The 54622-nt window shown below is 66.6% G+C and carries 59 protein-coding genes, 1 tRNA gene, 1 pseudogene and 1 riboswitch (1 of these 62 cut by a window edge); of the genes and pseudogenes, 24 read left to right on the top strand and 37 right to left on the bottom strand.

Features of this window, described 5'->3' with window-relative positions:
- The 3 genes from Q8M13_RS15065 to Q8M13_RS15055 form a co-directional block, all read right to left on the bottom strand.
- Positions 1–120, bottom strand: partial view of a 50S ribosomal protein L25/general stress protein Ctc gene (locus Q8M13_RS15065; RefSeq protein ID WP_305300820.1) — the 5' portion only. It extends 504 nt beyond the left edge of the window; only the first 120 of its 624 coding nucleotides appear in the window; it begins with the start codon at positions 118–120; the stop codon falls past the left edge of the window.
- 130 nt (positions 121–250) lie between these two features.
- Positions 251–1288, bottom strand: a complete 1038-nt coding sequence (locus tag Q8M13_RS15060; protein WP_305300819.1) for a hypothetical protein — start codon at positions 1286–1288, stop codon at positions 251–253.
- A gap of 119 nt (positions 1289–1407) precedes the next feature.
- Positions 1408–2343, bottom strand: a complete 936-nt coding sequence (locus Q8M13_RS15055) for a ribose-phosphate pyrophosphokinase (protein ID WP_305300818.1) — start codon at positions 2341–2343, stop codon at positions 1408–1410.
- A gap of 138 nt (positions 2344–2481) precedes the next feature.
- On the opposite strand from Q8M13_RS15055, the gene Q8M13_RS15050 reads away from it, so the two are divergent.
- A complete protein-coding gene (locus Q8M13_RS15050; protein WP_305300817.1) occupies positions 2482–3558 on the top strand; it encodes a calcium:proton antiporter in 1077 nt (358 codons plus the stop codon).
- Between the two features lie 11 nt (positions 3559–3569).
- Here Q8M13_RS15050 and pgeF read toward each other — a convergent pair whose 3' ends face one another.
- Genes pgeF through lgt form a run of 3 tightly spaced genes read right to left on the bottom strand, consistent with a single transcriptional unit; the run spans position 3570 to position 6237 of the window.
- Complete coding sequence (gene pgeF, locus Q8M13_RS15045) at positions 3570–4343, bottom strand: peptidoglycan editing factor PgeF (protein WP_305300816.1); 774 nt, start codon at positions 4341–4343, stop codon at positions 3570–3572.
- Complete coding sequence (locus Q8M13_RS15040; RefSeq protein ID WP_305300815.1) at positions 4340–5395, bottom strand: class I SAM-dependent methyltransferase; 1056 nt, start codon at positions 5393–5395, stop codon at positions 4340–4342. The genes pgeF and Q8M13_RS15040 overlap by 4 nt, the downstream gene beginning before the upstream one ends.
- The gene (gene lgt, locus Q8M13_RS15035; RefSeq protein ID WP_305300814.1) at positions 5392–6237 is read right to left on the bottom strand and encodes a prolipoprotein diacylglyceryl transferase; all 846 of its coding nucleotides are present in this window, start codon (positions 6235–6237) and stop codon (positions 5392–5394) included. The genes Q8M13_RS15040 and lgt overlap by 4 nt, the downstream gene beginning before the upstream one ends.
- Before the next feature lie 83 nt (positions 6238–6320).
- On the opposite strand from lgt, the gene Q8M13_RS15030 reads away from it, so the two are divergent.
- From Q8M13_RS15030 to proC, 3 genes are all read left to right on the top strand, one after another.
- Positions 6321–6566, top strand: coding sequence for an accessory factor UbiK family protein (locus Q8M13_RS15030; RefSeq protein ID WP_305300813.1), 246 nt, complete (start codon positions 6321–6323; stop codon positions 6564–6566).
- Positions 6567–6704: 138 nt separating this feature from the next.
- Positions 6705–7208: a YbjN domain-containing protein gene (locus tag Q8M13_RS15025; protein ID WP_305300812.1), complete on the top strand. Its 504-nt coding sequence runs from the start codon at positions 6705–6707 to the stop codon at positions 7206–7208.
- Between the two features lie 7 nt (positions 7209–7215).
- Positions 7216–8010: a pyrroline-5-carboxylate reductase gene (gene proC / locus Q8M13_RS15020; RefSeq protein WP_305300811.1), complete on the top strand. Its 795-nt coding sequence runs from the start codon at positions 7216–7218 to the stop codon at positions 8008–8010.
- A gap of 135 nt (positions 8011–8145) precedes the next feature.
- On the opposite strand, the gene Q8M13_RS15015 is transcribed toward proC, so the two are convergent.
- The 4 genes from Q8M13_RS15015 to Q8M13_RS15000 all read right to left on the bottom strand — a co-directional run bounded on the left by Q8M13_RS15015 (position 8146) and on the right by Q8M13_RS15000 (position 11180).
- Complete coding sequence (locus tag Q8M13_RS15015) at positions 8146–8586, bottom strand: DUF2147 domain-containing protein (protein WP_305300810.1); 441 nt, start codon at positions 8584–8586, stop codon at positions 8146–8148.
- A 64-nt stretch (positions 8587–8650) separates the two neighbouring features.
- Positions 8651–10003: an ATP-binding protein gene (locus tag Q8M13_RS15010; protein WP_305300808.1), complete on the bottom strand. Its 1353-nt coding sequence runs from the start codon at positions 10001–10003 to the stop codon at positions 8651–8653.
- Complete coding sequence (locus tag Q8M13_RS15005) at positions 10003–10707, bottom strand: response regulator (protein WP_305300807.1); 705 nt, start codon at positions 10705–10707, stop codon at positions 10003–10005. Before Q8M13_RS15005 ends, Q8M13_RS15010 begins: the two co-directional genes overlap by 1 nt.
- Positions 10707–11180 (bottom strand): MarR family winged helix-turn-helix transcriptional regulator, encoded by a 474-nt coding sequence (locus Q8M13_RS15000; RefSeq protein ID WP_305300805.1) that lies wholly within the window; start codon positions 11178–11180, stop codon positions 10707–10709. Before Q8M13_RS15000 ends, Q8M13_RS15005 begins: the two co-directional genes overlap by 1 nt.
- 81 nt (positions 11181–11261) lie before the next feature.
- Here Q8M13_RS15000 and Q8M13_RS14995 point away from each other — a divergent pair, with 81 nt between their 5' ends.
- Positions 11262–12149 carry a branched-chain amino acid aminotransferase gene (locus tag Q8M13_RS14995; RefSeq protein WP_305300803.1) on the top strand — a complete coding sequence of 296 codons (888 nt, stop codon included), beginning with the start codon at positions 11262–11264 and terminating at the stop codon, positions 12147–12149.
- Between the two features lie 277 nt (positions 12150–12426).
- Here Q8M13_RS14995 and Q8M13_RS14990 read toward each other — a convergent pair whose 3' ends face one another.
- The 4 genes from Q8M13_RS14990 to Q8M13_RS14975 form a co-directional block, all read right to left on the bottom strand.
- Entirely contained in the window at positions 12427–12825 is a 399-nt protein-coding gene (locus Q8M13_RS14990) for a hypothetical protein (RefSeq protein ID WP_305300802.1), read from the bottom strand.
- Positions 12826–12895: 70 nt separating this feature from the next.
- Entirely contained in the window at positions 12896–13387 is a 492-nt protein-coding gene (locus Q8M13_RS14985; protein WP_305300801.1) for a hypothetical protein, read from the bottom strand.
- A 4-nt stretch (positions 13388–13391) separates the two neighbouring features.
- On the bottom strand, positions 13392–13739 hold the full coding sequence (folB, locus tag Q8M13_RS14980) for a dihydroneopterin aldolase (RefSeq protein ID WP_305300800.1): 348 nt from the start codon (positions 13737–13739) through the stop codon (positions 13392–13394).
- Positions 13740–13832: 93 nt separating this feature from the next.
- Positions 13833–14567, bottom strand: coding sequence for an SDR family oxidoreductase (locus Q8M13_RS14975; RefSeq protein ID WP_305300798.1), 735 nt, complete (start codon positions 14565–14567; stop codon positions 13833–13835).
- Between the two features lie 334 nt (positions 14568–14901).
- On the opposite strand from Q8M13_RS14975, the gene Q8M13_RS14970 reads away from it, so the two are divergent.
- From Q8M13_RS14970 to Q8M13_RS14955, 4 genes are all read left to right on the top strand, one after another.
- Positions 14902–15210 carry a hypothetical protein gene (locus Q8M13_RS14970; protein WP_305300797.1) on the top strand — a complete coding sequence of 103 codons (309 nt, stop codon included), beginning with the start codon at positions 14902–14904 and terminating at the stop codon, positions 15208–15210.
- Positions 15211–15349: 139 nt separating this feature from the next.
- The gene (locus Q8M13_RS14965) at positions 15350–16285 is read left to right on the top strand and encodes an SMP-30/gluconolactonase/LRE family protein (protein WP_305300796.1); all 936 of its coding nucleotides are present in this window, start codon (positions 15350–15352) and stop codon (positions 16283–16285) included.
- A 128-nt stretch (positions 16286–16413) separates the two neighbouring features.
- Positions 16414–17853 carry an aldehyde dehydrogenase family protein gene (locus Q8M13_RS14960; protein ID WP_305300795.1) on the top strand — a complete coding sequence of 480 codons (1440 nt, stop codon included), beginning with the start codon at positions 16414–16416 and terminating at the stop codon, positions 17851–17853.
- A gap of 143 nt (positions 17854–17996) precedes the next feature.
- Positions 17997–18932, top strand: coding sequence for an alpha/beta hydrolase (locus Q8M13_RS14955; protein WP_305300794.1), 936 nt, complete (start codon positions 17997–17999; stop codon positions 18930–18932).
- Between the two features lie 10 nt (positions 18933–18942).
- On the opposite strand, the gene Q8M13_RS14950 is transcribed toward Q8M13_RS14955, so the two are convergent.
- Complete coding sequence (locus Q8M13_RS14950; protein WP_305300793.1) at positions 18943–20256, bottom strand: adenosylmethionine--8-amino-7-oxononanoate transaminase; 1314 nt, start codon at positions 20254–20256, stop codon at positions 18943–18945.
- Positions 20257–20337: 81 nt separating this feature from the next.
- On the opposite strand from Q8M13_RS14950, the gene bioF reads away from it, so the two are divergent.
- Positions 20338–21486 (top strand): 8-amino-7-oxononanoate synthase, encoded by a 1149-nt coding sequence (gene bioF / locus Q8M13_RS14945; protein WP_305300884.1) that lies wholly within the window; start codon positions 20338–20340, stop codon positions 21484–21486.
- On the top strand, positions 21483–22145 hold the full coding sequence (bioD, locus tag Q8M13_RS14940; RefSeq protein ID WP_305300792.1) for a dethiobiotin synthase: 663 nt from the start codon (positions 21483–21485) through the stop codon (positions 22143–22145). Before bioF ends, bioD begins: the two co-directional genes overlap by 4 nt.
- Here the strand turns inward: bioD and Q8M13_RS14935 are convergent.
- A complete protein-coding gene (locus Q8M13_RS14935) occupies positions 22142–23284 on the bottom strand; it encodes a serine hydrolase domain-containing protein (RefSeq protein ID WP_305300791.1) in 1143 nt (380 codons plus the stop codon). The two genes, bioD and Q8M13_RS14935, sit on opposite strands and share 4 nt — an antisense overlap.
- Before the next feature lie 75 nt (positions 23285–23359).
- On the bottom strand, positions 23360–24547 hold the full coding sequence (gene nhaA / locus Q8M13_RS14930; RefSeq protein WP_305300790.1) for a Na+/H+ antiporter NhaA: 1188 nt from the start codon (positions 24545–24547) through the stop codon (positions 23360–23362).
- A 113-nt stretch (positions 24548–24660) separates the two neighbouring features.
- Between nhaA and Q8M13_RS14925 the strand changes: the two genes are divergently transcribed.
- Positions 24661–26076, top strand: coding sequence for a protein adenylyltransferase SelO (locus Q8M13_RS14925; protein WP_305300789.1), 1416 nt, complete (start codon positions 24661–24663; stop codon positions 26074–26076).
- On the opposite strand, the gene Q8M13_RS14920 is transcribed toward Q8M13_RS14925, so the two are convergent.
- Genes Q8M13_RS14920 through Q8M13_RS14910 form a run of 3 tightly spaced genes read right to left on the bottom strand, consistent with a single transcriptional unit; the run spans position 26068 to position 28436 of the window.
- Positions 26068–26952 carry a DMT family transporter gene (locus tag Q8M13_RS14920; RefSeq protein WP_305300883.1) on the bottom strand — a complete coding sequence of 295 codons (885 nt, stop codon included), beginning with the start codon at positions 26950–26952 and terminating at the stop codon, positions 26068–26070. The two genes, Q8M13_RS14925 and Q8M13_RS14920, sit on opposite strands and share 9 nt — an antisense overlap.
- A gap of 1 nt (position 26953) precedes the next feature.
- Positions 26954–27796, bottom strand: coding sequence for a tRNA glutamyl-Q(34) synthetase GluQRS (gene gluQRS, locus Q8M13_RS14915; RefSeq protein WP_305300788.1), 843 nt, complete (start codon positions 27794–27796; stop codon positions 26954–26956).
- Between the two features lie 10 nt (positions 27797–27806).
- A complete protein-coding gene (locus Q8M13_RS14910; protein ID WP_305300787.1) occupies positions 27807–28436 on the bottom strand; it encodes a TetR/AcrR family transcriptional regulator in 630 nt (209 codons plus the stop codon).
- 776 nt (positions 28437–29212) lie between these two features.
- Here Q8M13_RS14910 and Q8M13_RS14905 point away from each other — a divergent pair.
- Entirely contained in the window at positions 29213–29773 is a 561-nt protein-coding gene (locus tag Q8M13_RS14905) for an HNH endonuclease (protein ID WP_305300786.1), read from the top strand.
- A 7-nt stretch (positions 29774–29780) separates the two neighbouring features.
- Here Q8M13_RS14905 and Q8M13_RS14900 read toward each other — a convergent pair whose 3' ends face one another.
- The 7 genes and pseudogenes from Q8M13_RS14900 to Q8M13_RS14870 all read right to left on the bottom strand — a co-directional run bounded on the left by Q8M13_RS14900 (position 29781) and on the right by Q8M13_RS14870 (position 35914).
- On the bottom strand, positions 29781–30590 hold the full coding sequence (locus Q8M13_RS14900; protein ID WP_305300785.1) for a hypothetical protein: 810 nt from the start codon (positions 30588–30590) through the stop codon (positions 29781–29783).
- 11 nt (positions 30591–30601) lie between these two features.
- A pseudogene (locus tag Q8M13_RS14895) lies at positions 30602–33166 on the bottom strand (TonB-dependent receptor); the annotation flags it as partial.
- A gap of 141 nt (positions 33167–33307) precedes the next feature.
- Positions 33308–33577, bottom strand: coding sequence for a DUF1294 domain-containing protein (locus Q8M13_RS14890; protein WP_305300784.1), 270 nt, complete (start codon positions 33575–33577; stop codon positions 33308–33310).
- A 7-nt stretch (positions 33578–33584) separates the two neighbouring features.
- Positions 33585–34220 (bottom strand): N-acetyltransferase, encoded by a 636-nt coding sequence (locus tag Q8M13_RS14885; protein WP_305300783.1) that lies wholly within the window; start codon positions 34218–34220, stop codon positions 33585–33587.
- A complete protein-coding gene (locus tag Q8M13_RS14880) occupies positions 34217–34780 on the bottom strand; it encodes a demethoxyubiquinone hydroxylase family protein (protein WP_305300782.1) in 564 nt (187 codons plus the stop codon). The genes Q8M13_RS14885 and Q8M13_RS14880 overlap by 4 nt, the downstream gene beginning before the upstream one ends.
- The gene (locus Q8M13_RS14875) at positions 34777–35292 is read right to left on the bottom strand and encodes a disulfide bond formation protein B (protein ID WP_305300781.1); all 516 of its coding nucleotides are present in this window, start codon (positions 35290–35292) and stop codon (positions 34777–34779) included. Before Q8M13_RS14875 ends, Q8M13_RS14880 begins: the two co-directional genes overlap by 4 nt.
- Before the next feature lie 43 nt (positions 35293–35335).
- A complete protein-coding gene (locus Q8M13_RS14870; protein ID WP_305300780.1) occupies positions 35336–35914 on the bottom strand; it encodes a YqaA family protein in 579 nt (192 codons plus the stop codon).
- A gap of 163 nt (positions 35915–36077) precedes the next feature.
- Between Q8M13_RS14870 and Q8M13_RS14865 the strand changes: the two genes are divergently transcribed.
- The 4 genes from Q8M13_RS14865 to Q8M13_RS14850 are packed head-to-tail and all read left to right on the top strand — an operon-like array spanning position 36078 to position 38859.
- Positions 36078–37076, top strand: a complete 999-nt coding sequence (locus tag Q8M13_RS14865) for an isoaspartyl peptidase/L-asparaginase family protein (RefSeq protein ID WP_305300779.1) — start codon at positions 36078–36080, stop codon at positions 37074–37076.
- 8 nt (positions 37077–37084) lie between these two features.
- Positions 37085–37360, top strand: coding sequence for a hypothetical protein (locus tag Q8M13_RS14860; RefSeq protein ID WP_305300778.1), 276 nt, complete (start codon positions 37085–37087; stop codon positions 37358–37360).
- A complete protein-coding gene (locus tag Q8M13_RS14855) occupies positions 37361–38368 on the top strand; it encodes a fumarylacetoacetate hydrolase family protein (protein ID WP_305300777.1) in 1008 nt (335 codons plus the stop codon). It begins immediately after the preceding gene.
- Positions 38369–38379: 11 nt separating this feature from the next.
- Positions 38380–38859, top strand: a complete 480-nt coding sequence (locus tag Q8M13_RS14850; RefSeq protein WP_305300882.1) for a MarR family winged helix-turn-helix transcriptional regulator — start codon at positions 38380–38382, stop codon at positions 38857–38859.
- Positions 38860–38873: 14 nt separating this feature from the next.
- On the opposite strand, the gene Q8M13_RS14845 is transcribed toward Q8M13_RS14850, so the two are convergent.
- The 6 genes from Q8M13_RS14845 to Q8M13_RS14820 form a co-directional block, all read right to left on the bottom strand.
- Positions 38874–39182: a hypothetical protein gene (locus Q8M13_RS14845; protein ID WP_305300776.1), complete on the bottom strand. Its 309-nt coding sequence runs from the start codon at positions 39180–39182 to the stop codon at positions 38874–38876.
- 93 nt (positions 39183–39275) lie between these two features.
- Entirely contained in the window at positions 39276–41147 is a 1872-nt protein-coding gene (locus tag Q8M13_RS14840) for a ferrous iron transporter B (RefSeq protein ID WP_305300775.1), read from the bottom strand.
- The gene (locus tag Q8M13_RS14835) at positions 41144–41470 is read right to left on the bottom strand and encodes a FeoA family protein (RefSeq protein ID WP_305300774.1); all 327 of its coding nucleotides are present in this window, start codon (positions 41468–41470) and stop codon (positions 41144–41146) included. The genes Q8M13_RS14840 and Q8M13_RS14835 overlap by 4 nt, the downstream gene beginning before the upstream one ends.
- 167 nt (positions 41471–41637) lie before the next feature.
- Positions 41638–41722, bottom strand: a tRNA-Leu gene (locus tag Q8M13_RS14830).
- 138 nt (positions 41723–41860) lie between these two features.
- Complete coding sequence (gene cueR / locus Q8M13_RS14825; protein WP_305300773.1) at positions 41861–42292, bottom strand: Cu(I)-responsive transcriptional regulator; 432 nt, start codon at positions 42290–42292, stop codon at positions 41861–41863.
- A 9-nt stretch (positions 42293–42301) separates the two neighbouring features.
- The gene (locus Q8M13_RS14820; RefSeq protein WP_305300772.1) at positions 42302–44782 is read right to left on the bottom strand and encodes a heavy metal translocating P-type ATPase; all 2481 of its coding nucleotides are present in this window, start codon (positions 44780–44782) and stop codon (positions 42302–42304) included.
- Positions 44783–44934: 152 nt separating this feature from the next.
- On the opposite strand from Q8M13_RS14820, the gene Q8M13_RS14815 reads away from it, so the two are divergent.
- A complete protein-coding gene (locus Q8M13_RS14815) occupies positions 44935–45132 on the top strand; it encodes a heavy-metal-associated domain-containing protein (protein WP_305300771.1) in 198 nt (65 codons plus the stop codon).
- Here Q8M13_RS14815 and Q8M13_RS14810 read toward each other — a convergent pair.
- The gene (locus Q8M13_RS14810) at positions 45129–46271 is read right to left on the bottom strand and encodes a patatin-like phospholipase family protein (RefSeq protein WP_305300770.1); all 1143 of its coding nucleotides are present in this window, start codon (positions 46269–46271) and stop codon (positions 45129–45131) included. The two genes, Q8M13_RS14815 and Q8M13_RS14810, sit on opposite strands and share 4 nt — an antisense overlap.
- A gap of 104 nt (positions 46272–46375) precedes the next feature.
- The gene (locus tag Q8M13_RS14805; RefSeq protein ID WP_305300768.1) at positions 46376–46771 is read right to left on the bottom strand and encodes an MAPEG family protein; all 396 of its coding nucleotides are present in this window, start codon (positions 46769–46771) and stop codon (positions 46376–46378) included.
- Between the two features lie 142 nt (positions 46772–46913).
- On the opposite strand from Q8M13_RS14805, the gene Q8M13_RS14800 reads away from it, so the two are divergent.
- The 5 genes from Q8M13_RS14800 to Q8M13_RS14780 all read left to right on the top strand — a co-directional run bounded on the left by Q8M13_RS14800 (position 46914) and on the right by Q8M13_RS14780 (position 52240).
- The gene (locus tag Q8M13_RS14800) at positions 46914–47825 is read left to right on the top strand and encodes a DMT family transporter (RefSeq protein WP_305300767.1); all 912 of its coding nucleotides are present in this window, start codon (positions 46914–46916) and stop codon (positions 47823–47825) included.
- A gap of 120 nt (positions 47826–47945) precedes the next feature.
- On the top strand, positions 47946–50222 hold the full coding sequence (locus Q8M13_RS14795) for an ATP-binding protein (RefSeq protein WP_305300766.1): 2277 nt from the start codon (positions 47946–47948) through the stop codon (positions 50220–50222).
- Positions 50223–50370: 148 nt separating this feature from the next.
- Complete coding sequence (locus tag Q8M13_RS14790) at positions 50371–50928, top strand: tetratricopeptide repeat protein (RefSeq protein ID WP_305300764.1); 558 nt, start codon at positions 50371–50373, stop codon at positions 50926–50928.
- 118 nt (positions 50929–51046) lie between these two features.
- Positions 51047–51319, top strand: coding sequence for a hypothetical protein (locus Q8M13_RS14785; RefSeq protein WP_305300763.1), 273 nt, complete (start codon positions 51047–51049; stop codon positions 51317–51319).
- Positions 51320–51391: 72 nt separating this feature from the next.
- Entirely contained in the window at positions 51392–52240 is an 849-nt protein-coding gene (locus tag Q8M13_RS14780; RefSeq protein ID WP_305300762.1) for a neutral zinc metallopeptidase, read from the top strand.
- A gap of 6 nt (positions 52241–52246) precedes the next feature.
- Here Q8M13_RS14780 and Q8M13_RS14775 read toward each other — a convergent pair whose 3' ends face one another.
- Together Q8M13_RS14775 and Q8M13_RS14770 are read right to left on the bottom strand one after the other, a co-directional pair.
- Entirely contained in the window at positions 52247–52933 is a 687-nt protein-coding gene (locus Q8M13_RS14775) for an aspartate/glutamate racemase family protein (RefSeq protein ID WP_305300761.1), read from the bottom strand.
- Between the two features lie 85 nt (positions 52934–53018).
- Positions 53019–53417 carry a DUF6491 family protein gene (locus Q8M13_RS14770; protein ID WP_305300760.1) on the bottom strand — a complete coding sequence of 133 codons (399 nt, stop codon included), beginning with the start codon at positions 53415–53417 and terminating at the stop codon, positions 53019–53021.
- A gap of 88 nt (positions 53418–53505) precedes the next feature.
- Positions 53506–53613, top strand: a riboswitch (TPP riboswitch).
- 60 nt (positions 53614–53673) lie between these two features.
- Here Q8M13_RS14770 and Q8M13_RS14765 point away from each other — a divergent pair.
- On the top strand, positions 53674–54622 hold a 949-nt coding region (locus Q8M13_RS14765), incomplete at its 3' end, for a phosphomethylpyrimidine synthase ThiC (protein ID WP_305300759.1).

Raw genomic sequence — 54622 nt, 5'->3', positions numbered from 1 at the left:
CACGGGATCCTTGTCACCGCCGTACAGCACGCCGGGGACCAGGCCCGCGCGGCGGGTTTCACGCGCGCCACCGGTACCAGTGCGTTCGCGGACTTCAACGTTCAGGATGATATCGGCCATGGCCTTGCCTCAAAACGAAGCCGCCGCGCGATAACCCGCGCGGCGACGGAACGACCCCTTTGGGCCGAAAGGTGCGCGTAGATACACAAAACCCAGGCCCGTGGCAACGGGCGCAGGCGATGAATTGTACCTACTTCTTGGCGGCCTTCTTCGCCGGCTTCTTGACTGGCGTCACGGTGTAGGTGGCGTCGGGTCGAACCTTCGGCACGAACTTGTACTCGTAAGGCTCAGGCTGACCGGAGGCTTTGATCACGCAACGGGCCGTATCCATCATGGCGTGCTGGCCGAGGCAGAAGATGTCCTCGTAGTGCGGCTTGGAGACTGCCAGGCACTGATAGAGGTTCAACTTGGCCAGGTTGGTGCACGAGGCGATGTTCGGCTCGACCATCAGGGCGTTGAGCGTCTCGATGTTGGTCTCGTTGCCGTAGCCGAGAATGGCGAGGGCGGCGATCGAGAGGCTGCGAATCACCACCGGCGTGAACGGCGGGGTGGCGGGGGCGCCGGTCAGGCCGAGGGTCTGACCGCCGGTCGCGGCCTGCTGAAGGCGCGAAGTCTCGGCCAGATCGCCAACCAGCGGCGTAGCGCTGAGGGACTTGGCCTGGGACAGGCGCAGGTCGCGGCTGGCCACGTCGGCTTTGGACCAGGACTGGCGCTGAATGTCGTAGGCCGACTGCTTCACGGTCTTGCCGGCTTCGTAGAACGAGGCGCCGTCTGCGCCGAGCGCATTGACCACCAGGCCTGCAGCGCTGCTGGAGCCTTGGATCCCGACCACATAGGCAGGGTCCTTCATGATGGCGTAGGCGATTTCCTGGCGTTGCGCCGGGCTGCCCGCATATTGCCGCACGCCAGCCACGAAGGCCGGATCTTGCAGCGCGACGATCGCGCCATAGGCGATCGCGCCTTGCAGGAACTGCTTCGGTTCGTAGGAAACGCCGACCTTCAGGGCCTGGGCGATATCCGGGCCAGCGGCGAAGGCCGGGGTGATCTTCGAGGCCCTGTCCATGTAGTAGCGATAGGCGCTGGCCTGTTCGATCAGCTTCGGCGCGAGAGCGATGGGCGGCGGAGGCGGTGGCGCCGACTTTGGCGCGGGCGGCTCGGCGCAAGCGGTCAGTATGGCTGCGAGTGCGATAGCGGAGGCCGTCAGGCCCGCGCGAGAAGCGGAAATCATCCTGCGCCTTCCCCAATTAAATAGGCACGAATCATAGCGCCTTGAACGGGCGAGAATGTGACCGTGTATCCTTAACGGGAATTCACCAAGCTTGACCGTGAGGCGGTCAAGCTTGTGGATCAGTCGAACAGTTTGGAGACTGATTCTTCATTGGCGATACGGCGGATAGCCTCGCCCAACAGCTTGTCGCAGCTCACATAACGGATCTTGCCGCCGTCGCCGGCCCGCTCGGGGGCTGGGATGGAGTCGGTCATGACCAACTCCTTAAGGACCGAGCTGTTCACGCGCTCGACCGCGGCGCCGGACATCACGCCGTGGGTCACATAGGCCGACACCTCCAGGGCGCCGCCATCAACCAGGGCCTGGGCCGCGTTGCACAGCGTGCCGCCGCCGTCGATCATGTCGTCGAACAGGATGCAGCGGCGACCGGCGACGTCGCCGATCACGTTAGCCACTTCGCTCTTGCCCGGTCCCGAGCGGCGCTTGTCGACGATCGCCAGTTCGGCATTCAGCCGGCTGGCGACGGCCAGGGCGCGAACCACCCCGCCGACGTCGGGCGAGACGATCATGATGTCCGAGGGGTTCTGGTAGTTTTCCTTGATGTCGGTCGCCAGCAGCGGCGCGGACAGCAGGTTGTCGGTGGGGATGTCGAAGAAGCCTTGGATCTGGCCGGAGTGCAGATCCATGGTCAGGACCCGGTCGGCGCCCGCGCGTTCGATCAGGTTGGCGACCAGCTTGGCCGAGATCGGGGTGCGCCCCCCGGTCTTCCGGTCCTGCCGGGCGTAGCCGAAGTAGGGCATGACGGCGGTGATCCGCTTGGCCGACGCGCGCTTCAGCGCATCGATGCAGACCAGCAGCTCCATCAGGTTGTCGTTGGCGGGGTAGTTCGTGGACTGAAGGATGAAGACGTCCTCGCCGCGGACGTTTTCGTCGATCGTCACCCAGACTTCATTGTCGGCGAAGCGTTTGACCTGGGCCCGCGTCAGCGGGAGATCCAGGTGGGAGGCCACAGCCTCGGCCAGCGCGCGGTTGGAGTTGCCGGCCAGCAGCTTCATCGGACCCTCGGGGGCAATGGTGTCGGTGTCGGCGGGCTTTTAGCAGGGCCATGGTCAGGGGCAAGGGCTCAGAGTCGCGGGCGCATGAATGACACGCCAACGCCTCGCGCCATGGCTACGCTTCGTTTAGGATGCGTCATGCCCAAAATCGGACTTCCGGCCTGGACTTGGCTCTCGCCCATCGTCGGCGCTCTCCTGCTGCTCGGCGCGAAACTCGGCGGGGCGTTCGACATAGCCCTGGCCGCCGGTTTGATCGCCTGCGTGCTCGCCGCTGTGCACCATGCCGAGGTCGTGGCTCACAAGATCGGCGAGCCCTACGGCACCCTTGTGCTGGCCGTCGCGGTGACGGTCATCGAGGTCGCGCTCATTGTCTCGCTGATGCTGTCGGGCGGCATGGCGGCTTCGGGGCTGGCGCGGGACACCGTGTTCGCCGCCATCATGATCATCTTGAACGGCTTGGTCGGCCTCTGCCTTCTGGTCGGCGGCGCGCGCCATCTTGAGCAGAAATTCGGCCAGGCCGGCGTCAGCGCAGCGCTCGCCACCCTGGCGGCCATGACGGTCTTGACCCTGGTGCTGCCGAACTACACCACCAGCACGCCGGGGCCGGTCTATTCCGGCAGCCAACTGGCCTTCGTCGGCCTGGTGTCGCTGGTGCTCTACGGGACCTTCGTGCTGGTGCAGACCGTGCGCCATCGGGACTACTTCCTTCCCACCGGACCAAAGGCGCACGACGAAGAGGCGCACGCGGCCCCGCCGACGACGCTCGACGCCTGGATCAGCCTCGGCCTGCTCGTTCTTTCATTGGTCACCGTCGTGCTGCTGGCCAAGTCGCTAGCGCCGACCATCGAGCAGGCGGTCGCCAACGCCGGTGCGCCCAAGGCCGTGGTCGGGGTGATCATCGCCGCCCTGGTGTTGGCGCCCGAAAGCCTGGCCGCGGTGCGCGCGGCCCGCGCCGACCGGCTTCAAACCAGCCTGAACCTGGCGCTTGGATCGGCCCTGGCCTCCATCGGCCTGACCATTCCGGTCGTGGCGGTGGTCTCGCTGGTGATGGATTGGCCGCTGTCGCTGGGCCTCGACGCCAAGGCCATGGTGCTGCTGATGCTCACCCTGATCGTCACGACCCTGTCCCTGGGCACCGGGCGGACCACGGTGCTGCAGGGCGTGGTCCATCTGCTGATCTTTGCGGTCTACCTGTTCACGACAGTCGTGCCCTAGGCGCGGCGGGCCTAGGTCAGGGCGATGGCCGACAGCAGGCGACCGAAGTCCGGCTCGCCGCGCTTGAACGCCCGGCGATTGGAGAAGAACAGGTCCTCCTCGGCGCAGGTGTCGCGGCCGATCCATTCGCAAGTCTCGACGCCGGCGCTGCGAAGGCGGTGCAGGACGAAGGCCGGGAGGTCGAACATCGCCTTGTCCGCCGTCTCCCCCGGCGTGAAGAACTGGGCGTTGCCAGGCGACTCCGCTGTGAAGCGTTCCAGGAATTCCAGTCCGATCTCATAGGAAGCGGGGCCGATGCACGGACCCACGACCGCGACGATGTCGGGGCGCCGCGCGCCCAGCGCGAGCATCTGGTCGAGAGTCGCCTCAGCGACCCCGGTCAGGGCGCCTTTCCAACCGGCGTGGGCGGCGGCCACGACCCCGGCCTTCGGGTCGGCGAACAGGATCGGCGCGCAGTCGGCCGCCAGGGCGCCACAGACGAGGCTCTGCCGGTTCGTCGCCACGCCATCGGCTTCCGGCCGGACGTCGCCCCACGGACCATCGGCGATTAGGGCGGTGGCTGAATGGATCTGGTAGGCGGTGTTCAGGGCCTCGGGGCCGACGCCGAAATAGGCCGCGGCGCGGCGCCGGTTCTCGGCGACGTCGGCTGGCGCATCGCCCGATCCCAGCCCGACATTCAGGCCTTCGTAGATGCCGGTCGAAACCCCGCCCTGGCGTGTGAAGAAGGCGTGCTGAACGCCCGCGAGATCGAGCAGGGGCGAGGTGATCACAGGCAGGTCGGTCAAGTTAGGCCCTCAAATCCGGGCGGAACGAAGCCCGGCGTATGGATGCAGGCGACCTTGAACAGCTCGCCCATCTGGTCGGGCGAGACTAGGCGCTCAAGTTGGCGTTCGATCTCGTCGCCGCGGTCAGGGCGGGCCGCGGCCAGAGCCTCGGCGCGGGCTCCGATCCCCAGCCGCACCAGGAACTCGCCTTGGGTCAGGATTTGCGCGGTGCCGGCGCCCTGGGCGTGGGCGGCGGCGAGGACGGCCGGGAAATCGGCGTGGACGGTGAGGTCGGCCTCGCCCGGCGACGCCAGCGGGCTTTCCTTCTGGTGCTTGCGCAAGGCTTGCAGGGTGTCGCCGAAGCCGGGCGTGGCGCGGCCGTAGTCGATCAACAGCGCCGCACCGCCGTCGGCGACGATCCGCGTGGCGAGTTCGACGCCCAAGGCCGCCTGGGCGGGAGCCTGTTCGAGGACGGCGCCGACTGGCCCCTCACGAGGTAGAGGCGGGGTGTGGGCGAGGCCGAAGGCGAGGTCGCCCGCCTCATCCAGCCCGACCATCCGTTCGGCCCAGCCGCGTTCGGTACGCATGAACTGGCGGGCGGGTAGGCAATCCAGCAACTCGTTGGCGACCAACAGGATGGGCGCGTCGCCCGGGACCTCGGCCAGCGAACCGGCCCAGGATATCCGATCGCCCAGGACCTGCCGCTGGCGATCGCGCAGCGGGGGCGACACCTCGACCAGCCAGACGTCCGCGGCGTCGGTGAATTCCGGCGATAGCCGCGCGGCGCGCAGCAGGTCGCTCATCAGGGTTCCGTCGCCAGGTCCCATCTCGATCAGCCGGAAGGGCGAGGGACGACCGAGCCGGTTCCAGCTCTCGACCGCCCAAAGGCCGATCAGCTCGCCGAACATCTGGCTGACCAGTGGCGCGGTGATGAAATCGCCGCCCGCGCCTAGGGCCGGACGCGTGGCGTAGTAGCCGAACTCAGGATCGTGCAGGCAGGCGTTCATATATTGCGCGACCGTCAGCGGCCCGCTGGCCCGGATTTGGGCCGTCAGGCGATCGCGCAGCGTCATGGGGTTTGCGGCTTGGCCGGCGGGGCGTCGGCCTCGGTGGCCAAAGGCTCGCGCAGGCCGCGCCAGATCAGCCAGGCGCCTCCGATGAACATCGGCGCGCTCAACATCATCCCCATGGTCAGTCCAAGCGGGAAGTTGGGGAGGTAGTTGTCGGGTTCGCGGAAGTTCTCGATGAAGGTGCGGAAGGTCGCATAGCCCAGCAGGAAGATGCCGGCGACGACGCCGCGTCGCTGAAGCAGCTTGGCCCCGTGCGTCGCCCAACGCAGGATCAGGAAGAGGACGAGGCCCTCCAGCGCCGCTTCATAGAGTTGGCTGGGGTGGCGCGGCATGATGCCGGCATGGGGAAAGACAAAGGCCCAGGGCACATCCGTCGGCCGGCCCCAAAGCTCGCCGTTGATGAAGTTGGCGATGCGGCCAAAGAACAGGCCGATCGGCGCGGCGGCGGTGATGGCGTCGCCGATCCGCAGGACGTCGATCTTGTTGACCCGGGTGAAGATGAAGACGGCGATCAGCACGCCGAGCGCCCCGCCGTGGAAGCTCATCCCGCCGTTCCAGACTTTCACCACCTCCAGAGGATCAGTGAAGATCAGCGACGGGGTATAGAAGAAGACGTGGCCGAGACGCCCGCCAAGGATGATGCCCAGCGTGATCCACAAGATCAGGTCGTCGACCTGGGGAATGGTGGCGGGCGCGCCGCGCGGCCCCCATAAGGCCTGATTCTTGATCAATCCCGCGACATAGCGCCACCCCACCAGGATGCCCGCCACATAGGCCAGGGCGTACCAGCGGATTGCAAAAGGCCCGATCTGTAAAAGGACCGGGTCGAAGTCGGGGAACGGCAAGGCTGATGTCTCCGAAAGCGTCGCTTGTGGGTTTAGACGAGAAGCCCTTCGCTTTCATCCCCTGGCGGGCCATATAGGAAGCTATGCAGACCCAGAATCCCTTCCTGGACGAATTCGCCAAGCTTACCAACGCCGCCATGGGCCTCGCCCAAACCGCGGGTGAAGAGGCGAAAGCGGCTTTTCGCGCCCAAGGCGACCGCTTCGCCGCCGACCTCGACCTGATCCGCCGCGATGAATTCGAGGCGTTGAAGCTGGAGATCGCGGCTCTGCGCGCAGAGCTTGAAACGCTCAAAACAGCGGCGCCGAAGAAGACCGCCAAAAAAGACTAGAGACAAACACGCGAATGTGGGTCGCCAAGGCGAAGAAGCCGGTGACGGACACAGCGCGAAGCAGCTTAATTTCAAGATCGCAGGCGATTCGGTGGCCCGCTCGGCCTCCACGCCCTCTGCGAAAGGACCGCCGGTCTTATGGACACGCCTCAGTCTGACGAAGACGTCCTGGTCACCCTGGATCCGCTTGACGTTGTCGAGCACGTTCTGACGGCCGAGAACCTTCAGTTCGACCGCACCGAGGATGGCGATCTCGCCTTCACCCTCGCCGGCGACTGGAAGGACTATGAGCTCTGGTTTGCGTGGCGGCCGGAAGCCGACTGCCTTCAGCTCTGCCTCTCGATCGATCAGCAGGTCACCACCGAGCAACGCCCCGCCGCGTTCGAACTGGTCTCGACGCTGAACCAGCGTGTCTGGCTTGGCCACTTCGAGGTCTGGGACGATGGCGAGATCATCTTCCGCCACGCCATGTCCCTGATGACCGGCGAGCGGCCGAGCCTCGCCCAGGCCGCGGCGATGATCGACGTGGCGATGGAGGCGGCTGACCGCTTCTATCCGGCTTTCGACTTCCTGGTGGGTGGCTCCAAGTCGCCCGCCGATGCGATCGCCGCCTGCATGTTCGAGACGGTCGGCGAGGCCTAGACTTTCGATGACGCCGATCTTGATGCTGGGCGCCGGCCGCATGGGCGGCGCGCTGATCGACGGGTGGCGCGCTGCGGGGGCCTTCCAGGCCTCCGAACTGCTGATCCGCGAGCCGAACGCCAACCCGACGGTGGAGGCTGCGGCGCAAGCCGGCGCTCTGATCAACCCGGCCGACGAGGTGCTGGCCCGCGCCAAGACCGTGCTGCTGGCGGTCAAGCCGCAGATCTGGCGTGAAGCGGCCGCCGAGGTCGCTCAACATCTGGCGCCCGACGCGGTGATCGTCTCGATCGCAGCAGGCGTGAAGTCGACCGATATTTCGCAGGCTTTTGGCGGGCGCTCCGTGGCGCGCGTCATGCCGACGACCGCTGTGGCGATCGGCCAGGGCACGACCAGTATCTATGCGGCGAGCTCCGAGGCGCGCGCCAGGGCGCATGCCCTGTTCGGCCCGGTGGGGACTGCTGTCGATCTGGCTGAAGAGGAACTGCTGCACGCGGCCACCGGCGTTTCCGGTTCGGCGCCTGCCTATCTCTACGCCTTCGTTGAGGCGCTGGAGGCGGCCGGCGCCGCGGCCGGCCTGCCGTCGGAAGACGCCTCGCGCTTGGCCCGCTCCACCATCACCGGGGCCGCGGCTCTGCTCGCCCGCAGTGGAGAAGAGCCGGCTGAGCTTCGCAAGCAAGTCACCTCGCCGGGCGGCACCACCCAGGCGGCGCTTGAGGTGCTGCTGGGGCAGGGCGGTTTGCCTGACCTGCTGCGCGATGCGGTGGCGGCCGCCGCGCGGCGGTCCAAGGAACTGGGCGGCTAGTCCAGCCAGCTCGTCATCTTCCGGTCGTCTGCAAGACGATCCGGGGAACCCAAGCGGCCCCTCCACATTTTGCGAAATCAGCGCGGGTCCCCTGGATCAGCCTGCGGCTGACCAGAGGATGACGACTGTGTGTGGCTAGCTCGACCGCTTCCAGGTCTGGGCCTGGCAGACGACGGTGATGCAGCCCTCCACCTTCAGCGTGCCGTCCGGATTGACGCTAATCTTGGAGCCGTATGTCTTGCCGCTGGACGGGTCGTAGATTTTTCCGCCGGCCCATTTGCCGGCTCCGGCCGGCTTGAAGTCCCGTATCATCGTCAGGCCGACGATCGGGCGGCCACGCATGGCCGCGTCAGGATTGTTCAAGTCCTTCATCGGTTGGCCGGCCTTGTCGTTCGGCGTCTTCATCCAGACGACAACGCCGCACATCTTGGCCTTGTCGCCGCCGCAGGGCGCGACGCGGACCTTGGCGGTGCCGGCCTGGACCAGCCAGGTGCCCTCGACCGGATCAGCCGCATAGGCCGTTGAACCCAGGGCCGCGAACGCCAAGGTGGCGGCGGCGAGATGTACCAGCTTCATGCGACTGTCTCCCTTTCTCTTCGGCAAGCTTTGCCGACGGCGTGTGAAGTCTCGATGAACGTTGCTATCCGGGCAGGCGGACTATAGCCCGCAGGCCGCGCTGCGGCGATCGGTCCAACGTGACGTCGCCGCCGTGGCTGCGCGCCACGTCACGGGCGATGGCCAGGCCGAGTCCTACGCCCTTGGCGTTCTGATTGCGGGATTCGTCGAGCCGGTTGAAGGCCTTGAAGGCGTCCTCGTAGCGGTCCGGCGGAATACCTGGCCCGTCGTCATCGACGATGATCTCCACCCCGCCGGCTAGGCGTGGAGAGGCGCTGACCTCAATGTTCTCGCCGTGGGCCGCTGCGTTCATCACCAGGTTCGACAGCGCCCGTTTCAACGCATTGGGGCGGACCTTGGCGATGAGCTCCGGGTCCACGGTCACATTGACCTTGGCGCCTGCCCGCAAGGCCCCCTGGCTGACTTCGTCGATCAGGGATCTCAGGCTGACGATTTCGACCGCCTCGCCGCCCTCGCCGCGCGCGAAGGCGAGGTACTCGTCGATCATGTGCTCCATCTCGGCCAAGTCGCGCTTCATCTCGGCGTTGCGCGGACTGGGCTCAGCCATCGCCAGTTCCAGCTTCAGGCGGGTCAGCGGCGTGCGCAGGTCGTGGCTGACAGAGGCCAGGAGGGCGGTCCGCTGGTCGATATGGCGTTGGATGCGCGACTTCATCGCCAGGAAGGCGTGGGCGGCCTGCCGGACTTCGCGTGCGCCGCTGGGCTTGAAGGCCGGGGCGTCGATTCCGCGCCCGAACGCGTCGGCGGCCGAGGCCAGCCGCTCGATGGTGCGGGTCTGGTTGCGGATGAACAGGATGGCGATGGCGGTCAGCAGGATGGTGGCCATGGCCATCCACAGCACGAAGATGTGGCCCTGAGTGGCGAAGGCCCGGTCGCGCGGCGCCAGGATGCGGATCACGCCCTGGTCGACCTTCACCCGGATGTCGACATAGGCGGGGTAGCGGGTGGTGTCGAACCAGAACGGTGCGTCCAACCGCTCTGACAGCGCCCGCTCCAGGGACCGGTCAACGACCGCGAAGGTGTTGGTGCGTCGGCGGGCGGGCAGTTCCTTGCCCGGCTGCAGGGCGATGGAAAGACTTAGTGATTTCTCGGCTCGGTCGGCCAGCTTGGCCATGGTGCTGGAGTTCGGTTCGTCCTCATAGCTTTCCACCGCCCAGGCGACTTCGCCCGCCAGCCCATCGGACAACCGACCCGTGACCGTCTGCCAATGGGCGTCGAAGAAGATCCAGGTTACGGCGATCTGCATCAGCGCCACCGGCAGCACGATGATCAGCAGCGAGCGGCCGAACAGCGAGGTCGGCAGGCTGCGCTTGATCAGCCGCTGCATATGGATCGGCTCAAGGAGGCGCGGGAATTTCATCAATCAGGCGCTAGCAGGTAGCCGACACCGCGAACGGTCTGCAGATAACGCGGGGCCTTTGGATCGCTCTCGATCTTCCGGCGCAGGCGGGTGACCTGGACATCGACGGCCCGTCCCGACGGATCGACCGTCTCACGCGCCAGCTCCAACCGATCAACGGGCTCGTGCGGACTGCGGGCTAGGCGCTTCAACAGCGCGACCTCGGCCTCGGTCAGGCGGATGGGCGCGCCTTCGCGGCTAAGCTCGCCTCGCTCGATGTCGAACTGGCAAACCCCTAGCGAGATCGAGCCGTTCCCCGCCGCGGGCCTCGCATGCGAACGCCGGAGGATGGCTTCGATGCGCAACAGCAGTTCCTCGGGCTCGAACGGCTTGGGCAGGTAGTCGTCGGCCCCCCGTCGCAGGCCCTCGATGCGGTCCTCGGCCAGGCCTCGCGCCGTCAGCATGAGCACCGGGGTGCGACCGGCTGCGCCCTTGCGCTCGCGCAGCCACGCGGTCAGCGAAAAGCCGTCCTCGCCCGGCATCATCACGTCGAAGACCGCCAGGTCGAAATCCAGCGTCTCCATCAACTTGCGCGCCGCGGCCCCGCCGGGCGCGGCCGTCACGCGGAAGCCGTTGCGGCTGAGATATTCCTTCAGCAGGCTGCGGATGCGGTCGTCGTCGTCGACGACCAGCAGGTGACGCTCGGGAGTTTCGGCAACGGCCATCAGGCGCCTCCGCTTTTCATTCGCCCGCCGGCCAGCGCCGAAAGGATCTGCCTGGCGCCGGCCACGCCGTCCAAGCCGCCTACGCGATATGACCTGGCGAGCTGGCCGCGCAAGCGTTCGGATATCCGCTCTTCGAACGCCTGACCGGCCTCGGTAAGGCTGGCCGCGCGTCGGCGGCCGTCGAGATCGCCCGCGACCTTTTCGACCAGCCCCTTGGATTCCAGGTCGGTGAGAATGCGACTGGCGGCCTGCTTGGACAGACTGGTCAGGTGCGCGAGTTCCTGGACACCCACGCCCGGTCTGCGTTTCAACAAGAAGGCCGCGCGCCAATGAGATCGGCCAAGGCCAAGGCTTTCGGCGGCCAGACCAGCATCAACCCCGGCCCATAACGCAGCCTCCGCAAGCATCATCAATTCAAGCCCTGCGTCGAGCTCTTCGTCGCGCAGAATGAGCCTTGGATCTGCGGCGGCCATTACGTTTTGCAATCCATTTTATTTGACGCGGCCGGCTCGGGGGTCTGTAAGAGGGCCCTGTTGAAAGGAGCACTTTCCCTCATGTCTTTACTGCCCTTCGATGACCGCGACGGATGGATCTGGCTGGACGGCCAGTTCGTGCCCTGGCGCGAGGCGACGGTGCACGTACTGACCCACGGCCTCCATTACGCCTCGGCGGTGTTCGAAGGCGAGCGGATGTATGGGGGAGAGATCTACAAGCTGACCGAGCATACCGAGCGTCTGTTCAAGTCGGCCGAGATGCTCGACTTCGAAATCCCGTTCACGGTGGCCGAGATCGGCCAGGCCTGCAAGGACACCTGCGCCAAGAACGGCCTGACCGACGCCTATCTGCGTCCGATCGCCTGGCGCGGTTCGGAGATGATCGGGGTGTCGGCCCAACACACAAAGATCCACGTGGCGATCGCGGTGTGGGACTGGCCGAGCTACTTCAAGCCGGAAGAGCGCGCCAAGGGCATCCGCATGACTTGGGCGAAGTACAAGCGCCCGTCGCCGGAAACCGAGCCGGTTCACGCTAAGGCCACCGGCCTCTACATGATCTGCACGATCTCCAAGCACGCCGCCGAGAAGGCCGGCTACACCGACGCAATGATGCTCGATTATCGGGGCTACATCGCCGAGAGCACCGGTTCGAACGTGTTCTTCGTCAAGGACGGCGCGCTCCATACTCCGACCCCAGACTGCTTCCTGAACGGGATCACCCGCCAGTCGGTGATCGCGCTCGCCAAGAGCAAGGGCGTCGAGGTCATCGAACGCCACATCAAGCCGGAGGAGCTTGCGGGCTTCACCGAGTGCTTCGTCGTCGGCACCGCCGCCGAGGTCACGCCCGTGGCCGAGATCGGCGAATATACCTTCACCCCGGGCGAGCTCTCGCTCGGCCTGATGGATGACTATGCTCGCATGGTCCGTCGCGAGCTGGTCGCGGCCTAGAAGAACAGGGCCGCCTGTTCCGACGGGCGGCCTTTCTCATATTCAGTTTGAAAGTGGTTGGGGGGATTCGCCCCTCCGGCGCCTTTTGGCGTCGCCTTGCTTTTGGCGGTGGCGCCGACCCCAGGTCCGCCACGAATCCCCCCGCGCCGTCGCCCCCATCGCGTCGACACGGGGATTGATTGCCGCAAGCTCGACCGGAGGTCCAGGTGGACTTCCCGCTCCAGACAGAGACAAGTCGCCGCGCCGCCCGATCAAGCGAACGACGCGGCCTTTGCCGTTAAATCAACCAGGTGTCGGGACGGGGATAGGCCTCGCCTTGCGACAGATAGACCAGGCCGACGACGCAGCGGATCGCGAACCAAATCCCGACGACGCCCCAGATGAACAGGCCAAGCATCAGGAATGGAATGCCGACCAGCACCAGCGACAGCACCCCGCCGAATAGGACGAGGAGGCCGGCGATCACGAACCAGGCGATCGAGATCCAGAAGGTGCGGATCAGGAAGGTGTAGTGGGTCCGCATGCGCGGGCCGGCGGTGTCGCGGTTCATGTAGGCGATCACCAGGCCCACCAAGATGGTGAGCCCGTTGACCAGTCCCAACAGGTAAAGCCCATAGACCACGGCTGGCAGCGTGCGGTCTTCGGGCGTCACAACGGCGGTTTGGGTCTCGGTCAATTCAGTCTCCCAGTGAAAGGTCTGACTGAAATGTGGCCCCGATTGTCGCGATTGCCAGCTTAAATCGCGTTCATCCGCGTTTCGCGCTGGGCTTGCGATAGAGCCAGGGCAGCACCGCGGCGCCCAGAATGGCGACGAAGACCAGTCGGCAGGCCAGGGCGACCCCCAGCAGCCAAGCGCCCGCCAGTCCCGCCGCCAACAGGACGGCGATCGCGCCGATCGCCATCATGCCCATGATCCACAGCACCGCCTCGCCATTGGCGGTCGGCGGGCCGACGCCGCTTCCCGGGGCTAGATCGGCTACGCTATCCATGAACGCCTCGAACGAGGCGGTGTGATCCTCAGGCCGCAGGTGTTCGCCGTAGCTGAACGCCGGGATGGTCAGGCGGCGGCGGTGGAAGTGCAGGGTCGCGCCACGGCCCGCGCGGGTCACGCGGTTAAGCTGGGTCAGGGGAAAGCGGCGCACGCGCGAGCCCTTGCGCTCGACGACATCGCCATTTTCCAAGGTCCAGACGGTGGGCGCCTGGAACGGGGAGAGCCGGATCGTGTGCGAAATCGCCAAGGAATCAGCCGCGGACGACGGTGATCTCGACCCCGGCGGCGGCGGCGTGGGGCGCGAGCGCCAGGGGCTTTTCGACGCGGACCCGCGCGCGCATAACCCGGCCGTCGGCCAGGCAGGCGCGGGCCAGGCGTTCGGCGAAGTCCTCGACCAGCTGGATATGTCCTTCGGCCACAATGGCGCGGGCGGACTCGCCGATGGTCTCGTAGTTCACCGTGTCGGCCAGGCGCGAGGCGCCCGCGGTCGGAACGTCAAGCTCGACATCGACGACGAGCGGCTGGGCGCGGCCCTTCTCGTGGGCGTAGACGCCGATCTCTGCTTCGACCTTCAGGCCGGTGACGAAGATCTTGGTCATGACCACGCGCCCCTGAACTTCAGGAACCGGGACCTCGGACGAGTTGTCTTGCAGTGGGAGAACCAAGTGCGCTCCGTTGATGCTGGAAGCCGCTCAGGCCAGATGCTGCCCGGCGTCCACGGCGATCATCTGGCCGGTCACTGACGCGGCGTCAATGAGGTAGCGCAGCGCATGCCCGATCTCGGTCGGGTCGACGGGCCGTTTCAGCAGGGTGGTGGCGACCTCGTCGATGAAGTCGGCGTCCTGCTGGTGGATGGAGGGCAGGGTCGGCCCCGGGCCAATTCCGTTGACCCGAATACGCGGCGCCAATTCCTTGGCCAGCATCTGCGTCGCGGCCCAAAGCGCGCTCTTGGAGAGCGAATAGCTGAAGAAATGCGGCGAGGGCGCCAGCACCCGTTGGTCGAGGATGTTGACGATCAGGCCGTTGCGCGTTGGAGGCAGGCGCCGCGCGAAGGCCTGGGCCAGCACCAGCGGACTGCGCAGATTGGTTTCGAGATGCGCGTCCCACGAGGCGCGGTTCATGCTGGCGAAGGAGTCGTCCTCGAACACCGAGGCGCAGTTGACCAGCAGGGTGACGGGGCCAAGCTCGGACTCGACCTCGGCGACCAACGGTGCGGTGGCGCCTTCGTGGCGGAGGTCGCAGGCGTGGAGCGAAGCCTTGCGGCCGCGAGCGCGGACGTCGGCCGCGGCGGCCTCCGCGTCATCGTCGATGGTGCGGACGTGGATGGCGACATCAAAGCCCGCGTCGGCGGCGGCCAGCGTTAGGGCTCGCCCGATCCTGCGCGAACCCCCGGTGATGAGGGCCGCGCCACGCGAGGTGTCCGCCAAGGCGATCTTAGTCGAGACGGCCGAATTCGAAGTAGTTCAGTCCGCCGATCACGACGAGGAAGACGAGGATGGTCAGGATCGCGGTCATGAAGAAAGCTCCGGGTTCGTTCCTCGGGCTTTAGAGCGCGCGGGGCTGGTTCGCAAGGGGCGGACGCCGGCGACTGCGGAGCGTTCCTGACCGGCAGGCGCAGGCGGCGCTGGCGCGTAAGCCTATCGCGAACATTTGACGGCTTGGTCGGGCCGGGCTTCTGATGATCGCGGAACTCGAGCGCGCCTTCAGGCTTTGCCTTGTTACACGCAGCGGTCAGCAGGCGTGGAACGACAGGAGCAGCGTATGATCAAAGACCAAGCGTCCTTCGAGGCAGCCTTGCAGCGGGTCGCGGACTTGCTGGAGCACCCTCCGGCGCATGGTACGCCCGCCGATGAGAAATTCGTCGAGCTTCTCCACGACATCGAGAGCTATCAGCCGGAAATCGTGACAGCCCCGCCTGAGACCCCGATCGAACGCATCGGACATGAGGCCGAAGACCTGGTCACCAAAGCCGCCAACTTCCTAAGACAACGTCGCGAGCGCAGCGACCGCGAGAGCCTCATGAATTTCCCAAAGGACGGCAAGGGGATTGGCCCGACCACGGGCGTGTAGTTCTGACAGGGCGAGTTCGGCGGGCGGCTCCGGCCGCTGGAGATGAAGGCTGGTCGCGATTCTGCGCCGATGGCGGCCGAGCACTCTTGTCGAACCGTGTTCGGGCGGGCCAAGCTGAAAAGAAAAGCCCGAGGAAACCATGCCGCTCCAGCCCATCGCGCCCGGCGACTTCACCAAGGTCGCCGTCGGCATTGATCGACCCGAGGACGTGGTCGTAGCCAAGGACGGCCGGGTCTTTGCGTCCGACCACCAATGCGCAGTCGCTGAAATCCTGCCCGACGGGTCGTTCAAGCGTATGGGCCCCAAGGGCGGCGCGCCCAACGGGATCAATATGGATCGCCAGGGCCGCGTGCTGATCGCCAACTTCGGCATCTATGACCGCGAAGAGGGACCGCTGCAGCGGTTCGATCCGGCGACCGGCCAGCATGAAACCCTGGTGGCTGAGGTGGGCGGCAAGCGGCTGACTTCCGCCAATTATCCGGTCATGGACCGCGCGGGGAACATATGGTGCGCCAATTCCACCCATGCCGAGACCTGGCCTCAGGCGCTGGATGGTCGCGATGACGGCTTCATCTTCGTCCTGCGGCCGGACGGGTCATCCGAGATCGTCGCGGAGGGCCTGAGATTTCCGAACGGCATGGCGCTGTCCGCCGACGAGGCGTTTCTGTTCTGCGCCCAGACTAGCGGCGCGGACGTGATGCGGTTCGCGATCTTGCCCGGCGGCAAGCTTGGGCCGGGCGAACGCTATGGCCCAGCGCTCGGCAAGCTGCAGGAGCCGGGGGGCGCGCAGGTGGCGATGGCCGAACTTGGCTATACCGACGGCGTGGGCATGGACGCCGAGGGAAACCTCTGGGTTTGCCTGCCGGCCGCCAACAAGGTGGTCGCGATCACACCGGCGTTCGAGGTGATCACCGTCATCGACGATCCGTCCGGCGAGGTGGTCAATCATCCGACCAACATCACCTGGGGTGGGGCCGATTTGAGGGACCTTTACATCGGCTCGATCCGGGCAGGATATGTGCTGAAGGGCCGTAGCCCGGTTGCGGGACAGCCCCACGTGCACCAATTGGCATAGGCCTACCCAAGGGAAGCTGGGTATTGGGGCTTCCACAGTGATCATTGATCACTAAAATGCTTGTTTGAAGCCGTCGGGGGTTCTCGTCGGCGCGCCAAAAATCCAACGAACGCCTCCGGGAGGACGTCATGCGCGAATATCTTCAGTTCTATATCGATGGTCAGTGGGTCGATCCGGTCGAGCCCAAGACGCTCGACGTCATCAACCCGGCAACGGAAAAGGTCGCCGGCAAGATCTCCCTCGGCAGCGCCGCCGACGTGGACAAGGCCGTCCAGGCCGCCAAGAAGGCCTTCGTCACCTGGTCGCAGACCAGCCGTGAAGAGCGCCTCGATGTCCTGAACCGCATCATGGCTGAGTACCAGAAGCGCTTCGGCGATCTGGCCAACGCCGTCACCGAGGAAATGGGCGCCCCGGCCTCGCTCGCGCAACGCGCTCAGGTTCCGATCGGCATGGGCCATATCGGAACCGCCGCCGCCGTGTTGAAGGACTTCAAGTTCTCCGAAGACCGCGGCCCGACGATGATCGTCAAGGAGCCGATCGGCGTCTGCGGGTTCATCACCCCTTGGAACTGGCCGCTGAACCAGATCGTCTGCAAGGTGGCCCCGGCCATCGCGACCGGCTGCACCATGGTTCTGAAGCCTTCGGAAGTTGCGCCGTTCACCGGCCACATCTTCGCTGAGATCATGCATGCCGCCGGCGTGCCGGCCGGCGTGTTCAACCTCGTGCAGGGCGACGGCATCGGCGTCGGTGTGCCGCTGTCGAGCCACCCGGACGTGGACCTGATCTCGTTCACCGGTTCGACCCGCGCCGGCATCGAGGTGGCCAAGAACGCCGCTCCGACTGTCAAGCGCGTGGCCCAGGAACTGGGCGGCAAGAGCCCGAACATCGTGCTCGACGACGACGCCTTCGCCAAGGGCGTGGGCCGTGGCGTCGCCACCGTGATGACCAACTCGGGTCAATCCTGCAACGCCCCGACCCGCATGCTGGTCCCGACCAAGCGTATGGATGAAGCCATCGCCGTCGCCAAGGAAGCCGCCGCCCAGGTCACCGTCGGCGACCCGAACGGCAACAGCCAGCTCGGCCCGGTGGTTTCCGAGGTGCAGTTCAACAAGATCCAGAAGCTGATCCAAGCCGGCATCGACGAAGGCGCGACCCTGGTCGCCGGCGGCGTCGGCCGTCCGGAGGGCCTGGACGTCGGCTACTATGTGAAGCCGACCGTCTTCGCCAACGTCACCCCGGAAATGACCATCGCCAAGGAAGAGATCTTTGGTCCGGTGCTGTCGATCCTCGGCTACGAAAACGTCGATCAAGCCATCCAGATCGGCAACGACACCGAGTACGGCCTGGCCGCCTACGTCCAGGCTGCTGATCTCGCCAAGGCTCGCGAAGTGGCTTCCAAGCTGCGCGCCGGCCAGGTGTCGATCAATGGCGGCGGCGGGGATCTGATGGCTCCCTTCGGCGGCTACAAGATGAGCGGCAACGGGCGCGAGTGGGGCGATTTCGCCTTCAACGAGTTCCTCGAAGTCAAGGCGGTCCTCGGCTACGCGCCGAAGGAAGCTGCTGAATAACAACGACAAGATCCGCCCCTCGTAGGGTGGACTGATCGACAAGTGAGAGGGCGAGGGAGCTTAAGGCTTCTCTCGCCCGATCCTTGAAAGGGCTCTCGCAATCGCGGTGGCTCAGGGATGAGCGAACAGGAAAGGAGTCCCACATGGACCCCCACATCAAGGCGATGATCGACCAGGCCGAAGCCGCAGCAGCCGGCCAGCCGGCGCCGCCGCTGGACGCCATTCCGCCTGAGATGATCCGGGCCGGCTATCGCATGCAGCGCGCCGCCCAAAACCTGAACGCGCCCAAGGACGTCGAAGCCCGCGACCTGCAGGTCGATGGAGCCGACGGCCCCATTGGCGCGCGCCTCTATACGCCCGCCGGCGCGCCCGCGAAGACGCCGGGCCTCGTCTATTTCCATGGCGGCGGTTTCGCCATCGGCGACCTTGAAAGCCATGACGGCCATTGCCGGCGGCTGGCCAGCTTCGCGGGGATTCGCGTTCTGGCCGTCGATTACCGGCTCGCGCCCGAGCATCCGTTCCCGGCCGGCCACGACGACGCTCTGGCTTCGGTGAAGTGGGTGTTCGACCATGCCGCCGAGATCGGCTTCGACCCTGCGCGCATCGCGGTCGGCGGCTGCTCGGCCGGGGGCAATCTGGCCGCCTCGGTCTCCATCGATCTGAAGAACGATCCGAAGCGCAAGCTGGCGTTCCAATTACTGCTCTATCCGGGCATCTGGCCCGATGAGGAGACCCAATCGCGCAAGGACTTGGATGGTCCGATCCTGACCAAGGCGGCGATCGCCTGGTTCGACAAGTGCCTGGCGGTCGGCGACCATCCCCAAGCCGCCCGCGCCAATATCGGCGCAAAGGCTGACGTGGCTGGAACGCCTCCGGCCCTGGTGGTCACGGCCGGCTACGACCCGCTGAAGGACGAGGGCCGCGACTACGCCGCGCGCCTGAACGCCGCCGGGGTGAAGGCGAGCCATGTCGAGTACTCAGACTTGGTCCACGACTTCTATCTGATGGGCGACGTTTCGCCGGCCATCACGGCCGCGGCCAAGGAGACGGCGGCGGCTCTGAAGGCGGCGCTGGGTTAGGGACGCTCTCTCACCCGCCAGTTGGCCGGGAGCTCCCCAGCGGGGGAGCATCCGCGGCGTTCCAGCTCAGCAGCACCGTCCGGATCGCGCCGGTCAGGCGGGCGATTTCCTCGTCCGTCGTGACATAGGGCGGGGCGAGATAGACGACCTTGCCCATCGGGCGAATCCAGCAGCCTTGCTCGACGAAGGCCATGCAGAGCGGGCCGGTTTCCACCGGGTGATCGAACTCCACCACCCCGATGGCTCCGAGGGTGCGCACATCGACGACGCCAGGCGCCGCGCGGCAGGGCTCCAACCCCTCGGTCAGGGCTGCGTTGATCCGCGCCACATCGGCTTTCCAGGCCCCGGTCTCGAAAAGGTCGAGCGAGGCGTTGGCTGCCGCGCAGGCCAGCGGATTGCCCATATAGGTCGGGCCATGCATCAGCGCTGCGCCGGCGTCGTCGGACCAGAACGCGTCGAACACCGGCTTGCGCGCGATCGCGGCCGACAGCGGCAGGGTGCCGCCGGTGAGCGCCTTGGACAGCGTCACGATATCGGGGACGACACCCGAACCGGTGCAGGCGAAAAGATCGCCGGTCCGGCCGAAGCCGACGAAGATCTCATCGAAGATCAGCAGCACGCCGTGCTGGTCGGCCAGCCGCCGCAGCGTGCGCAGCACCTCATCGTCATGGAACAGCATGCCGCCGGCGCCCTGGACTCTGGGCTCGACGATGATCGCGGCGATCTCGGCGCCCTTCTGCGCCAGGGCCGCATCGAGCGCCGCCTCAGTGGCCGCATCGACCGGCAGATCGACCACGTGCTGGGCCGGCATCACGCCCGCGAACAGGCTGTGCATCCCCTCCTCGGGATCGCAGATGGTCATCGTGGCCAGGGTGTCGCCATGATAGCCGCCCCGGAAGCTGAGGAAGCGGTTCTTGCCCGCCACGCCCTGGTTGATCCAGAACTGCAGCGCCATCTTCATCGCGATCTCGACGGATACCGATCCGCTCTCGGCGAAGAACACATGATCGAGGTCGCCGGGCAGGATAGCGGCCAGCCGCGTGGCCAGACGGTAGGCCGGCTCATGGGCCAGTCCTCCGAACATCACGTGGGGCGCGCGGCCGAGTTGCTCGGTCACGGCCGCAGCGATGTGCGGATGGTTGTAGCCGTGAACCGCGGTCCACCAGGAGGCGATGCCGTCCACCAGTTCGCGGCCGTCCTCCAGGATGATCCGCGCGCCTTGGGTGCGGGCGACGGCCAGCGGTGGCGGGGCGGTCTTCATCTGGCAATAGGGCCGCCAGACATGGGCCGCGCCTGTGGTCATCCAGTCCGGCTGCTTGGTCATACGCACGCTCCCAACATCTCCCAGGCGGGAGGGAAGGCGGCTTTAACCCACGGCCAACCTCGTGCATACCGCCCGGCCATGATCGACAGTCTGACCGCGTTCGCCCAAACCAAGCTCACCGGCCTCGAGGCGCGTAGCCTCAAGCGCACCCTGGTTCCGACGCACCGGCTCGACGGTCTCTGGGTGGAGCGCAATGGGCGGCGGCTGCTGTCCTTTTCCTGTAACGACTACCTGAACCTCTCCCATCATCCGGCGGTGAAGGCCGCCGCCATCGCGGCCGTCGAGGCGCATGGCGTTGGGGCGGGCGCCTCGCGGCTGGTGACCGGCGATCACCCGATCTTCACCGAGCTGGAGTCGCGGCTGGCCGCCCTGAAGGGCGCTGAAGCGGCCTGCGTGTTCGGCTCCGGCTATCTCGCCAATTCCGGGATCATCCCAACGGTGGTGGGGCAGGGCGACCTGATCCTGATCGACGATCTGGCCCATGCCTGCATCTGGTCGGGGGCGCAGCTCTCAGGCGCCCGCATCGTCGCCTTCCGCCACAACGATGTCGCCGATCTCGCCGCCAAGCTCGCGGCCTATCGCGCCGAGGCCGGCCGCGCGTTGATCGCGACGGATGGCGTGTTCTCGATGGACGGCGACCTCGCCCCGCTGGATCAGATCAGCGCCCTGGCCCAGGCGCACGACGCCTGGCTATTGGTCGATGACGCCCACGGCCTGGGCGTTGTGGGGGAGGGGCGCGGCGCGGCGGCGATGTTCCCCGGCGCCAAGGTCGATCTAGCCATGGGCACCTTTTCGAAGGCCCTGGGCGGCTACGGCGCCTATGTCTGCGCCAGTCAGCCGGTGATCGATCTGCTGAAGACCCGTTCGCGCACCCTGGTCTACACGACCGGCTTGCCGCCAGCGAACGCCGCCGCGGCCCTGGCGGCGCTTGATGTCATCGCCTCCGATCCTGACCTGGTCGCCGCCCCGCTCGCCAAGGCCCGCCGCTTCACCCGCGCCGTCAATCTGCCCGACGCCACCAGCGCGGTGGTGCCGATCCTGATGGGCGAAGCTGACCGCACCCTGGCTGCCGCGCGCGACCTGGAGGCCCAGGGCTTCCTCGCCGTGGCGATCCGGCCGCCGACCGTGCCCGAGGGGACCGCCCGGCTGCGGCTGGCCTTCACCGCCGCTCATCCCGACGCCGAGATCGACCGGCTGGCGGCGGCGGTGCGCTTGGTGATGAACCCATGAGCCAGACCCTGTTTATCTCCGGCGCCCACACCGATGTGGGAAAGACCTATGTCGCCTGCGCCATCCTGCGCGCCACCCGCGCCAAGCGACTGAGGGTCGAGGCGCTCAAGCCCGTGGTCAGCGGCTTCGATCCGCAGGACTGGAGCCAGAGCGATCCCGGCCGGCTGCTAGCGGCGCTTGACCGGCCGCTGACGCTGGAGACGTTAGACGCGATCTCCCCGCTGCGCTTCGACGCGGCGCTGTCGCCGCCAATGGCCGCGAGATTGCAGGGCTATGACCTGCGCTTGGGCCAACTCACCGACTTCTGCCGAGCCGGGCTAGCGGCCAGCGCCGCCGATCTGACCCTAATCGAGGGCGTCGGCGGGGTAATGTCGCCGATTTCCGAGGACGCCACGGGGCTGGACCTGATGCTGGCGCTCGGCCTGCCGACCGTCCTGGTCGGCGGCTCCTATCTGGGGGCCATCAGCCACACCCTGACCGCCATCGAGACGCTACGCGCGCGGGGTCTGGCGATCCACGCCGTGGTGGTCAGCCAGAGCGCCGAGCCCGACGCGCCCGATTTCGTCCAGACTGTGGAAAGCGTCGCCGCCTTCGCCGGGGACCTGAAGGTGATCGCCGCGGCGCGGGGCGATGGGGACTGGGCCGCCCAGCTCGTCTAGATCACGCCCAGAGCGTCCCACATCGCCATGGCCAGGCCAAAGCCGCGCATATCGCCGGTGGTGGTCGGGGCCATCTTGTTCATGACGTAGGCGAAGCTGGTGCGGGCATCCATGTCGATGATCGCGATCGACCCGCCATAGCCGCCCCAGAAGATGGTGTTGGGGTTTGGCAATGGCGTGACGCCGCCCGCGAGCCCGAAGCCGAGGCCAAAGCGGGCCGGCATGCCCAGGATGAGATCCTGGCCCTCGACCTGCAGCTCCAGCGCCTTGCGGCAACCGGCCTCGGACAGGAAGCGGCGGCCCTTGGCGACGCCGCCATTGGCCAGGATGGCGTGGATTTCGGCCACCGACCGGGCGTTACCGGTTCCGCCGGCCGCCGGGATCTCGGCGCCGCGCCAGGCGCGGGTGCGGGTCTCGCTGACGTCGATGCCGGGGTTGTTCGACATGTTGGCCTGCAGCTCGGACTCGGCGCGATCGGCGATGGCCGAGCCGGGCGGCGGCGCGATCAGTTCCGCGACCCGGCCGTCCTCTGAGGCCGGCAAGCCGATGTGGAAGTCGGCCCCCAGCGGTTCGGCGATCTCCTCGCGGAACACCGTGCCCAGCGACTTGCCGGTGATGCGCCGGATGACCTCGCCGACCAGATAGCCCTGCGTCATGGCGTGATAGCCCGGCGCCGTTCCCGGCTCCCAATATGGCGCTTGGGCGGCGAGCAGGCTGGTGACCTTTTCCCAATCGTAGAGGTCGTCCTTGGTGATCGGCTCCTTCCAGCCCGAGAGCCCGGCGCTGTGGCTCATCAGGTGGCTGACCTTGACGTTTTCTTTCCCCGCCGCGGCGAATTCGGGCCAGTAGCGGGCGACGGGGGCGTCGAAGTCGAGCTCGCCGCGGTCGGCGACCAGCAGGGCGGTGAGGGCGGTCATTGTCTTGGTGGTCGAGTAGACGTTGACGATGGTGTCCTGTTCCCAGGGCCGGGTGCGGGCCTCGTCGGCGAACCCGCCCCAGATGTCGACCACCGTCTCGCCCTCGAGCGTGGCGCAGAAGGCCGCGCCTATATCACCGCCGCTGGCGAGGTTGGCGTCGAACGCCTCGCGCACCGGCGAGAACTTGTCGTGTACGAACCCGTCCGCTGTGTCGCGAGCCATGGCCTACGTTCCCTGTTCTTCTCGTTGCCGATACTTAGGACGAGAGACACGAGGCGATGCAAGCTTTCGCCTTAGCTAGTCGCTGGCCAGGTCGCGTTTGCGCTGGGCGATGCTCAGCACGATCATGCCGACCAGGGTGGAGACGACCGAGCCGACGATCACGCCCATGCGGACTTCGGTCTGGGCCAGGGTGTCGTTCGGATCGAAGGCCAAGCCGCCGATGAAGAGGCTCATGGTGAAGCCGACGCCGCAGAGCAGTGAGACGCCGTAGAGCTCCAGCCATTTCGCACCGGTGGGGCGCCGCGCGAGCTTCAGGCCGATGACCAGGGCCGCGACCCCGAAGATGCCGATTTGCTTGCCGACGAACAGGCCGAGCGCGATGCCCAGCGGCACTGGATTGAACAGGGTGGAGATCGACAGGCCCTGGAATGAAAACCCGGCCGCCGCGAAGGCGAACAGAGGCAGGATCAGGAAGGCCACATACGGGTGCAGGCTTTCCATGAAGTGCTTTAGCGGCCCCTCGTGTCCCGGCTTGCGCGGGTCGATCGGCACGGTCATCGCCGCAGCCACCCCGGCCAGCGAGGTGTTGACGCCGCTCTTGAGGCAGAAGGCCCAGGCCAGGGCGAAGCACGCTGCATAGAAGAGATAAGGCGCGGTCTTCCACTGGGACATCAGGGCCATCAGGCCGATCGCCGCGGCCGCGCCGCCCAGGGCGTAGAGATTGACGTCCGAGGTGAACAGAATCGCGATCAGGGCCACGGCGCCGAGATCGTCGGCGATGGCCAGGGTCAGCAGGAATATCCGCAAGGATGAAGGCAGTCGCGGCGCGGCGACGGCCAGGGCGGCGAGCGCGAAGGCGATGTCGGTCGCGGTCGGGGTCGGCCAGCCCTGCGGCGAGCCGTTCGCTCCGGCGTTGATCAACAGATAGACCAGGGCCGGCGCCGCCATGCCCCCGATAGCGGCCAGCACCGGCAGGGCCAGGCGCCGAGGGTTGGAAAGCTCGCCTCTCAGGATCTCGTGTTTGATCTCCAGCCCGACGACGAAGAAGAAGATCGCCATCAGCCCGTCCTTGATCCATTTGTAGACCGGCTTAACCTCGTGGAAGGGGCCGATCTGGACGGGGATCTCGTGCTTGATGAAGGCGAAGTAGTGCTCAGCCCAGGGCGAATTGGCGAGCAGGACGGCCGCCAGGGCCGCAGTCGTCAGGATCAGACCTGAAGCGCTTTCGGTCTTCAGGAAATCGAGGGTAATTCTGCGAGCCATGCTGCCGGTTAGCATGGCCTTGACCGCCTAACACGGCAATCGGGCGTTGTTGGCGTCGATGTGATCGCGTCGGCGCGCTTGCCGCCGGGCGGTCGGTGCTCCATCTGGAACCCATGCCCGTTTCCCCCGCCTATCGCCCCGATCCGCGTGTCCAGGAGTTGGGGGGCGAGTTCGCCGACCCGGTGGCCGCCGCAGACTTCCCGATGACCACCCTACGGTTCCGTAACGACCGGGCGGCGGCCAGCGTCGGGCTCGACACCCTCACCGACGCCGAGTGGATCTCGCACTTTGGCCGGTTCGCACCGTTGCCCGGCAACCTGCCTCAGCCCTTGGCCCAGCGGTATCACGGCCACCAGTTCCGCGTTTACAATCCCGACCTGGGCGATGGTCGCGGCTTCACCTTCGCCCAGATGCGGGAGACCGGTACCGACCGGCTGCTGGAACTCGGCACCAAGGGATCGGGCCAGACGCCCTGGTCGCGGGCCGGCGACGGGCGACTGACCCTCAAGGGCGGCGTGCGCGAGGTGCTGGCCACCGCCATGCTGGAGGCGCTGGGCGTACCAACCTCGCGCACCTTCTCCTTGATCGAAACCGGCGAGGAACTCGTCCGCGGCGACGAGCCCAGCCCGACGCGCTCAGCCGTGCTGGTGCGCCTCTCGCACAGTCATGTCCGTTTCGGCAGTTTCCAGCGCCATGCCTACTTTCAGAGCGCTGAGCGGATCGGCCAGCTCGTCGATCACGTGATCGAGCTCTACTATCCCGAACTGGCCGAGGCGCCGGATCGGGCGACCGCCCTGCTGGGCGCCGTGGCGGCCCGCGCCGCGCGGCTGACGGCGCGCTGGATGACTGCCGGTTTTGTCCACGGCGTGCTCAATACCGACAATATGAACATCACCGGCGAGAGCTTCGACTACGGCCCCTACCGGTTCCTGCCGCGCAACGATCCGAACTTCACCGCCGCCTATTTCGACACCTCGGGCCTCTACAGCTTCGGCCGCCAGCCTGAGACGGTGTTCTGGAACCTGCAACAGCTTGCCGGGACCTTCACCCTGGTCGCGCCGCAGGAGGGGTTGATCGAGGTCCTGAACAGTTTTGGCCCGGTTTACCGCGCGGAATTGGCGGCGGCGATGTTGGCGCGGCTGGGGCTCAAGAGCCAGTCGGAGGAGGCCGACGTGGCGCTGGCCAATGCGGCGTTCCGGGCGATCGCCGAAGGCGGGGACCGGCTGCGCTGGGAGCCGTTCTTCTTCGACTGGTTCACCGGCGATGAGACCCGCGCCCTGGCGAGCCTGCGAGGCGACATCTATGCCGGCGAGGCGTTTGCGAGCTTCCGCGAAATCCTGAAGACCTTCGAGCGCGACCGGCCCGAGCGACTGGGCGCAGCCTATTTCGAAGGCGCCGAGCCGCAGGAGCTGCTCTACGAAGAAATCGAGGCGATCTGGGCCGACATCGCCGAGCGCGACGACTGGGGCGCCATGCACGCCAAGCTCGCGTCGATCGAGACGGCGAGGCTGGCCTATCGACTAGGCTGAGGCGGGCTTTCGCGACGCCGTTTGCGCCAACACCACACCGCCTAGGGCGATCGCCGCACCGAGCGCCTGGACCGGACCCAGGGCCTCGGCGAACAGCAGCCAGCCCAGGACAGCGGCGACCACCGGCTGCACCAGCACCACGACCGAGGCGGTCGCCGCGGGGAGGCGGCCCAGGGCCCAGGCGATCGAGCCCTGGCCAGCGACGTGCATCACGCCAAGCGCGACCAGCGCGGCCCAGCCGCCGTTGGTGATCGGGAAAATGTCTTCGCCCAGGGCCAGGGCGGCGGCGAGCAGCAACGGGGCGCTGGCGACGCCCGACCAGAACATCACCCGCGTGGCGCCGACGCTGCGCCGGGCGGCGCTGATGGCCAGGAAGTAGAGCGCGTACCAGACCGCCGTGGTCAGGGCCAAGGCGTCGCCCAGCGGCGGGTTGGCGCCGGCCGCATGTTCGCCGCGGCCTATCGCCATCAGCCAGGCCCCGGCGACCGCCAATCCCACGGCGGCGACGAACAGCTTGGCCGGGCGTTGCTTGAGGAAGATCCAGGCGGCGGCAGTGACGACGACCGGCGTCAGATTGGTCAGCACCGTGGCGTTGGCCACCGAGGTGAAATGGATGCTGTAGTGCCAGAACCCGAGGTCGCAGGCGAAAGCCACGCCGGCCAGCAGGGCGAACTTCGACGGCCGTCCGACGCCGCCATCGGTCCGCATGGCGATCAGCGCCAGCAGCGGCATGGCGAAGGTCACCCGCCAGAAGCCGATGGCCGCCGGACCCGCATCGGCCAGCCGCACCAGGATCGGCGCCAGGCCGATGATCGCCGCACCGGCCACCAGGACAGCCAACGCCTTGGCGTGGCCGGTGTCGCGCACGGCTGTCACTTCAGTCAAAGCCCATCTCCCGCCGCAGGTCGCCCGGGGTCACGCCCCGCGCCCGCAGGTCTCTCAAAGTCTCGGCCTTGTCGCGCTTGGCGAACCGCTTGCCATCGGCGCCTGTAAGCAACCGGTGATGGCGATAGACGGGCGTCGGCAGGTTGAGCAAGGCCTGCAGCAGGCGTTGGACGTGGGTGGCCCCGAACAGGTCCTGGCCGCGGATCACATGGGTGACGCCTTGCAAGGCGTCATCGACCACGACGGCTAGATGATAGGCCATGCCGACATCCTTGCGCGCCAGCACGACGTCGCCGCCCAGGGTCGGGTCAGCGGTGATCAGGCCATGTTCGCCACTTGGGCCGTGACCTTCCTCGCGGAAATTAAGGGCGCGATCGCCAAGCGCGGCCTCCGCAGCGTCGAGCGACAGCCGCCAGGCGTAGGGCTCGCCGGCGGCCAGGCGCTCGGCTTCGTCATCGGCGGGCAGGGGGGCGCCACGCCAGGCGTCCATCGCCCCGTGCGGGGCGCGGCCGATATCCTCGGCGATCTCCTTGCGGGTGCGGAAGCAGCGATAGATCAGGCCGGACGCCGCCAACGCCGCGAGCGAGGCTTGATAGTCGTCCAGATGCTCCGATTGCCGCCGAACCGGCACGTCCCAGGCCAGGCCCAGCCAGGCCAAGTCCTCATGAATGGCGGCTTCGAACTCCGGCCGAGACCGGGTCGTGTCGATGTCCTCGATGCGCAGGATGAAGCGGCCGCCGGCGGCGCGAGCGGCTTCATGCGCGCTCAGGGCCGAGAATGCATGACCCCGGTGCAGGTAGCCGGTTGGCGAAGGGGCGAAGCGAGTGACGAACACCCGGAGACTTCTAGTCCGTGCGGGCGTGCCCGAAAATGCCCATATGTTCAAAGACGCCGCGCAGGAAGGCCTCCTCGCCGCCCATCGTGACCTTCAGGTGATCGAACTGCTTGAAGGCGACCATTTCGGCCAGGCCGTGCGCGGCGCACCAGGCCGCGGTGGTGGCGAGTTCCAGTTCGGTCTCGTCCAGCGGCGAGGCGCCGGCCTCGACCAGGGTGTCGCGGACCTGGCAATAGGCGCTGTCGTTGTCGGCGTGCAGGTGCTCGGGCAGGTTTTCCTTGTCGCGCGAGCAGTCGTACATCACGCGGTAGAGCGCCGGGTTGTCGCGGGCGAACTTCACATAGGCCACGCCGAGGGCGGTCAGCTTGTCGCGGACCGAGGTCTGCTTGGCGCGGGCGTCGGTCATCAGTTCGTTCAGAAGGTCCCAGCCCTCGTGGGCCACAGCGTCGAGCAGTTCGCCCTTGTCCTTGAAGTGGTGATAGGGAGCCGCCGGACTGACCCCGGCCTCGCGGGCGACCGCGCGCAACGACAGGGCCGTCGGGCCTTCGTTTTCCAGCAGCCGTCGAGCCGCATCGATCAACGCGCGGCGAAGATCGCCATGGTGATAGGGCCTGTTGTCGGCGGCTGCAGCTTCTCTCATGACGGCCACTCTAAATCTGAATCTGGACGCCGTAAAGATCATCTTGACGGCGTTTAGATCGGTGTTATCTTAACATCGTTCAAATAACAAACGCCCTCGCTCCCCCGAGGGTTTCAAACTGGAAGGTGTGTGTAATGTCTCTCGCTCGCTTAACCCGCTTCGAACGGCTTTTTGACCGGTTCGTCCCCGTCGCCCTGGTGGTGCTTAGCATCGGCCTGGCGGCCGCTACGGTGAGTGTCGGCGGCTAAGCCTCCGCCTCGGTAACGCTTGATTTCGAAAGGGGACCTCCATCGGGTCCCCTTTTTGTTGCGTGCAGCGGCCCATGCAATTTCGAATAGCTTACATCGTAAAATGTATCTGTACATCGTTTAGATGTGGGCATATCTAAGCATCGTCCAGATCGGACACAGCTTCGTCGAGGCGGGGCTTCAAACTAAACCGACAGGAACGAAACAATGTCTGCTCTCACCAATCTCGGCCGCTTCTTCGACACCAGCATCGCGGTGGTCTTCGTGCTCATCAGCTTGAGCCTGGCCGGCGCCACCGCCGTCGTCGGCGTCTAATGCCTGCAGCGTGCGTCCCGTCCGGGACTATTTTTCCCGGGCGGGGTGCTTGCGCTAGTCATGGAGCTGTCTCAAGTTCTGACCTATAATTCTCAGGTCACGGGAGTCTCCCACGCGGGCGATTCGCCGGATGCTCGGATCGCGAAAGGGGGCCTGTCTTCAGTCTCTACCCGCACCCCATAAGAGCAGCTCTGCTCTCCGGGAGGCCCGGCCATGCAGGTGCTTAGTCACCCGCCCTCCGGCTGGCCCTGCCTTGTGCTGAACGCGGACTTCCGTCCCCTCAGCTACTATCCGCTGTCCCTCTGGCCGTGGCAGGAGGTGATCAAGGCGGTGTTCCTTGATCGCGTCGATGTGGTCTCGACCTACGACCAGGAAGTCCACTCTCCGTCATTCGCCATGCGGCTTCCGAGCGTTGTTTCGCTGAAGCACTACGTGCCGCAAGATCGGCCGCCGGCCTTCACGCGCTTCAACCTGTTCCTGCGCGATTCCTTCTCCTGCCAGTACTGCACGGTAGGAGATGATCTGACCTTCGATCATGTCGTGCCGCGATCGCGCGGCGGCCGGACGACCTGGGAAAACATCGTCACGGCCTGCGCGCGGTGCAACCTGGCCAAGGGCGGGCGCACGCCGCACGAAGCGCACATGCACCCCTTCCACCAGCCGCGCCGCCCGACGGCCCATGAACTGCAGGATCGCGGCCGCAAGTTCCCGCCGCACCACCTGCACAAGAGCTGGCTCGACTACCTCTATTGGGACATCGAGCTGGAGGCCTAGGGCTCGCCTATTTCGCGGGCAGGACTCGCATGGCCAGGACTTCGCGGTTGGGGCGGCTGATGCCGTACAGCACGCCGGGCTGGCTTTCATCCCAGTCGATGGCTTGGCCCTCGACGGGCACGCCGATGGTCCCGACATGGTCGAGCACCGGTCCGCCCTTGGGCAGGGTCAGGATGTAGAGCTCGGGGTGGTCATGGCCGGTGATATAGAGCCGGCCGTCCGGCCCCCAGCCGCCGCCTGACGAGCTCATCGGCTTGAAGCGTTCCAGGATGGACGGCGGGAAGCTCCAGCTTTGGGTCTTGCGCCACTGGTCGTCGAACCGCACCAGGGCGGTGTGACGGTGATCGCGCGGCGCCTCGCCGCCCTTGCCGTCATAGTTGGCGAACGCCGCCCACCAAGCGCCATCCTTGCGGTCGATCCAGGTGATCGAGCCGGTCCCGAGGCCCAGAGCCACGGTGCGAAGGTGGGTCATGGTCGCCGGATCGAAGAACTCCACCGAACTGGTCTGTGGGACCGCTGGGAAGTTGGAGCTGGCGCAAACCAGCTCCTTGCCGATGACTGCGCAGGAATTGATGTGGGGGTAGCGGGCAGGGTCGCCCCTCCACTCGGCCACCTTCATCCCGGTTTTCTTGTCGTACTTGGCGATGGTGGAGTTGGCGACGGCGTAGACGTGGTCGCGATCCACGGCCACGCCTTGGCGCGCTTCGGGGGCCGAGTAGCGGCGCAGCACTTCGGCCGAACGCGAGGGGGCGGTCGCCTCCTGGGCGTAGGCGGCCGAGGCGACGAGCGCCCCGGCCAGCACCAGATACCTGATCATTGCTGTCGTCCTCAGAAGTTCAACGCTGCGCCGACCCAATAGGTGCGGCCGTAGTTGGCCCACTCTTGCAGGTAGCGGCGGCCGGGACCGGTGACTTCCTGGCGGCCAGTGTTCGAAAGGTTCTGGCCCTCCACGAAGACGGTCAGGTTGTCGTTGAAGCGCCAGGAGACGCTGGCGTCGAACAGGTGGCGGCCCTTCCAGTACTGGTCGGAGTTCGGGTTGGCGTCGTTGATCGTTTCGAGCTGCCCGCCGATGTAGTTGTGCGAGACCCGGGCCTCGAACGGACCGCGCTGGTAGTAGATCGACTCGTTCGTCGTAATCTCAGGCTGCTGGTACAGGCCGGTGACCCGCGGCCCGGCCGAGGTCAGGAACGTGAACTCGGTGTCCAGCCAGGTGATGTTGCCGTTGAAGCCGAAGCCGTCGAAGGGCTCGGGCAGGAAGGTGAAGGCCTGCTGCACGGCGAATTCCACGCCGCGGATCTTGGCCGACTCGGCGTTGCGCGGGGTGGAGACCAGGACGCTTTCCGGGCCGCGTCCGACGTCCAGCGTCTGGGTCGAGGACAGGGTGAAGATCTCGTTCTCGATCTCCTTGGAGAACACCGCCAGCGAGACCATGCCGTCGCGCGGATAGTATTCCACCGACAGGTCGAGGCCCCGGCTTTCGCGGGCCTTCAGGTTGGGGTTGCCGCGCGAAAGCGTCGCCTGGCTGCCATCGAAGCTGAGGTTCTCGGTGGCGGCGAGCGAGTCATAGTCCGGGCGGCCGATGGTGTTGGTCCAGGCCGCGCGAACGACTAGGTCCTGCATCGGCTTCCATTCCAGGTGCAGGCTGGGCATCCAGTTGCCGTAGGAACCTGAGTTGCTGACCGGGGTCAGCACGCCGCCGGCGCTGCGCACGGCGTCGGACTCGACCTCGGTGCGCTCATAGCGCAGGCCGCCAAGCAGGGTGAAATCGCCCCACGCGTAGCTCGCCTGGGCATAGGCGGCGTAGATGTCTTCCTTGACCTCATAGTCGCCGGTCGGGGCGGCGACGCTGGTGACGAACCGGCCCCGATTGGCGTTGAAGAAGGCCATGGCCTGGCTGGCGTCGATGCGCGGCGACAGCAGGTAGCGGCCGGCGATCAGTTCGCTAGGACCCGGCTTATCGACCTCGGCCAGGGTGTAGACGAAGCCCGATCCGGCCCGATAGTTGGTCTGGCTGGAGTTGAACTCGCGCTTGGTGCTGCGCAGCAGCCCGCCGAACTTGGCCTTCAGGTTGCGATCGTCCGCGCCTTGGTCGAAGGCGAGATCGAAACGCATTTGGCCGGTCTTTTCTGCCGCCTCGGTCAGCGAGTCGCGGTGCTGTTGCAGCACCAAATTGGCCGGGTTACGCGCCGCGGCGTCGTTTACCGACGTGAAGACCGGGAACAGCGGATTGGTGGTGTGGTAGTTGAAGGCGTAACTTCCGGCCTGGGCGTCGACCGTGCGGAACTCCACCGAGTGGTTTGGCACCTCAAGCGCGGCCTGCGAGTAGACGAGGTCGCCGGACGCGGTCCACTGCGGGGCGAAGTCCCAGGAAAATTCCGTCCGCGCCAAGCTGATCTCGCGCTTGGTGATCGGCTGGTTCAGTTGAACGACGCCGCGGCCACGGGCGAAGAAGCCGCTGGTCGGGGTCTGGTTCGCCACATTGCCCAGCGGCTCGACGCGGTACTCGATCCGCTCCTCGTCGTCCTCCATGCGCGCAAACAGGCCCGAGGCCTCCCAACGGAAGGTGTCGGTCGGGCGGTATTCGATTTTGGCGTTCACGCCGCTGCGCTGCTTGGTGTTGTTGTACCAGAACAGGCGGCTGTAGGTCGGAACCTGGATGCCGTTGCCGGTGGGGGCGCCGGAGGCCACGGGCGCGCCGGCGGCGGTGTATTCCCGCACCGACGGGCTCTGTGATTCCACCTGCGGGATGTCGTAGTCGAGCTGCTCGTGCGAGGCGCCGATCACCACGCCCCACTGGTCCTGGTCGCCGAAGGTCATGCCGGTGGCGAAGGCCAGGCGATAGGAGGGCTTGTCATTGCGCACCCCGCCGCTGCGCTCGTAGTCGCCATAGGACGCCATGCCGTTGAAGAAGGGCCGGCCCATATCGAATGCGCTGCGAGTGGTGACGTTGATGACGCCGCCGATGGCGTTGCCGTCGTGTTCGGGCGTGACCGTCTTGATCACTTCCAGCCGGCCGGCCATCACCGAGGGCACGATATCCATCGGAACGGTGCGGCCGCTTTCATCGACCGAGGCGACGAGGGCGCCGTCGATGGTCGTGCGGTTGTAGGTCGAGCGTAGACCGCGGATGACCGGGAAGCGCGGCTCGCCCTGATCTTCCATCACCGAGATCCCGGGAATGCGGCGCAGGGCGGCGGCGGTATTGTGGTCTGGCAGTTTGCCGATGTCGTCGGCGGACACGACGTCGGCGACGACGAAGGTCTCGCGCTTCACGGCGATGGCGGCGCGTTGAGCCTCGCGCGCGCCGGTGACGACGATCTCGTCGACAGCGCCGTCATCGGCGGCGAGCTCGTCGGCCATCGCATGGCCGGAGAGCGCAGTGGTGGCGAGCAGGAAGGCGGCGCAACCGCGCGCGCGATAACCGAAAGACATAGGCAAACCCCCGAGCAAACTGAGATCGGGGGAGTAGGAAGCCTGCGCGACGATGCGGTGACTGCGCGATGACGGGATTACGAAACACCCCGGTCGGCGGATCTAGTCCTGGCGGGCTATCAGCACGAGCGCCAGCAGCGCCTGGCTCGCGAAAATCGCCACGAGGATGTTGGCGAAGGGCTGCTTGCGGGTCTTGTGGCGGAAGGTCTGTTGGGCCAGCACCGAGCCGAGGCCGCCGCCGATGGCCGCCAGGCCGAGCAGGGTTTTCTCAGGAATACGCCGCGCGCCAGCCATGGCGCAGCGCTTGTCCCAGCCGAACGCCGCGAAGGCGGCGAGGTTGACGGCGGCGAAGTAGGCGAGGGCGAGCGCCACCTTGGGCTCAGCGCGCCTCGCGCCACATGGCCCACATCTGTGGGGAGTCGGGCTGGGGCCTCAGCACCTCCATCACCTCGAACCCATGCCGCCGATAGAGCGACAGGTTGGCGGGGCTGGAGGATTCCAGATAGGCGGGCAGGCCCTTTTCATCGACGCGCGCCAGGCCATGGGCCAGCAGACGCGATCCAACGCCCAGCCCCTGCGCCTGCGGCGTCACGCCGAGGAACCAGAGATAGGCGTGAGGCGGGCTCGTAGGGTGGTGCTTCTCCATCACCGCGCGCATCGACGACATCCGTGACAGACGCGAGAGGCCAGTGGCCTGGAGGATGTGGGGAAGCGTCCGCAGACTTTGCAGGAACGGCGTGGGCCCTAGGCTCTCAGATGGCAGCCAGACCGCGGCCGCGCCCCCGGTGGCCGGCCGGAACACTTCGCCGTCGGCCAAGGCGACAGCGACCAGCAGGTTGAACAGTTTCAGCCGCGCCGCGTCGTGCAGTGCATCGGCCCGCAGGAACCAGTTGAAGATCGGGTCGGTCGAGAAGGCGGCGGAAAGATCGCTCGCCACCGCCGCCGCGTCCGCTCGGCCGGCGACGACCGGGGCGTCCGCGCCCCTGCGCAGGGCGGTGATCTCTTCGTCGGTCACAGTTTTTCGCTGATCTTGATGGCCGCCTTGCAGCCGGCGCGGATCACCGCGGACAGGAGCGGATAGCCGGGCGCGTCGCGAGCGCCTTCCTCGACGGCGTGATCGCGGTGGGCCAGTTCCTCGTCGCGGAATTTGGAAAGCTCGGCGGCGAGCTCAGGATCGCGGCCCTCAAGCTCGGCGATCTGGCTGGCGTAGTGTTGCTCGATCACGTTCTCGACCGCCTCGGTGCAGGCATGCGCGGCTTTCTCGCCTAGCAGGGCGGTGCCGGCCCCCAGGGTGAAGGCCGCGGCGCGCCACAGCGGCGTCATGACCGTCGGACGTACCTGATGCTCGTTCAGAAGTTGGTCGAAGCGAGCCAGGTGGACCGCCTCGTGTCCTTCCATCTCTTCGAGTTGGCCGGCGATGCGCTCATGGCCCTTGGACGCGCCCAGCACCGCGCGTTGCCCGCGATAGATGTGGACGGCGCCGAGCTCTCCAGCGTGGTCGACACGCAGGATCTCAGCAAGGCGGGCGCTGACGGCTCCGACGCCGGGGCGGGACGGGATGGGTTTCTCGCTCACGACGCTCTCCGTTCATGGCGTACAGCCAGCAGGCTGAGGATGGTCAGCTTCAACGACACCAGCGCGTTCCAGCCGGCCATGGATAAGCCCAGGAAGACCCAGGCGGCCTTGTCGCAGGCCGGCGGCTTGATCTTGGCGCCTTGCAACAGGTCAGCCATCTGGCCTGCGTTCACTGATCCGGCGCCGCCAGAGCAGGCGGTGGGCCCGGGCCACCACTTCCATTCTGCGCCGGCATGATAGACCGCGACGCCGACACCCACGGCGAAGATCAGCGCCAGGGCGCCGTCAAAGGCCGCGCGCCAGCGTTCGCCGCCGCGCATGCGCACCACGAACATCCCAGCCAGCGCCACCCAGGCCGCGACCCAATAGACCTCCCGCGCACGCAGGCAGAGCGCGCAGGGGGCTAGGCCGCCAATGGTCTCGAACCCGTGGGCGATAGCCAGCATCAGCAGCGAAGAGATCAACGCCCAAAGACGCCAGCGTTGCAGGAACGGTCGGAGGAATGCGCTCATTGTGTCGGATAAGACCCCAAAAGCTTGGCCGGCCCAAGGGGCTTCAGGTGAGCATTTTCAACGCGACCACCAGGCCCACCAGGGCGACGATGCCCAGGGTGCCGTAGAGGGCGATACGCTTCTCGAATTCCTTCAGCATGGCGGGGCCGAAGTATTTCAGGATCGCCGCCACGGCGAAGAAGCGGAAGCCGCGGGTCAGGACCGAGGCCCAGATGAAGGTGATGAGCGAAAACTGCGCCAGGCCGGCGGTGATGGTCACCAGCTTATAGGGGATCGGCGTGGCGCCCTTGATCAGGATCACCCAGAGACCCCAGTCGGCGAACCACTTCTCGAAGGCCGCCTTGCCGTCCGCATGGCCGATGACGCTGAGCAGCCACATCCCGACCGGCTCGAGATAGAAGCCGATGGCGTAGCCGAGCAGGCCGCCAAGCACCGAGGCGGCCGTGCAGATGCCGGCATAGACGAAGGCCCGGTCCGGCCGCGCCAAGACCATCGGCGCCAGCATCACGTCGGGCGGGATCGGGAAGAAGGAGCTCTCGGCGAAAGAGACCGCCGCCAGGGCTTTCGAGGCGTGCCGTGAGCCGGCCAAGCCCATGACCCAGTCGTAGGTTTTGCGAAACATGGCGATCCGAGGAGAAGGTTGAGGTCTGTGCTAGCAGCGATGGCGGGGCTTGTCTCTCCCGCCAGCATTGCGCCTGCGTCAATCAGGCCAGGTGCTGGGGTTGCGCTGCGGCGCCGGGTGGAGAACAACGCCGCGCGAAGCCAACAGGTGCGACTGCTCCCCTATGACCACACAAGCCCAAGCCGCCCAGAAATGGGCCATCGTCGTCCATGGCGGCGCCGGAACGATCGATCGCGGTCAACTCCGTCCGGAGCAGGAAGCGGCCTATCGCGCGGCGCTCGCCAAGGTGGTCGAGGCCGGAGCGACCGTCCTGGACCAGGGCGGTTCGGCCTTGGATGCCGTCGAGACGGCCATCCACCTGCTGGAAGAAGACCCGCTGTTCAACTCGGCGCGTGGCGCGGTGTTCACCGCCGAGGGCCGCATCGAACTCGACGCCTCGATCATGGATGGGGCGAGCCTAGCCGCCGGCGCGGTCGCCGGGGTCACCCGCACCCGAAGTCCGCTGTCCTTGGCGCGGGCGGTGATGGAGAGGTCGCCCCACGTCATGATGGTGGGCGCGGGCGCCGATGCGTTCTCCGCGAGCCAGGGCCTGGAGCAGGTCGATCCAAGCTATTTCGCCACCCACCGCCGCTGGCGTAGCCTCGAGAACTATTTGAAGGCCCATGACCTGCCGGTTCCCGCAAAGCCGCCCGGCTTGGAGCGTCCCGATCCAGCGAACGGCTTGGCGCATGACGAGGGCAAGCACGGAACGGTCGGCGTCGTGGCGCTGGACCTCAATGGCGACGTGGCGGCCGGAACCTCGACGGGCGGCACGACGGGCAAGCAATGGGGCCGGGTGGGAGATTCTCCGATCATTGGGGCAGGCACCTATGCCTCGAATGCGGCCTGCGCGGTCTCGGCCACGGGCGCTGGCGAGTACTTCATTCGGTTGACCGTGGCCCGGGACATCGCGGCCCTGGTCGAACTGAAGGGCATGAGCCTGCAGGCGGCGGCGGACGAGGTGGTGCAGAACAAGCTCACCGCGCTGGGCGGCGACGGCGGGATCATCGCCGTGGCGCCGGATGGCCAGGTCGCCTGGAGCTTCAACACCTCGGGCATGTATCGCGCTCGCGCCGCCAAGGGAGAGGCGACGAGCATAGGCATCTACAAGGACGAGCCGTAAGATCGCCCATGGCCCACATTGATCGACAAGCCGACCTAACCGAAGCCGCCGAGGAGGAAATGGAGCGCGCCTGCGCTCTGGGCCGTCGGGACATGGCCGCCTGCACGCCCTGGGGCGACACCTATGAGGGCTATACGCCGGCCGGGCGCGATGTCTGCTTCGAGCGCAATTATTTGTGGGTTGGTGAACCGGGCGGAGACATCTGCGTCGAGGTCGTGGTCTATTTCGCTGAGGCTTATGAAAAAGGCGTGCGTCTGACACGCGTCATCCGCCGGGAGGAATGAATGAAGCTCGCATCGCTCAAGGGCGGCCGGGATGGCCGTCTCGTCGTGGTCTCAAATGACCTGGCCTGGTGTGCCGATGCGAGTTCCATAGCCCCGACATTACAGGCCGCGCTGGACAACTGGGACGACCTGGAGCCCCTGCTGCGCGGCCTGGCCGAAAGCCTTGAGCATGGCGCCGTGCCGCGTGAGCGCTTCCACGAGCACGACGCAGCCAGTCCATTGCCGCGCGCCTATCAGTGGGCCGACGGCTCGGCCTATGTGAACCACGTGGCCCTGGTGCGCAAAGCGCGCGCCGCCGACATGCCCGCCAGCTTCTGGACCGATCCGCTGATGTACCAGGGCGGTTCCGACGGCTTCCTCGGTCCGCGCGATCCGATCCCGCTCGCCGACGAAGCCTGGGGCTGTGACCTGGAGGCAGAGGTGGCGGTGGTGACGGGAGACGTGCCGATGGGCGCCAGCCGCGAGCAAGCCCTGGCCTCGATCCGCCTCGTGATGCTGTCCAACGACGTATCGCTGCGGAACCTGATCCCCGGAGAGATCGCCAAGAATTTCGGCTTCTTCCAGTCCAAGCCGGCCTCGTCCTTCTCGCCGGTGGCGGTGACGCCCGATGCGCTTGGCGAGGCGTGGAAGGACGGAAAACTGCACGGTCCCGTCGAGGTGGAATTGAACAGCCAGCCGCTTGGCCAGGCCGACGCCGGCGTCGATATGACCTTCGATTTCGGAACCCTGATCGCCCATGCCGCCAAGACCCGCGCCCTGTCGGCGGGATCGATCATCGGCTCCGGCACGGTGTCGAATCGAGGCGCGGACGGAGGTCCAGGAAAATCGGTCCAGGATGGCGGCGCGGGCTATTCTTGCCTGGCTGAGTTGCGGACTGTGGAAGCGCTCGCTCAAGGGGCGCCCAAAACGCCCTTCCTCAAGGCTGGCGACAAGGTTCGCATTGAGATGCGTGACGCGCGGAGGCACTCCATCTTTGGAGCCATCGAGCAGGAAGTCGCCCCCGCGTGAGCCAGTTGTCCATGCTGTCACAGACTGAGGCCGCGCAAGGCGGGCTGAAGCTGGACGATTATCTGCCCTATCGGCTTTCGGTGGCGTCGAACGCTGTGAGCGGTCTGATCGCGCGGGCCTATGAGGACCGCTTCGGCCTCTCGGTGCCGCAATGGCGGTTGATCTGCGTGCTCGCCGAGGATGGCGGCACGACGCAGCGCGGTATCGTCGAGCGAACGGGCATGGACAAGGTGACGGTCAGCCGAGCCGCCCGCGGCCTGTCCAATCGCCGCCTGATCGAACGGTCAGATCATCACGCAGATGGCCGCTCGCACGTGCTGGATCTCAGCCGGGAGGGCGCGCGACTGCATGCGGAGATCGCGCCCCTGGCCTTGGCCTATGAGGCGGCTTTAATCGCGGGGCTTGCACCGGCCGATGTGGCTCTGCTCAAACGGTTGTTGAACCGGCTGCAAGGCGCGGCCGATGCGCTGGGCGGCGGGGCCTTGGCGTAGGCGCTCGCGAGGCGCTAGTGCGCCGTCGCCAGCTTGAGGCCCCAGCGGTGCGAGCCTTCGCCGAACCGCAGATGGAAGCCGTAGGTCGCGCGGCGTGCTTCGTCTCGCCAGGTCTCTTCGAACGAGACGATCATCGCGTTTTCGAGATCCTCGGGGATGTTCTTGACGTCCACGCCGATGTCGCGGGCGACATTGGCGATGACGTCGCGGCGATGCGCTTCGCCGCCGAAGAACAGCAAGGTCTCGCGGATGCGTTCGACGAGGTGTTCGCTCGTCGGACGCGGGGCCGCCTTGCGGCGTGATTGCTTAAGAGCTCGGTCCATTCTAGTCCCCACCCAATGTTGAGACGCTATGACTCTCCAGTTTAGCGGGTGGTTAATGGGGATGCTTAATATCAGCTTTAGGTTGAAGCGGCGCTAACCGCCTCCGAGCGCCACGGCCGTGTGGTAGACGATGAACGAGGCGGTGTAGGCCAACGCGACCATGTAGACGAACATGATCACCGGCCAGCGCCAGCTGTTGGTCTCGCGCTTCACGACGCCCAAGGTGGGCGCGCACTGCGGGGCGAACACATACCAGGCCAGGAACGACAGGCCAGTGGCCAGCGACCAATGGTTGGCCAGGGCGGTGCCCAGGGCGCCGACATTGTTCTCCGCATCGCCGATGGCGTAGACGGTCCCGAGCGCGGCCACCGCCACCTCGCGCGCCGCCATGCCGGGGACCAGCGCGATCGACATCTGCCAATTGAAGCCGATGGGGGCGAGCAGCGGCTGGATCGCGTGGCCGATCATGCCGGCGAAGCTGTAGTCGATGGCTGGCTGGGTGGCGCCTTCCGGCGGATAGGGGAAGGTCGAGAGCACCCAGATCAGGATCATCATCGGCAGGATGATGCGGCCTGCGCGGTTGAGGAAGATCTTGGCCCGCACCAGCAGATTGCGCAGCACGCTCTTTGGTTCAGGCATCTTGTACGTCGGCAGCTCCATCAGGAACGGCTCGACCGTGCCGCGCCAGAAGACCCGGCGGATCACGAACGAGATCGCCAGGGCGCTGAGGATGCCGGAGGCGTAGAGGCCGAACATCACCAGGCCTTGCAGACTGGCGAAACCCCAGACGCGCTCGTTGGGAATGAAGGCCCCGATGATCAGGGTGTAGACGGGAATCCGTGCCGAACAGGTCATCAGCGGCGCGACCAGTATCGTGGTCAGCCGGTCTTCCTTGGAGTCGATCACCCGCGTCGACATGATGCCGGGGATGGCGCAGGCGAAGGACGACAGCAGCGGGATGAAGGCGCGGCCGTGCAGGCCGGCGCCGCCCATGATGCGGTCCATCAGGAAGGCCGCGCGGGCCATGTAGCCCAGGTCTTCCAGCAGGATAATGAAGAAGAACAGGACCAGGATCTGGGGCAGGAACACCAGGACGCTGCCGACCCCGGCGATTATCCCGTCGGATATCAGGCTTCGCAGAAGGTCGTTGGAGACATAGGCGCCGACGAACTGGCCGAGCGCGCCGAAGATCGCCTCGATCCCGTCCATCGCCGGCGTCGCCCAGGTGAAGACCGCTTGGAACATGACGAACAGGAGGCCGAGCAGGATGGCCAGGCCGCCGACCGGATGCAGCAGCACCTTGTCGATCTTGCCGGTCCAGGTGTCGGGATGCTCGGGCGGGCGAACATAGGTGCGCACCAGGCGTTGGGCTTCGGCGTGGGCCTGGCGGATTTCGGCGGCGTTGGGTTCGCGCCAGGTGTTCTCGCCGACCAGCTGACCCGCGGCGGCCAAGGCGTCGACCTGGGCCACCAGGTCCTCGATCCCGCGCTTGCGGGTAGCGACGGTCGTGACGATCGGGGCGCCGATCTCGCGGCTCAGGCCTTCCAGATCGATCCGCAGGCCCTGGCGTTGGGCGATGTCGTACATGTTGAGCGCCAGCACCATCGGGCGTCCGACCTGCTTCAGCTCCATGGCCAGTCGCAGGACCAGTCGCAGGTTGGTGGCGTCGGCCACGCAGACCACTACGTCAGGCGGGGTCTCGCCCTCCAGCCGGCCCAGCACGGCGTCGCGGGTCACCGCCTCGTCGGGGCTGCGGGCGCGCAGCGAATAGGTGCCCGGCAGGTCGAGGACGTACAGGTTCCGCCCGGCGGCCGAGGTGATCATGCCTTCCTTGCGCTCGACCGTGACGCCGGCGTAGTTGGCGACCTTCTGGCGCGAGCCGGTGAGGGCGTTGAAGAGAGCGGTCTTGCCGGAGTTGGGGTTGCCGACCAGGGCGACGCGGGCCGACGTCAGGGTCTCGCTCACGTCTTGGCTCCATCCAGCAGAATATAGATATCTTCGGCGTCGCGGCGGCGCAGGGCCACGCGCATGTCGTCCAGGCGCACGGCGATCGGATCGCGGCGAATGGCGCCTTCATGAATCACCTGGATGCGTGCGCCTTCGACGAAGCCGAACTCCAGCAACCGGCGCTGTAGTTCCTCGAGATTGACGCCGTGGTTGTCCGGCGAGCTCTCCGCGCGGACATCGACGATCGTTCCGACATCGCCCAGGGACGCCTCGCTCAGGCGCACGATGGCGCCCTCAACCGGGGGGGCCTCGGCCGCCGGCCGGGTCGAGATGTCGTTCATGGGAGATCCTTGACGCGCACTATTTGCGAACGATTATCATTCTGGGGGCGGCGCGTCGAGGGGCGAGCGGACAAAGCTCAACCTAAGGCCACGCTTTTTGGCCTGTAAAATCATCGTGTCAGCAGGATAGCGGCGTGCGTTCGTGAGAAACTGCAACGCGAGCGGTGTGGTGCCCCCTCCCGGACTCGAACCGGGATGCCTTTCAGCGCGGCATTTTGAGTGCCGTGTGTCTACCAATTCCACCAAAGGGGCGTGAGCGACCATCTACGTCAGAGCTGGGCTGCGATCAACGGAGCATCTTCGCCAACCTGCATCCTTTGCGACAGATAGGCGCCGGCGCGGGCCGATATCGCCGAAGAATCAGGTGCGCGCGTGTCGTGGTCCTCGGCTTCAGCGCCCGCGAACATCGGCCCCCTTGGATTCGACGGGCGAGCGGCCGCCGGTCAGATCGGCCAGGATCGGGCAATCGGGACGGTCGTCCCCGGCGCAGCAGTGCGACAGATGGCGCAGGGTGTCGGCCATGGTCTGCATCTCGGCAATCCTGGCGTCGAGTTCGTTCACGTGCTTTTCGGCGATGGCCTTCACCTCGCGACTCGGGCGCTCGCGGTCGCGCCACAGCGACAGCAACTGGGTGATCTCCGGCATCGAGAAACCTAGCGAGCGGGCGCGGCGGATGAAGCGCAGTTCGTTGACCTCGCGCTCGTCGAACTCGCGATAGTTGGACTCCGTTCGGCTGGCCGGGCGCACCAGGCCAATCTCGTCGTAATAGCGGATCATCTTGGTGGAGACGCCCGAGGCCTTCGAAGCTTGACCGATGTTCATCTCGTCCTCCTAGGAATGGGCCGCGAACGGCGGGCGGAAGGTCTTCAGGCGCAGGGCGTTGGTGAGCACGCTGACGCTGGATAGCGCCATCGCCCCGGCCGCGAACATCGGCGACAGCAGGATCCCGAAGGCCGGATAGAGCAGGCCCGCGGCCACCGGGATCAAGACGACGTTGTACCCAAACGCCCAGATCAGGTTCTGGCGGATGTTGTTCAAGACCGCGCGGCTCAGCGACATGGCGGTGGCGACGGCACGCAGGTCGCCGCGCATCAGCACGATGTCGGCGCTCTCGATGGCGACGTCGGTGCCCGCGCCCATGGCGATGCCGATGTCTGCCGAGGCGAGGGCAGGGGCGTCGTTCACACCGTCGCCGACAAAGGCGATGGGGCCATAGCGTTTGCGAAGGCCTTGGACCGCCTCGACCTTACCGTCGGGCAGCACCTCGGCGACCACCTCGTCGAGCCCCAGCGACTTGGCGACTGCGCGGGCGGTGGCGGCGTTGTCGCCGGTGATCATGACCACCTTCAGCCCCATGGCGTGCAGGGCGTCCAGCGCCTCCTTGGTGGTGGGCTTGATCGGGTCGGCGACGGCGATGATCGCCGCTAGCTTGCCGTCGATGGCGGCGTAGAGCGGGCTCTTGGCCTCGGCGCCCAAGCGGGCGGCGGTCTCTTGGAAGATCGCGACGTCCAGGCCGAGCTTGCGCATGTAGCGGTCGGCGCCGACCTGGACCCTGCGGCCGCCGACCAAGGCTTGCGCGCCGAAGCCGGGGACCGCTTCGAAGGCGTCCGGCGAGGCCACGGTCAGGCCCCTGGTCTTGGCTTCCTCGACGATGGCCTCGGCGATCGGGTGTTCGGAGCGCGTCTCAACGCCGGCGACTAGGCTCAGGACCTCAGCCTCATCGAAGCCATCGGCGGTCTGCAAATCGGTCAGGGCCGGACGGCCCAGCGTCAAGGTGCCGGTCTTGTCGAAGGCCACGACCTTGACGTCGCGTAGGCCTTGCAAGGCTTCACCCCGCCGGAACAGAACGCCGAGCTCGGCGGCCTTGCCGGTCCCGACCATGATTGAGGTCGGTGTCGCCAGTCCCATGGCGCAGGGGCAGGCGATGATCAGCACGGCCACGGCGTTGACCAGGGCGAACGCGAGCGCCGGGCTCGGCCCCAGCAGCCACCAGGCGGCGAAGGTCAGCAGGGCGGCGGCGATGACGGCGGGCACGAACCAGCCGGTCACCTTGTCTACAAGCGCCTGGATCGGCAGCTTGGCGCCCTGAGCGGTTTCGACCATGCGGACGATCTGGGCCAGCATGGTTTCGGCGCCGACCTTGGTGGCGCGGAAGCGGAAGGCCCCGGTCTTGTTCACCGTGCCGCCGACGACGGTCGCGCCGACAGACTTCTCGACTGGAATGGGCTCGCCGGTGATCATCGATTCATCGACGAAGGAGGCGCCTTCCACGACCTCGCCGTCGACGGCGATGCGCTCGCCCGGACGAACCGCGAGGATGTCGCCGGCGACGACCTCGGCGATGGCGATCTCCTGCTCTTCACCCTCGCGTACCACTCGGGCGGTCTTGGCCTGCAGGGTCATCAGCCGCTTGATGGCTTCGCTGGTACGGCCCTTGGCCTGGGCCTCGAACAAGCGGCCCAGCAGGATTAGGGTCACAATGACGGCGGCGGCTTCGTAATAGACGTGGTCCGCGCCGGCCGGCAGCAATTGCGGCGCGAAGGTCGCCACCGCCGAATAGGCGAAGGCCGCGCTGGTCCCGAGGACGACCAGCGAGTTCATGTCCGGCGTGCGGCGGATCAAATTGGGAACGCCCTTGCGGAAGAACCGCAGGCCGGGGCCGAACAGCACCAGGGCCGCCAGCACGAAGCTCGCCAGCCGCCAGGGCTGCTCGCCGATGGTCGCTTCCAGCCAGTGGTGGACGCCCGGAATGAAGTGACGGCCCATCTCGACCAGGAACAGAGGCAGGGTGCCGGCCGCGGCGACCATGGCCGCGCGCTTCAGGGCGGTGATTTCCGCTTGCCTTGCCTCGGCCTCGCGGTCGGCCATGTCGGGCGTCGCCTCGCCGACCGGCTCGGCCTGGTAGCCCGCCTGTTCCACCGCAGCGATCAGCGCGGGCAACTCGGCGGCGCCGGCCAGGGCGCTGACATGGGCGCGCTCGGTCGCCAGATTGACCTCGGCGGAGAGGACGCCCGGCACGGTCTTCAGCGCCCGCTCCACCCGGCCGACGCAGCTCGCGCAGGTCATGCCGCCGATCTTAAGGTCGACTTCACGGGCCAGCGGCTCATAGCCGGCCTTGCGGATGGCCTCGACCACCGCCTCTGTATTGCCGTCGCCATTGAATTCCACATGGGCACGTTCCGCGGCGAGATTTACGCTCGCCTTGGCGACGCCCGGCACCGCCGCGATAGCTTTTTCGACCCGGCCAACACAGCTCGCGCAGGTCATTCCTAGCACCGGAATTTCCAGCGGTTTCAATATGATGTCGGACATCGGCAGGGCCTCCTAAGCGGTAACGCCCAGCCTAGATGGACTTTCCCATCATGGGAGGGTCAAGGCCCAAACATCTTTCCCGAGAGAGGTTGACCTTCCCATGATGGGAAACCGTATCCCTGCAGCAAGTGAAGTCAGAACAGGAGAAGTCGATGCTTCGTTTTCAGGTCCAGGGCATGACGTGCGGCCACTGCGTCCAGTCCGTCACCAAGGCGGTGCAGGCGGTCGAAGCCAAGGCGCAGGTGCAGGTTGATCTGGCCAGTAAGAGCGTCAGCGTCGAGGGTAGCGACCGCAAGGACGCGATCGCCGAGGCGATCCGGGCCGCGGGCTATGAGGTGCTCGCGGCCTAGCCCAGCTTCCGCCAGGCGATACCTTTGATCACATTGTCGCGGCCGAGCGTGAACAGGCGCTTCATGCTGGCGGCGTCGAAGTTCAGGCTGCCGCTCTCGGCGTCGCTCGGGACCATGGTGATCTCGAAGTCGAGGTCGTTGCGTTCGGCGAAGGCCCGGCTGGCGGCGATGTGGGTTCGCGCTGTCGACTTCATCATGCTGTCGAAGGTGCGCGCCAGGATCGCCGTCACTCGTCCTCGGGTGACGGCGAAGGCCGGGTCGAGCTGGCCGTTGACGATCACATGAACCCGGCCCTTGAGCGCGCGCCCGTCTGGCGCCTCCCAAAAGAACATGCCCTCGGGGATCGACACGAACGGCGCCGTGACGGCGCCGTCGACGTGCATTTCGCGAATGGGGCTCAATCCGGTGTCGTCGAGCGGGATCATCACCGGCGGGAACACTCCAGGGATCGAGCTTGAGGCCACCAGTACATCCCGAAACAGCGCCAGCGCTTTGGGCGTTCGGCGGGTGGCGATGGCCCCCATGTCCCAGATCACCGTCTGCTGGGTGTCGAGGTTGGTGGTGACGATCAGCGGCCGCCGACCCTTGGCGTGCTCTGCCGCGATCTCCCGCAACATCGCCGGAGTGACATAGGCCTCCACCAACTGGCGCAGGCGATTGGGGCTGAAGAGGCTGGAGGAGAACAGTAGGCCAAGGCCCCGCCTTTGCAGGATGTCGCTGGCCTTGCCGCCGGCATAGGCGGCGGTGAGTTGGCCGTCCCAGGCCGGTCCCAGGAAGGCGAAGGGCGCGATCAGCGCACCGGTGCTGACGCCGGTGACCACCGCGAAGGTGGGGCGAGCGCCGGTGTTCGTCCAACCGACCATGACGCCGGCGCCATAGGCGCCGTCCGCGCCGCCGCCGGAAATGGCCAGGATGTCGAACTGTTGGGCGCCGCTTTTCTCAAGTTCAGCCCTCGCCTTGGCGGTGAAGGCGAGCGCGGCTTGCGGATCGTCGGCGTTGAAGCGGATGTCCGAGCCTTGGCCCAGGGCGGCGCGCTCGGCCTCGGCGACGGTGAAGTCCTCGCGCGAAAACGAGGCGCAACCCGCAAGCTGTGACCCCATCAGGACGAAGGCCGCCAGCAGACCAAGTACGCGCGACATCCACTCCAACTCCGGCCAGCCCCCGCTGGAGCTTAGCGCACTTCGCCTGCAAAAACCGCAGGCTGCATTCGCGAAAGCCGCAAGGCCGGCGCGAACGCCTGGCCTCAGGGCAGCAGGATCGCCTGGGCGATCATGCCGAGCCCGACGATGCTGACCAGCCAGGCCAGCGAACGCACGTGACGCACGCCCCAGGCATAGAGCGGCACATAGGCCACGCGCGCCCAGAAGTAGATTTGCGCGCCGAGCGCAGTGATCTCGCTCTCCTTGCCGGCCACGTGGGCGATCAGCACAGCGCCAAGGAACAGCGGCAGGGTCTCGAAGAGGTTGTCCTGAGCGCGCTTGAGCCGTTCGGCCCGGGCGCTCAACGGCGGCATCTCGCCATCGCGGGGGCCGGTGTTCCACTTGAGCCCGTACTGGCCGGTCCGGGCGATATCGAACAGCAGTATTTGCGCAAACGCCAGGACCAGGGTCCAGGCCGCCATCATCAGTCCGATCGTCATCGCCGATTCCCCCATTGGTGAGCAGTTTGGGGGAGGTTGAGGCGATTACGTCACGTTAGGCCAGTCTTTCTGACGCAGGTACGCGCACCCTATGGCGTGGGCGTGCCGACCCCTCTAAGCGAGGGACCCGAAGGAGAGCGCCTTGTCCGCCGAAGCCCCAGCCCACGCCGTCCTGCAGCGCAATGGCCTGGGTATCCTCCTGCGGGTGGCGGCCATGGCCTGCATGGCGGGGCTCGCGGCGCTGGTGAAGGCCTGCGCCGAGCGCGGCGCGCCGGTGCTGGAGATCATCTTCTTCCGTAACGCCTTCGCCTTCGTGCCGGTGCTCTTCTATATCTCGCGCACCAGCAGCTTCTCGATTTTGAAGACCAGCCGCCCAGGCGGTCACGCGACGCGGGCCACCGTTGGCCTGGTCGGCATGGTTTGTGGGTTCACTGCGGTCTCGATGCTGCCGCTGACCGAATCCACGGCGCTGTCGTTCGCCGCGCCGTTGTTCATGACAGCGCTATCGGCGCCGATCCTCAAGGAACGGGTCGGGATCCATCGCTGGGGGGCGGTGATCGTTGGCTTCATCGGCGTGCTGATCATGATCCGGCCCGATCCCAACCATATGGCGACGCTGGGCACGGTGTTTGGCCTAGCTGGCGCCCTGGGGGCGGCCGGCGCGATGATCGCCATCCGGGAGATCGGCCGCACTGAGCCGGGCCCGACCATCGTCTTCTATTTCACCTTGGCGGGAATGTTGCTGGGCCTGGCCAGCCTGCCGTTCGGCGGCTGGGTCATTCCTGACATGACGACGTTGGTGATGCTGGTCTGCACCGGTCTGGTCGGCGGGACCGGGCAACTTCTGCTGACCGAGGCATTGCGCCGGGCGCCCGTCGCGGTCGTCGCGCCCTTTGACTACACTCAGCTCATCTGGGCCTGCATCCTGGGCTACGCGTTCTGGGATGAAATTCCCCGCACCGCGACCGTGATCGGGGCGCTGGTCGTTGCGGCCAGCGGGCTTTACATTTTGCTTCGCGAGACGCGCCGGTTTCGCATCGGCAAGGCGAGCTGAAAAAGGGCGTTGACGCCTATTGACGCATACTGTGATCGTCAGCCCGCATGTCGCTGGTTTCACTATGACATCGATGCGCCCTAGGGTAGCGGCGGACCTCGACCCGAGCTGAGCGATCGCTTGAACGAAACTGCGTCTTCCTCGCCTCGACGCGCGCCGGGCCTCCACGTCCGGCTGGTGGCTCTGGTGCTGGCCGTCCTCATCCCGGCGCTGATCGCCGGCGGCCTGTTGATATGGACGGTCTACAACCAGCAGCGAAATTTTGTCGAACGCCAGATGGCCGAGACCGCGCGCGCCCTCTCCCTGGTGGTCGACCGCGAGATCGGGCAGCGAGAGGTCTTGCTGGAGGTCCTCGCTGCGTCGCCCTACCTCAAGACCGAAGACTGGGCCGCGTTCGACGCTCAGGCGCGTGAGGCCACCGCCGATTCCGGCGCCTGGATAGTGGTTTTCGGGGCCGACGGGCTGCAGAAGGTGAACACCCGCCTGCCTGCGGGCGCACCGCTGCCGAACGGCGCGCGTCGCGCCTCGGGTCTTAGCTGGACGAAGACCGAGAGTGGGCGGATGCAGGTTTCGAACCTGTTCCACGCCTCGGTGGCCAAGGAAGCGATAATTTCCTTCAATATCCCGGTGGAGCGGCCTGGGGCGCCGCCGCTGATCCTGGCGGCCGGAGCTACGGCGGAATCCTTTGGGCAGGTCTGGATCGACCAGAATTTCCCCCAGACCTGGACCGGCTCGATCATCGACGCCACGGGCCTGATCGTCGCCCGGAACCGAAACCCAGGGGAGATGGTGGGCAAGTCGGCCTCGCCGACCATGCGCGGCCACTTCGCGCGGGCTCGTTCAGGCGTGGCCAGCACCCGGACCCTGGATGGCGTGCCCAGCCTCACCGCCTGGAGCACGTCGCCGGGGTATGGCTGGTCGTTCGTGGTCGCCGTGCCGTTGTCGGAGATCGCCGGCCAGGCGCGCCAATCACTCTTGTGGGGCATGGGCCTGGGACTATGTGTTCTGGGATTTGGCGCGGTCCTGGCGATCTATGCGGCGCGCAGCTTGGCCCGCCCCGTCGAGCGTCTGGCGGACGCCGCCCTGGCCTGGACCGAGAGCCCGCCGCCGGCGCCGTTCCCAACGGGAACAAAGGAAATCGACGCCCTGGCCGCCGCGCTCCGCGAAGCCGGCGCCAAGGTGGCGGCTCAACGCGCTGAGTTGCTCAATCTGAACGCCTCGCTCGAAGCCCGTGTCACCGAGCGAACCCAGGAGTTGGCCGAGGCGATGGAAAGTCTCGCCCAAGCGCAAAAGATGGAGGCGATCGGCCGGCTGACGGGCGGGGTGGCCCATGACTTCAACAACCTCCTGATGGCGGTGTTGGGCAATCTCGACCTGCTGTCGCGCCGGCTCAGCGACCCCAAGCATGTGCGCTATCTGGAACAGGCGCGCGCGGCCGGCGAACGAGGCGCAAAGCTGACGGGACAACTCCTGGCCTTCTCCCGCCGCCAACGGCTGGAGGTGAAGGCCATGGATATCGGCCAGGCGGTCGAAGCGGCCGCCGCCTTGCTGCGGCCGACCATCGGCGGCGCCCACCGGCTGGAGGTCGCGGTGGCGCCTGATCTGTGGCCGGCGCTGGGCGATGCGACGCAGGTCGAGCTGATGGTGGTCAATCTCTCGCTCAACGCTCGGGACGCGATGACTTCAGGCGGCGTGGTGAGCATCTCGGCCACCAATGTGACGGTCGCGGCGGGCGGTCGTCGCGCCGAGGGACCCGCGGCCGGCGACTACGTGATGATCGCGGTGACCGACACTGGGGAAGGCATGACCCCTGATGTGGTCTCCCGAGTGTTTGAGCCCTTCTTTACGACCAAGCCGCTGGGAAAGGGGTCGGGCCTTGGTTTGCCGCAGGTTCTAGGGCTGGCCAAGCAGCTCGGCGGCGGGGTCGAGATCGACACCGCGCCGGATCAGGGCTCCACGGTCAGGGTCTATCTGCCGCGCGCCGAGGCGTTCGACGTTGTCGAGCCAAGCATGGACATCGCTCCGGACAGCGCGGCCTTGAAGGGGCTGAGGGTGTTGCTGGTCGATGACGATGTCGGAGTGCGTACGGTGACCGCCCAGATGTTGAAGGACCTCGGCTGCCGCGTCACCTTGGCGGAGAGTGGAGAGCAGGCCCTGGACCGCATGCGCGAGGATCCGGACCTTGAGGCGGCTCTGGTGGACTTTGCGATGCCTGGTCTTAGCGGGGGCGAGACCGCGGCCGGCTTGCGTTGGGAGCGGGCCGACTTCCCAGTGGTGATCATGACCGGCTATGCGGATCTTGAAGAACTCGCTGAGACCTGGGCCGGGCCGGTCATGCACAAGCCGTTCAACATGGCCGACCTTGCTCGCGAAATGGTCCGCGCGATTTTGAAATAGTCGCTTGAAAACAGCGCCTTGATATCGAATTTCTGCAGCAAGCTGTCATTGACAGAACGCCGTTCTGGGCGGACTCTTGGACTGAAGGTCGGACCCGCGCCGGCTCCTTCGCCGGCTGTGGCGTCCGACGGACACAGGAGGCCCGGCCATGTTCAAGCTGTTGATGGCGACAAGCGTTGCAATCCTGACCTGCGCGGCCGCAGGTTCAGCTGAGGGCGCGGTGACGGTGTTTGGCGGCGGTCTCGCCCAGGGCTGCTCCAAAGCGGCCATGAACGGAGAGGACGACGTCAAGTTTCAGGAAGTCTGCACCCTGGCGCTGGATACCGAGGCCATGGCCCCGCGAGATCGGGCGGGGACCTACGTCAATCGCGGCGTGCTGAAGCTGCGGCGGACGTCCTACTCCGACGCCGCCCGCGACTTCGATGAGGCGGTCCGACTGCAGCCCGACATGGGCGAGGCCTATGTGAATCGCGGCGCGGCCTCCATCGGTCAAAAGCGCTATGCCGACAGCCTGCCCGACATCAACAAGGCCTTGGAACTCGGGATCACCGAGCCGGAGAAAGCCTACTTCAACCGCGCCCTGGCCTATGAGGGGCTGGACGACGCCAAGTCTGCCTATTTCGACTACCAGAAGGCGGTCGAGATGGCCCCGGCATGGGGTGCCCCGCGCGAGCAGCTCACCCGCTTTTCGGTTTCGACCCGCTAGGGAGCTTTTGGCCCAGGCTGCGCGTTCCCAGACTATGACACGGCTCATCCAAGTCCTGGCTCTACTGACAATATCCCCGCCCTCGGCGGCCCTGGCCCAGGTCGATCACCGAGCGGCCATGTACGAGCTGGATCTGTCTGCCCAGCAGATGCAGCAGCAACAGCGCGCGGTCGCGCTGGAAAATCAGCTGAACTCGCTGGATGCCAGGATGCAGACCGAGCAAAGGCTGCGCGATGTCGACACCATGCGCACGCGGCCCAGCCTGACCCTGCCCGCAAAGGCGCCCCCCGCTGCCGACCAAGTCAGCATGAGCGGTTTCGCCCAGATGCCCGACGATATGCTGGCCACCTCCAGCGCCCGCGTGCGTGAGGCTTCGCAAAACAGACGCTGACAGCGAAGCTGTTCGGCCGCATCCTGCGCCCCGCTTGTGCGTTGAGCGTGGGCGCTTCGGGAGGACCAGGGCATGCGTTGGCAGGGCGGCCGCAGGGGCGGCAATATTGAGGACCGTCGCGGCGTCAGCGCCGCCGGTGTGGGCGGCGTCGGCATGGTCGGCGTCATCATCGCTTTGGTCGGCTACTTCGTCTTCGGTATCGATCCCTCGACCACCATGTCGGTCGTTGAGGGCGGCGCGCAGCAAACCCAGCAACAGGAAGGCGTGCGCGGCACGACCGCCGACGAGGGCGGTCAGTTCGTCGACGTCATCGAGCAATCGACCACCGACGTCTGGACCCCGATCTTCGCCCAGGCGGGGCAGCGCTATCAGCGGCCGGCGTCAATCGTCATCTATGATCAGGCGACCGGAACCGGCTGCGGCATGGGTCAGTCGGCCATGGGGCCGTTCTATTGCCCGGCCGATCAGAAAGTCTATCTGGACCTGGCCTTCTGGCAGGAGCTCGAGACCCGGTTCGGCGCCAAGGGCGAGGCGGCTCGCGCCTATGTCATCGCCCACGAGATCGGTCACCACGTCCAGCATCTGACCGGCCAGACCGCTCAGGTCGAACGCGGCGCGCGCGGCGCCGATAGCTCGGCGGTGCGGCTGGAACTGCAAGCAGACTGCTATGCCGGCGTCTGGGTCGCGCACGCACCGAAGGTTTCCGGTGGCGAGGTCTCGCTCGACCCGGCCGACATCGAGGACGGCATGCGGGCCGCCGCCGCGGTCGGCGACGACGCAATCCAGAAGCAATCCCAGGGCCGGGTCATGCCCGACGCCTTCACCCACGGCACCAGCGAACAGCGCATGCGCTGGTTCCGGATCGGCCTCGAAAGCGGCAATCCCGGCGCGTGCGACACCTTCAAGGCGCGCCGCCTGTAAAGCGTCTCAGGCCGGCAGCGGCTCCAGGCCCAGGCAGACCGCCACGCAGCGGCGAGCCAGGGTTTCGCTGGAATCAATGAAGGGCAGGCGGGTCACGCCGGCCTCGACCACCAGCGGCACTTCGGTGCAGCCGGCGATAATGGTTTCCGCGCCGCCGGCAGCCAGATCGGCGGTCAGGGCCGCCATTTCCGCTCGGACCTCGCGGCTCCTATCGCCGCCCTTGATCTTCTGGACCAGGTCCATGAACACCGCCTGGCGATCAGGCTCGAGCGTCACCAGTCCCATGCCCTGGGCGGCGAGGTATTCGCGATAGAGCTTCAGGGCGGTTCGCGAGCCGAGCACGCCTGCGCGCCGCGCGCCGGTGTCGCGGGCTGCGACCGATGCGGTGGTGATCATGTCGATCAACGGCAGGCCCGACGAGCGGCTGATCAGGTCGGCATAGGTGTGGGCGGTGTTGCAGGCGATAGCCATGACCTGCGCCCCGGCGCCCTGCAGCGCGCCGGCCATCTCAGCCAGCACCGGACCCGGCTTAGCCAGCGGGTCGTTGAAATCCGGCACCTGCGGGTTGATGTCGACGATGGTGCGGATGTGGTCCTGTTCGCGATTGGTCGGCGTCAGGGCCTGAAGTTTGGCGAGGAAATCGACCGTCGCCGCCGGACCCATGCCGCCAAGAACGCCCAGGATCAATGTCACGCCAAGCGCCTTTCAGTGTGGTCGACCGCAGTTCGCCGCCTGACTAGCACGTCGCCCCGGCCAGCGGCGAGCCCCGGCCTTTCGCCTAGGGCTTAACCTTTGGCGGCAGGGCGGCGATCTGATCAGGCGTCAGTTTGGTGATCTCCTTGATGATGCAAGGCGATGCGCCGACATTCCCCAGCTTGACCTTCAAATTGAGGTCGATCGGGCGACAGATGAGATCCGTGCCGCCGAACGGCTCCATGATCAGCGGGTCGCTGGTGGTCGTGCCGGCCAGGCAGGCGCCGGACATGTCCAGGCGGTAGACGTCGCGTAGGCCGACGCTGAAATATAGGGTCCGGTCGTCGGCCTTGGTGTGGCCCCGGATCTGGCTCATGCGGAAACACTGCGAGCCGGTCGCCGGCTTGGCTTGATCGGCGGCCAGCGCCGGCAGGGCGCAGGCGGCCAGGGCGAGGGCCGAGGTGATGACGAGCAGGCGTTTCATGACGGTTCTCCTGATGGGCCGAACTATGCGCGCATTTTGCGCCCGGATGGCGGCGCTTTCCATCGGCTTCATTCACGCCTAAGACTCGTGCTTGTCCTCGGGGGGCCGCGCATAGGCGGCTGAGAGGCGGGCGAGCCCGCGACCCGTAGAACCTGATCCGGGTCATGCCGGCGAAGGGAAGGCGTTTCGGGTGCGGTTCTGCGCCCGGATTCCCGTTCGCCCGGCATAGCCTTTTTGGCCTAGAGGAGCCGTGCCGGTGAATATCCAGACGCCTATCAAAGACGCCATTCCGACCGGCGAACGTCCGGGTTCGCGCAAGGTCTACCAACCGGGCGTGCTGTGGCCCGACATCCGCGTGCCGTTCCGCGAAGTGTCGGTGCATCCCTCGGCTAACGAGCCGCCGGTGACGATCTATGATCCGTCCGGCCCCTACACCGACCCCAATGCGACGATCGACATCGACAAGGGCCTGGCCCGCACCCGCGAGCCCTGGGTGGTGTCGCGCGGCGACGTCGAGATCGTCGAAAACCCCCGCGAGGTGAAGCCTGAAGACAACGGCTTCGCCAAGGGCGAACACCTGGCGCCGCAGTTCAGCGCTCCGCGCCGTATCTATCGCGCCAAGGCCGGCGCCGCCGTTACCCAGCTTGAATATGCTCGTCGCGGGATCATCACCCCGGAGATGGAATATGTCGCCATCCGCGAGAACCTGCGTCGCCAGGAGAATGATGGCGCGATCCGCGACGGCGAGGACTTCGGCGCTTCGATCCCCGACTTCGTGACCCCGGAATTCGTTCGTGACGAGGTGGCGCGGGGCCGCGCGATCATCCCGGCCAACATCAACCACACCGAACTTGAGCCGATGGCGATCGGCCGGAACTTCCTGGTCAAGATCAACGCCAACATCGGCAATTCGGCGGTGCTGTCGACCGTCGCCGACGAGGTCGACAAGATGGTGTGGTCGACCCGCTGGGGCGCCGACACGGTCATGGACCTGTCGACCGGCCGCAACATCCACAACATCCGCGACTGGATCATCCGTAACAGCCCGGTTCCGATCGGCACGGTGCCGATCTACCAGGCCCTCGAAAAGGTCAACGGCGTCGCCGAGGACCTGAACTGGGAAGTCTTCCGCGACACCCTGATCGAGCAGGCGGAACAGGGCGTGGACTACTTCACCATCCACTCCGGCGTGCTGCTGCGCTATG

The sequence above is a fragment of the Phenylobacterium sp. genome, assembly GCF_030681155.1.
In the GTDB taxonomy this organism is placed as follows: domain Bacteria; phylum Pseudomonadota; class Alphaproteobacteria; order Caulobacterales; family Caulobacteraceae; genus Phenylobacterium.
Note: the sequence above shows the minus strand (reverse complement) of the source record. Positions and strands in the feature narration are given on the sequence as shown.

Bases quoted from the DNA above. Each gene is read 5' to 3' on its own strand.
- Q8M13_RS15060 (WP_305300819.1), bottom strand. From the start codon at position 1,288: ATGATTTCCGCTTCTCGCGCGGGCCTGACGGCCTCCGCTATCGCACTC.
- Q8M13_RS15055 (WP_305300818.1), bottom strand. From the start codon at position 2,343: ATGAAGCTGCTGGCCGGCAACTCCAACCGCGCGCTGGCCGAGGCTGTG.
- Q8M13_RS15050 (WP_305300817.1), top strand. From the start codon at position 2,482: ATGCCCAAAATCGGACTTCCGGCCTGGACTTGGCTCTCGCCCATCGTC.
- Q8M13_RS15040 (WP_305300815.1), bottom strand. From the start codon at position 5,395: ATGACGCTGCGCGATCGCCTGACGGCCCAAATCCGGGCCAGCGGGCCG.
- Q8M13_RS15030 (WP_305300813.1), top strand. From the start codon at position 6,321: ATGCAGACCCAGAATCCCTTCCTGGACGAATTCGCCAAGCTTACCAAC.
- Q8M13_RS15025 (WP_305300812.1), top strand. From the start codon at position 6,705: ATGGACACGCCTCAGTCTGACGAAGACGTCCTGGTCACCCTGGATCCG.
- proC (WP_305300811.1), top strand. From the start codon at position 7,216: ATGACGCCGATCTTGATGCTGGGCGCCGGCCGCATGGGCGGCGCGCTG.
- Q8M13_RS15015 (WP_305300810.1), bottom strand. From the start codon at position 8,586: ATGAAGCTGGTACATCTCGCCGCCGCCACCTTGGCGTTCGCGGCCCTG.
- Q8M13_RS15010 (WP_305300808.1), bottom strand. From the start codon at position 10,003: ATGAAATTCCCGCGCCTCCTTGAGCCGATCCATATGCAGCGGCTGATC.
- Q8M13_RS15005 (WP_305300807.1), bottom strand. From the start codon at position 10,707: ATGGCCGTTGCCGAAACTCCCGAGCGTCACCTGCTGGTCGTCGACGAC.
- Q8M13_RS15000 (WP_305300805.1), bottom strand. From the start codon at position 11,180: ATGGCCGCCGCAGATCCAAGGCTCATTCTGCGCGACGAAGAGCTCGAC.
- Q8M13_RS14995 (WP_305300803.1), top strand. From the start codon at position 11,262: ATGTCTTTACTGCCCTTCGATGACCGCGACGGATGGATCTGGCTGGAC.
- folB (WP_305300800.1), bottom strand. From the start codon at position 13,739: ATGACCAAGATCTTCGTCACCGGCCTGAAGGTCGAAGCAGAGATCGGC.
- Q8M13_RS14970 (WP_305300797.1), top strand. From the start codon at position 14,902: ATGATCAAAGACCAAGCGTCCTTCGAGGCAGCCTTGCAGCGGGTCGCG.
- Q8M13_RS14965 (WP_305300796.1), top strand. From the start codon at position 15,350: ATGCCGCTCCAGCCCATCGCGCCCGGCGACTTCACCAAGGTCGCCGTC.
- Q8M13_RS14960 (WP_305300795.1), top strand. From the start codon at position 16,414: ATGCGCGAATATCTTCAGTTCTATATCGATGGTCAGTGGGTCGATCCG.
- Q8M13_RS14955 (WP_305300794.1), top strand. From the start codon at position 17,997: ATGGACCCCCACATCAAGGCGATGATCGACCAGGCCGAAGCCGCAGCA.
- Q8M13_RS14950 (WP_305300793.1), bottom strand. From the start codon at position 20,256: ATGACCAAGCAGCCGGACTGGATGACCACAGGCGCGGCCCATGTCTGG.
- bioD (WP_305300792.1), top strand. From the start codon at position 21,483: ATGAGCCAGACCCTGTTTATCTCCGGCGCCCACACCGATGTGGGAAAG.
- Q8M13_RS14935 (WP_305300791.1), bottom strand. From the start codon at position 23,284: ATGGCTCGCGACACAGCGGACGGGTTCGTACACGACAAGTTCTCGCCG.
- nhaA (WP_305300790.1), bottom strand. From the start codon at position 24,547: ATGGCTCGCAGAATTACCCTCGATTTCCTGAAGACCGAAAGCGCTTCA.
- Q8M13_RS14925 (WP_305300789.1), top strand. From the start codon at position 24,661: ATGCCCGTTTCCCCCGCCTATCGCCCCGATCCGCGTGTCCAGGAGTTG.
- Q8M13_RS14910 (WP_305300787.1), bottom strand. From the start codon at position 28,436: ATGAGAGAAGCTGCAGCCGCCGACAACAGGCCCTATCACCATGGCGAT.
- Q8M13_RS14905 (WP_305300786.1), top strand. From the start codon at position 29,213: ATGCAGGTGCTTAGTCACCCGCCCTCCGGCTGGCCCTGCCTTGTGCTG.
- Q8M13_RS14900 (WP_305300785.1), bottom strand. From the start codon at position 30,590: ATGATCAGGTATCTGGTGCTGGCCGGGGCGCTCGTCGCCTCGGCCGCC.
- Q8M13_RS14875 (WP_305300781.1), bottom strand. From the start codon at position 35,292: ATGAGCGCATTCCTCCGACCGTTCCTGCAACGCTGGCGTCTTTGGGCG.
- Q8M13_RS14870 (WP_305300780.1), bottom strand. From the start codon at position 35,914: ATGTTTCGCAAAACCTACGACTGGGTCATGGGCTTGGCCGGCTCACGG.
- Q8M13_RS14865 (WP_305300779.1), top strand. From the start codon at position 36,078: ATGACCACACAAGCCCAAGCCGCCCAGAAATGGGCCATCGTCGTCCAT.
- Q8M13_RS14860 (WP_305300778.1), top strand. From the start codon at position 37,085: ATGGCCCACATTGATCGACAAGCCGACCTAACCGAAGCCGCCGAGGAG.
- Q8M13_RS14855 (WP_305300777.1), top strand. From the start codon at position 37,361: ATGAAGCTCGCATCGCTCAAGGGCGGCCGGGATGGCCGTCTCGTCGTG.
- Q8M13_RS14850 (WP_305300882.1), top strand. From the start codon at position 38,380: ATGCTGTCACAGACTGAGGCCGCGCAAGGCGGGCTGAAGCTGGACGAT.
- Q8M13_RS14845 (WP_305300776.1), bottom strand. From the start codon at position 39,182: ATGGACCGAGCTCTTAAGCAATCACGCCGCAAGGCGGCCCCGCGTCCG.
- Q8M13_RS14835 (WP_305300774.1), bottom strand. From the start codon at position 41,470: ATGAACGACATCTCGACCCGGCCGGCGGCCGAGGCCCCCCCGGTTGAG.
- cueR (WP_305300773.1), bottom strand. From the start codon at position 42,292: ATGAACATCGGTCAAGCTTCGAAGGCCTCGGGCGTCTCCACCAAGATG.
- Q8M13_RS14820 (WP_305300772.1), bottom strand. From the start codon at position 44,782: ATGTCCGACATCATATTGAAACCGCTGGAAATTCCGGTGCTAGGAATG.
- Q8M13_RS14815 (WP_305300771.1), top strand. From the start codon at position 44,935: ATGCTTCGTTTTCAGGTCCAGGGCATGACGTGCGGCCACTGCGTCCAG.
- Q8M13_RS14810 (WP_305300770.1), bottom strand. From the start codon at position 46,271: ATGTCGCGCGTACTTGGTCTGCTGGCGGCCTTCGTCCTGATGGGGTCA.
- Q8M13_RS14805 (WP_305300768.1), bottom strand. From the start codon at position 46,771: ATGACGATCGGACTGATGATGGCGGCCTGGACCCTGGTCCTGGCGTTT.
- Q8M13_RS14790 (WP_305300764.1), top strand. From the start codon at position 50,371: ATGTTCAAGCTGTTGATGGCGACAAGCGTTGCAATCCTGACCTGCGCG.
- Q8M13_RS14785 (WP_305300763.1), top strand. From the start codon at position 51,047: ATGTACGAGCTGGATCTGTCTGCCCAGCAGATGCAGCAGCAACAGCGC.
- Q8M13_RS14780 (WP_305300762.1), top strand. From the start codon at position 51,392: ATGCGTTGGCAGGGCGGCCGCAGGGGCGGCAATATTGAGGACCGTCGC.
- Q8M13_RS14770 (WP_305300760.1), bottom strand. From the start codon at position 53,417: ATGAAACGCCTGCTCGTCATCACCTCGGCCCTCGCCCTGGCCGCCTGC.